This is a genomic window from Arthrobacter sp. zg-Y895 (genome assembly GCF_020731025.1).
Lineage (GTDB): Bacteria > Actinomycetota > Actinomycetes > Actinomycetales > Micrococcaceae > Arthrobacter_B.
Map to the genome: position 1 here is coordinate 1 of NZ_JAJFZY010000001.1, position 57,671 is coordinate 57,671.

Here is a 57,671-nt window from a genome sequence, read left to right on the forward strand (position 1 = left end):
CTAAATTCGAAACCGGCTAAAAAAACCGTCCCATACCCACGGGGTGGGCGGAAACGGCCTGTTCAACCAATCAAAATAAATTGGTATCAATAAACTTGGCACACTATTGAGTTCTCAAACAACAGACGCAATCCGAAAATACTCGGGAAAACAATGTTTTCCTTTTCTTCTTCGCTGCAATGTTTTATATCTTATTCCATTCCGGCGTTATTTGCAATTCGCGGTTTCCCTTGTCGGGAGCCCGTGAGAAGCGTTTTACGCCGTTCCGGACCCAGCATCCAACGGAGTCTTTTCCACCGGCCCTGCAAAGGGCGCGCACTGGTTGGACTCTGTTTTTTGTTGGGGTTTGGCCGCCATGCTCGGGCGCTTTTCCAGCGTCCCGGCCGCGGCGACTCATGTAACTTTACACATCGCTTCCGGTCCTTGCAAACCGGATCGAAGTGACCTGCCGCACTGGGACCGGGAACGGTTTTCCGTCCCCTGCCCTGCAACCGATGTTTCCATTTTAGGACTGTCCGGTTGCCCCCATGCAAGCCGGCAGCCCGTTTTCCTCGTCACACCCGTACGGACGTCTCCGGGCCCGGCCGCCTTCGTCAGCTGCGCTTCCGCAGATAGGCGAGCTGCGCGGCCACCGAGAGTTCCGCGGCACCGCGGACGTTCGCAGGCACATCGGAGTAGACCAGGTCAGCGATCTCCCCCGCACCGGTGTCCGGCCCGGCTTGTTCCAGGGCTGCCCGGATCTGCTCCAGACGCTCTTCGCGGTGGTCGCGGTAGGTCAGGACCAGGGAACTGAGGTCCGCCTGGGCCGGCCCGTGTCCGGGAAGGACCATGGCCGGCCCAAGGTTAGAGAGCATATCCAGCGTGTCCAGATAATCGCCGAGGGTTCCGTCCGGGTAATCCAGCACGGTAGTCCCCCGCCCCAGAATGGTGTCCCCCGTCAGGACGGAACCGTTGGCGCCGTCGTCGGGAAGCCAGAAGCACACCGAATCGGACGTGTGGCCCGGAGCCGCAAGGACCCGGATGTCCACGCCCGCGGCAGAGATCACTTCATCAGCCGCCAGCGGTTTGCCTGACACACAGAAAGCGGGATCGAAGGCCCGCACCGGAGCGCCGGTCAGTTCGGCGAACCGCCGGCTGGCCTCCGTGTGATCGGAATGCCGGTGGGTAATGAGCACCAGCTCGACGGTTCCGGCATCCGCCAGGGCCTGCAGATGCCCTTCGTCCTGTGGACCCGGGTCCACCACCACCGTGCTTCCGGATCCGGGGGCAGCCACGATGTAGCTGTTGGTGCCGTCCAGCGACATGGGGCCCGGGTTCGGCGCCAGCCTTACGCGGGTCAGGTCACTGCTGCGGACCACTCCGGATTCCGGAAGCATGGGCATGGTCTTCCTAGGCCAGGCGGGTCAGCCAGCCGTGGGTATCCTCCACGGTGCCGGTCTGGATGCCGAGCAGCTGCTCGCGGATGGACATGGTGACCTCGCCGGGCTTGGAGTCGGCGGAGCCGATGACCTCGTCCTCGGACTTGAGCTGGCCAATCGGGGTGATGACGGCGGCCGTGCCGCAGGCGAAGACTTCGGTGATGTCGCCGGAGGCAATGCCTTCGCGCCATTCGTCCAGGGTGATCTTTCGTTCCTGGACGTCCATGCCGCGGTCGCGGCCCAGCTGCAGCACGGACGAGCGGGTAATGCCGTGCAGGATGGTGCCGGACAGGGCGGGCGTGACCAGGCGGCCGTCCTTGAAGACGAAGAAGACGTTCATGCCGCCCAGTTCTTCAACGGCGTTGTCATTGAATTCGTCCAGGAACAGCACCTGCTTGCAGCCGTTCGCTTCGCCTTCCATCTGGGCGATGAGCGACGCCGCGTAGTTACCTCCGCATTTGGCTTCCCCGGTGCCGCCGCGGCCTGCGCGGGCGTATTTGGTGGAGAGCCAGATGGATACAGGCTTCAGTTCCCCGCCGAAGTAGTTTCCGGCCGGGGAAGCAATGACGCGGTAGGACACCTCGCGGGCAGGACGCACGCCGAGGAAGGCCTCGGTGGCGATCATGAACGGACGCAGGTACAGCGCAGCGCCTTCACCGTCCGGGATCCAGTCCTTATCCAGTGCCACCAGCTGGCGGATGGACTCCAGGAAGAGTTCCTCGGGCAGTTCGGGCAGGGCAAGCCGGCGGGCGGAAAGGTTCAGGCGGGCGGCGTTGGCTTCCGGACGGAAACTCACCACTGAGCCGTCTGCATGGCGGTAGACCTTCAGGCCCTCGAAAATCTCCTGGCCGTAGTGCAGCACGCCGGCGGCAGGATCAATGGAGATGGGGCCGTAGGGCTCAATGCGGGCGTTCTGCCACTCCTGCTCGCCGGACTCCCCCGCCTTCCAGTCAATGACGGCGGTGTGGTCGGTGAAGTAGTCGCCGAACCCGGGGTTTGCCAGGATGGCTGCACGCTCGGCGGCGGGCTTGGGATTGGTGGAAAGCTCCTGGGAAAACTCCAGTGCGCTGACGGTCATGATTCCTCCACTGTGAACGGCAAAAACCCGTTCTACGACTGCTTATTGGCTATGCACGAGCTTATGACACTGCGGTGGCAATGGCATCGCCGACCTCAGCGGTGGTACGCCGCGTTCCGTCCCGCCCGGCAAGGTCCTTTTCCACTGCCCGCTCCACCCTGGCCGCTTCATTGTCGAAGCCGAGGTGCTGCAGCAGCAGCGCGGCCGAAAGAATGGCTGCAGTGGGATCGGCCTTTTGCTGCCCGGCGATATCCGGAGCGGAGCCGTGGACCGGCTCGAACATGGACGGAAAAGTCCGGTCCATGTTGATGTTTCCGGAGGCAGCCAGGCCGATCCCGCCGGTGATCGCCGCTGCGAGGTCCGTGATGATGTCGCCGAACAGGTTGTCGGTGACAATCACGTCGAAGCGTGACGGATCGCTCACCATAAAGATCGTTGCGGCATCCACGTGCAGATAGTCATGCGTCACCTCCGGGAACTCCGCGGCCACCTTCTCCACGGTGCGTTTCCAGAGCCTGCCGGCATTCACCAGTACGTTGTGCTTGTGGACCAGGGTCAAGTGGCGGCGCGGCCGGGCAGCGGCCCGGCGGAAGGCATCGCGGACCACCCGTTCCACGCCGTATGCAGTGTTCAGGGATACCTCGGTGGCGATTTCCTGCGGCGTGCCCTCCCGCAGCACTCCCCCGTTTCCGGCGTAGGGACCCTCGGTACCTTCGCGCACCACAATGAAGTCCACGTTGCCCGGAGCAGAGAGCGGGCCGCGCACACCCGGGTACAGGCGGGACGGCCGCAGGTTGACGTAGTGGTCCAGGCTGAACCGCAGCTTCAGCAGCAGTTCGCGTTCAATCAGGCCGGACGGGACGAGCGTGTCCCCCGGTGCGGCACCCACGGCGCCGAACAGGATGGCATCGTGTCCCTTGAGTGCTTCCAGTGTGTGCTCCGGAAGCGTCTCTCCGGTTTCCAGCCAGTGCTCCGCCCCCAGCGGGTACTCCGTCAGCTCAAACCGGACGGGGCTGCCGCCGGTAACCGCCAGCAGCACCTTCACTGCTTCCGCGGTGACCTCAGGGCCAATCCCGTCTCCGGGGATGACAGCCAGGGAAATGGTTCGGGGTGTTTCGTCGCTCATGCTGCCCATCCTAGGAAACCGGTCCAGATACCGGGCAACCCGTCCCGCATCGTGGACACCCGGGACGGACCTCCGGGACGCCACCCCCGGGAGTTCAACCCGCAGTATGACGCGCGGACGCCCGAACACCCCTAAAGTTGGTTTCCATGCTCGTGCACCGACGACTCTATGCCTGGCTGCAGGCGAACTCCGGGAAAGTGAACTTCTGGCAGGCAATCGCTGCCACGCTCATCTTCGCCGTCCCCTTCCTGCTGACGGGAGGAGGACAAAACGTCGAGTTCTTCCTGTCCGCGGCCATCTGCATGAGCCTGGCCTGGCGCCGCAGCCGCCCGGTGGCGGCAGCCGCCGTCCAAGCCGCCGCCTGTGTCCTCCAGCTTTTCCTGGTCCCGGTCACCGGCCTGCCGGCAGACATCTTCGTGCTGGTCACTGTGTATTCCCTGGCTGCCTTCGCCCCGCGCTGGGCGAGCATTGCCGGACTGGCCCTGGCCGCCATCGGCGGGGCACTCTTCCTGATCCGGTATATCTTCCCCGACATCGCCGGGGAGGGCACTTCCGTCATCGCCGTCATCGACCTCGTCGCCGTCGAAGCGGTGGTCCTGGTGGCATGGACGTTCGGCGACCTGACCCGCACCCGGCGGCTGGCCGTGCAGGCGCTCCAGGACCGGGCACATCGGCTCGAAGTGGAACGCGAACAGGAGCGTGAACTCGCCGCCGCCGATGAGCGCAGCCATATCGCCCGGGAAATGCACGACATCGTGGCGCACTCACTCTCCGTGATCATCACCCAGGCTGACGGTGCCCGGTATGCGAGCGCCGAGGACCCGGAGATCGCACCGAAGACGCTGGGCGTCATTGCGGAAACGGGCCGTGGTTCCCTGCGGGAGATGCGCCGCCTGCTTGGCGTCCTGCGTGGCGACGAAGCCGCTTCCACCCGTCCCCTCCCTTCCCTCGCCGACCTCGAGGAACTGCTGGGAACGGTCAAGCGCAGCGGAATGGAAACCACCCTCAGCATCACGGGAACACCCCGCCGCCCCCTTCCTCCGGGGGCAGAGCTGACGGCGTACCGTGTGGTCCAGGAATCTCTGACGAACGTACTCAAACACGCGGGACGGGATGCGAGCGCCGAGGTCACCCTACGGTGGACTCCGGGCGGACTGGAACTGGGCGTCGACGACGACGGGCTGGGCGCGGCGTCGGCACTATACGACGACGGCGTCGGGCAGGGCATCAAGGGCATGGCCGAGCGGCTGTCCCTCTACGATGGAACGTTGAAGGCCGCCCCTGCGGCCGGCGGAGGATTCCGCGTTGAAGCATTCATTCCCTACACGGAGGCCTAGCACCAGTGCCGGATTCCCCCTGGACTGCAGCGTCCGACCCGTCCACCGAGCCCGCAGCCCGCATCCGGGTACTCCTCGTTGATGACCAGCAACTGGTGCGCGGCGGGTTCCGGATGCTGATCAATTCACAGCCGGACCTCAAGGTTGTTGCCGAAGCCGGTAACGGCCGCGAGGCGCTGGCCGCGCTGGCAGCCGTGTCTGCCGACGTCGTACTGATGGACGTGCGCATGCCCGGGATGGACGGCATCGAAGCCACCTCCCGGATTCTGGACGGAGACACCGGCGGCGGACCGAAGGTCGTAGTCCTGACCACCTTCGACCTGGACGAATACGCGCTCACCGCCATCCAGGCCGGTGCCAGCGGATTCCTCCTGAAGGACGCACCGCCCGAGGAACTCCTGGAGGCCATCCGGACCGTGTACCGCGGGGACGCCGTCATTGCACCGTCCACCACGCGGCGCCTGCTGGACCACGTCGCTCCACTGCTGCGCACGGCCGGTGCGCCGGGCAGCCGGCATGCCGACGCCGTCGCCTCCCTGACCCCGCGCGAACACGAGGTGTTCACCCTGATTGCGCAGGGCCTGTCCAATCCGGAAATCGCGGCGAAGCTGTACCTGTCCGAAGCCACCGTGAAAACACATGTGGGACACATCCTGGCCAAGCTGGAGGCACGGGACCGGGTCCAGGCCGTGGTCATTGCCTACGAGACGGGGATTGTCGCACCCTAGGGAGATGGTCACCGTCGACGACGTTCGCTCCATCTGCCTCTCCCTCCCCGGCGTGACGGAGCGCCTCAGCTGGAAGCAGCCGGCCTGGTTCGCCCGTACCCTGATGGCGCGGATGTGGGAGGAAGATGTCCTGACCGTGAAGAGCGCCGAACGTGAGGCGCTGGCGGCGCTGCAGCCGGACCTGTTCTATTGGACGCCGCACCACAACCGGTCCCCCTTGCTCCTCCTGGCCCGGCTGGAGCATCTGCCTCCGGATGAACTGTCCGAGCTGCTCCGCGAGTCCTACCGGCTGGCCGGCCCCCTTCCACCCACGGTATGAGACGCGGAGAAAAATGACCTCCTGCCCTCCGATGTAACCGCATGCGCCCCGGCAATACTGTGGCGGTATGACATCACTCGCACAGCATTCCCCTGCGGCCGGCTCCGGAAAACCGCGTCTCGCCGCCGCCGCACAGCTCCTGAATAAGACCTACGGAACCGGCGACACCCGCGTCCACGCCCTGAAGGACGTGGACGTAAGCTTCGAATCCGGTACGTTCACCGCCATCATGGGCCCCTCCGGCTCCGGAAAATCCACCCTGATGCACTGCCTTGCCGGCCTGGACACCGCAGACTCGGGCCGCATCTGGGTAGGCGGCACTGAAATCACCGGGTTGAAGGACGCCGATCTCACCCGCCTTCGCCGCGACAGCGTCGGATTTGTCTTCCAGTCCTTCAACCTCGTGCCCACGCTGACCGCGGAGCAGAACATCACACTGCCGGTATCCCTGGCCAACGGCACCGTGGACCGTGATTGGCTGGACTTCATCACCGAAACCCTCGGCCTGCGGGACCGGCTTCGGCACCGCCCCCACGAGCTTTCCGGCGGCCAGCAGCAGCGCGTGGCGGTGGCCCGGGCCCTGCTGACCCGCCCGCATGTACTCTTCGGCGACGAACCCACCGGCAACCTGGACTCGAAGTCCGGTGCCGAGGTGCTCTCGCTCCTTCGCCGCTCCACCAAGGAGTTCGGCCAGAGCATCATCATGGTGACGCACGACCCCGTGGCCGCTTCCTATGCGGACCGTGTGCTCCTGATGAACGACGGCGCCCTGGTCGGGGAACTGGCACAGCCCACCCCCGAGTCCGTGCTCGCCGCCCTCACCAAGCTGGGGGCATAAGCATGCTGCAGGTAGCCCTGGCGCAGGTGCGCCTGAACGCCCGGCGGTTCATCGCCGTTTCCCTGGCGGTGCTGATAGCCGTCGGCTTCCTCACCGCCACCCTCATCATCAATTCCTCGTCCAAGGCCTCGCTGACGCAGAGCGTCGGGGAGGCGTACCGGAACGCCGATCTGCTCGTCACCAGGGATATGTACAGTGCGGACGCGGCCGTACTGGATGAAGAAACCGCCGCCCTGGTCCGGGACACCCCCGGCGTGGAGGGCATCTACGCGGCCCGGCAGTCCTACGTCGCCTTCGGCAAGGACCTGAACGTCGCCCAGCTGGGCAACACCTCTGAGCACGCGGACCTCTTCCCCGTGGACATACTCCAGGGAACGCTCCCGGTCGCTGACAACGAAGTGGCCGTGGACAAGGATACGGCCGAGCGCCAGGAGCTGACCGAGGGGTCGGTGCTACCCCTCACCGCCTTTATCGATGACCCCACAGGTGAGCAACAAACGGCCGAGCTCACGGTCACTGCCCTGGTGTCCGCGTCCAAGGACCCGCAGCTCATGGGAACCCCACAGCTGTATTCGACCTCTGCGACGGCGGCTGAATTCGGTGAGCCCGGGTCCGGTTTCACCAGTATCCAGGTGGCACTGGCCGACGGCGCCTCAGTGGAGGACGTCCGCGCAGCACTGGAGCAGGACATCAGCGGCCTGGAGGGTGTGTACGTCCGCACCGCGCAGGAACAGACGGACGCTGTGGTTGCCTCCTTCACCGGAGGGGAAGACATCCTCACCACCATCCTGCTGGCCTTCGCTGCCGTGGCCCTGCTGGTCTGTGCCCTTGTGGTCTCCAATACCTTCTCGGTGCTGGTGGCCCAGCGCACGCGGGAACTTGCCCTCCTCCGGTGCATTGGCGCCGCCCGCTCGCAGATCCGCCGCTCCGTCATCGTGGAAGCACTGATCGTTGGCATCGTGGCCTCAGTTGCCGGGGTCCTCGCAGCCATTGCACTCGTTGGCGGCATTATCGCCTACCTGAAAACCATCCCGGAGAGCGGCTTCGCAACGCTGTCGGTCTCCCCGCTGGCCGTCATCGCCGGACTGGGTGTCGGCATTCTGATGACAGTGCTGGCCTCGCTGGTTCCGGCACGCGCCGCCACCGCCGTAGCACCCCTTGCCGCACTGCGTCCGGCCGACGACGTCCGTGCCGGGACCCGGCGCGGCCGGGTCCGCCTGGGCATCGGCATGGTCCTGCTCGCCGGCGGCGCAGCACTGCTGGCTGTCGGAGCGGTGAAAGGCAACCTCCTGATTGCGTTGCCCGGCGGCATGCTGAGCTTTGTGGGCGTGCTGATGTGCGCCACCCTCTTTGTTCCTTCCCTGGTGCGTACCGTCGGCCGGATAGCCGCACCGTTGGGCGTCCCGGGCAGACTGGCGGCACTCAATGCCGTCCGCAACCCCCAGCGCACCTCCGCCACCTCCTCCGCCCTGCTGATCGGCGTCACCCTGGTGACCATGATGATGACGGGTGCTGCAACCGTCCGGACCTCCCTCGACGACGTGCTGGCCGCCGAGTACCCGGTGGATATCAGCATCAGCGGGCCCTCCGACGAGTCGCCGTTCACCTCCACCGACGCCGAAGCTTCCGGTGCCGTGGAGGGCGTCGAGGAAGCGGTGCTGGTTCCGCCGGCTGGCATGACCGAGACGGAATACGGACCGTACGGTGTATATGCGCTGGACCCTGCCGACGCGGCGAAGGTACTGCAGGATTCCGCCCTGGTACTGGAGTCAGGCGTCATCCTGATGCCGCAGGGAACCTCGGAAAAAACACTTACGGTTCAGGGTGCGTCCAAGAGCGTCGAGCTGAAGGTGGTGGTTTCACGAAGCAGCCAGATGCAGCCGCTGATCAGCGCCTCCACGGCCGAAGCCCTCGGCGGCCTGCCCGCCTCGGCGGCGGAAGACATGTATCCCCCGCAGCCACAGTTGTGGCTTACAGCGGTCGACGGCCTGAACACCAACGAGCTGATGGACCTGCGCACCGACCTCGCCGCGGCGGTGGACGTGGAGGACTACGCAGTCTCGGGCTCGGCCATTGAGCGGGGGGCTTTTGAACAGGTCATCAACGTCCTGCTGATGGTGGTCACCGGACTGCTGGGAGTGGCAGTGGTGATTGCCCTGGTGGGTGTGGCCAACACCCTCTCCCTGTCTGTACTGGAACGCACCCGCGAGTCCTCACTGCTGCGCGCACTGGGCCTGACCCGGGGACAACTGCGCGGCATGCTCGCACTGGAAGCCGTGCTGATCGCCGGGGTGGCCGCCCTGATGGGCAGCATCCTGGGCTCGCTCTACGGCTGGCTGGGAGCGGAATCCGCGCTGGGTTCCTTTACCACCGTGGCGTTGTCGCTGCCGTGGCTGCAGCTGATCGCAGTCCTGGCCGTAGCACTCCTGGCCGGGTTGGCGGCGTCCGTGCTTCCCGCCCGCCGGGCGGCACGGCTCTCCCCCGTGGCGGGGCTGGCAGCGGACTAGCTCCTCGCGGTCCGGGCGCCGATCTGCAAGGATACTGAACAGGATGAATTACTAAGCAGGCTGAGTTCAGCCGGCACCACGAGATGCATCCGGACGACGTGAGGAGAGCACATGCAGCAGTTCCAGACGGAACACGAATCCCTGGCCGCTTATCTGGACGACCACCTGGTCGGGGCGGAAACAGGTGTCCGCCTGTTCACCGCCGCTCAGCGCACCTGGGAGGGATCCCCCTATGAGGAGACCTTCGCCCGTCTCGCGGAAGAGATTTCCGATGAACGCGACGAACTGGAATCCCTGATCCATGCGCTGGGCTATTCGCGCAGCAAGGTGAAGGCGGCTGCGGCCATGGTGGGGGCCGCAGCCGGCAAGCTGGGTCCGCTGAATCCGCTCAGCACCGGCGGCGGTGCCACGGGACAGCTGGAACTGGAGTCCCTGCAGTCCCTGGTCCGGATGAAGGAATCCCTGTGGCGGACCCTGCTGGTGCTCTCGGCCAAGGACCCCCGGTTCAATACGGCCCGCCTGCAGGAACTCACCGAAACCGCCCGCCGGCAGCAGGAAGACGTTGCCGGCGTGATGGAACGGACGGCCGCAGAGCGGTTCCTCGAATCCGCCTAACCTGCTTGACCTGCCCAGTAGGACAAAAACACCCCCGGCAACCTGCCGGGGGTGTTTTTATGTCTTAGGCCTGTTCGGCCGGTTCCTCGTACTTCGGGAAGATGGGGGTCGGAGCCGGCAGTCCGGTGCCCGGCACCAGCGGAGTGCCGATGGCCGTGAACAGGCGGGCGTCCCCGTCGGGCTGGCCCAGGACGGTGAGCAGCTTCGACGCACTTTCCGGCATCACCGGCTGGATCAGGATGGCCACCATGCGCAGCACCTCGAGGGTCACGTAGAGCACGGTGTTCATGCGCTCGACGTCGGTCTTCCGCAGCACCCACGGTGCCTGATCGGCGAAGTAGGCGTTGGTGTCGCCGAGGACCTTCCATGTGGCTTCCAGTGCGCCGTGGAAATCCTGGACCTCGTAGGCCTCGCGGGAGATCTGCAGCAGGTTTCCGGCCGCTTCCAGCAGCGCAGTGTCCTCAGGGGTGAACGCTCCGGGCTGCGGCACCGCTGCGCCGCAGTTCTTGGCCACCATGGACAGTGAGCGCTGGGCGAGGTTGCCCAGGTTGTTGGCGAGGTCGGAATTCATCCGCCCGACGACGGCGTCGTGGTTGTAGGAGCCGTCCGCGCCGAAGGGCACCTCGCGCAGCAGGAAGAACCGCACCGAGTCCAGGCCGTACTGCTCGGCCCAGGCCTTCGGAGCCACCACGTTGCCCAGGGACTTGGACATCTTGACGCCCTTGTTGTGCAGGAAGCCGTGGATCATGATCCGCTTGGGCAGCTCCAGCTTGGCGGACATCAGGAACGCCGGCCAGAAGATGGCGTGGAAGCGGGAGATGTCCTTGCCGATCACGTGCACATCGGCCGGCCAGTACTTCTTGAACGCTTCGCTTTCGGTATCCGGGAAGCCGACGCCGGTGAGGTAGTTGGTCAAGGCATCCACCCACACGTACATCACGTGGTCCGGGTTGCCCGGCACGGGAACACCCCAGTCGAAGGTGGTCCGGGAAATGGAGAGGTCCTCCAAGCCGCCCTTGACGAAGCTGATGACCTCGTTGAACCGCGAGCGCGGGGCTGCGAAGTCCGGCTGGGACTCGTACAGGGCCAGCAGCCGGTCCTGGTAGGCGGAGAGGCGGAAGAAGTAGCTTTCCTCTTCCGTCCAGGTCACCTCGGTGTCGGTTTCCTTGGAGTAACGGACGCCGTCGTCGCGGACCTCGGTCTCGTCCTCGGTGTAGTACGCCTCATCCCGTACGGAGTACCAGCCGGAGTACTTGGAGAGGTAGATGTCGCCGTTCTCCTCCATCCGCTTCCAGATGGCCTGCGCAGCGGCGTAGTGGTCGGCGTCGGTGGTGCGGATGAACCGGTCGTAGGAGGTGCCCATGTCCGCTTCCATCTGCTTAAAGGCGGCGGAGTTGCGGTCCGCGAGTTCCTTGGCGGTAACGCCTTCCTTGTCCGCGGACTGCTGCATCTTCAGGCCGTGCTCGTCCGTGCCCGTCATAAAGAACACGTCGTAGCCGTCGAGGCGCTTGAAGCGGGCCATGGCGTCCGTGGCGATGTGCTCGTAGGCGTGCCCGATGTGGGGTTCGCCGTTCGGGTAGGAGATGGCCGTGGTGATGTAGAACGGGGTCTTGGAATCGGAAGAAGTCACATAAGAAAATTACCCTGTTTTAGCGGGACTTGTCGCTTCGGTCCTGTCCGGCGGGCGAGGCCCGGAAGGACGACGGTGTAAAAAGGCTGATGGTGCACGCCGTTCCCACGATGCTGCGGTAAGGCAACCAGGAGTCCCCCTGCGGCAGGAGGAGGCACTCGGCCCGATACACGCCGCCAGCAGCAGGGCGCCCGCCGTCCAGAACCGCTCGTGCGGCGGCCTGGCCTGCTCCGCCGGGGACTGTGACATGGCCCCAGCGTAGCGAGAAGGCCGGCCCCCTTCGGGACCGGCCTTCCGGTGTGCTGCGCTGCCCTCCGGACAGTGGCTGTGCTGCTAGTCCTGCAGGTCCACCTCGCGGGCCACGGTGGCACCGATTTCGAGCTTCAGCGCCTCCAGCACGTCCTGCGGCACCGAGGAATCCACGGTCAGCAGGGACAGGGCCTGGCCGCCCTCCGAGTTGCGGGCCACCTGCATGCCTGCAATGTTGATCTCCTTCTCGCCCAGGACCCGGCCCAAGGCGCCGATGACGCCGGGACGGTCCTGGTAGATCAGCACAATGAGGTGCTCGCTGATGGGGATTTCCAGGTCGTAGCCGTTCACGCCCACGAGCTTCTGGATCTGCTTCGGACCCGTAAGGGTTCCGGAGACCTCAAGCCGGGTCCCGTCGGACAGGGCGCCGCGGATGGTCAGCAGGTTGCGGTAGTCATCCACGTCCGGGGTGGTCAGCAGCCGGACCTCGATGCCGCGCTGTTCGGCGAGGACCGGAGCATTCACGTAGGAGACCTGCTCGGACACGATGTCCGTGAAGATCCCCTTCAGCGCCGCCAGCTCAAGTGCCTTCACATCAAGGGCGGCAATTTCTCCGGCTACTTCGATGTCGATGGCGGTCACGGAGTCCGAGGCCAGGGCGGTGAAGATCCGGCCCAGCTTTTCGATGAGCGGGATGCCGGGCCGAACGTCCTCGGCAATGACGCCGCCGGCCACGTTCACGGCGTCGGGCACCAGTTCCCCGGCCAGGGCCAGGCGGACGGACTTCGCCACCGAAATGCCGGCCTTTTCCTGCGCTTCGGCGGTGGAGGCACCCAGATGCGGGGTGACCACCACGTTGTCCAGGGCGAAGAAGGACAGGTCGGTGCTGGGTTCCTTGACGAACACGTCCACGCCGGCGCCGGCGATCTTTCCTGCCTGCAGTGCCTCGAACAGGGCCGCTTCGTCCACGAGGCCGCCGCGGGCCACGTTCACCACGTAGGCGGTGTCCTTCATCTTCTCGAACGCCTCGGCGCCGAGCATGCCCAGGGTTTCCGGGGTCTTGGGCATGTGGATGGTGACGAAGTCCGACTCGGCGAGCAGCTCGTCGAGGGACACCAGCCGGACATTCAGCTGGGCGGCGCGGGCGGAGGTGACATACGGGTCATAGGCGAGGATCTCGGTGCCGAAGCCCTGCATGCGTGCGGCCACCAGGGCGCCGATGCGGCCCAGGCCGATGATGCCGATCTTCTTTTCGAACAGTTCGGTGCCGCTGTACTTGGAGCGCTTCCATTCGCCGTTCTTCAGGGCGGCGCTGGCCTGCGGGATGTTCCGGGCCAGGGACACGATGTGCCCCACCGTCAGTTCCGCCGCGGAGATGATGTTCGACGTCGGCGCGTTGACCACCATCACGCCGGCCTGCGTGGCGGCCTTGATGTCCACGTTGTCCAGGCCCACGCCGGCCCGGGCAATAACCTTGAGGTTCCTGGCGGCGGCGATCGCTTCGGCATCCACCTGCGTGGCGGACCGCACGAGGATGGCGTCGACGTCGGCAATCGCGGCCAGGAGCTGGGAGCGGTCGGCGCCGTCGGTGGTGCGGATGTCGAAGTCGGGGCCGAGGGCCTCGACGGTGGCGGGCGAGAGTTCCTCCGCAAGGAGTACGACTGGTTTGGTGGCAGACACCGATGACCTCTTTACACTTGGAAGATTTCTTTGAAGATTTCTTTGCATTGGAAGATGTGATGGGGCATTTCGTGCAGGAGGCCGGACCCGTGGGGTCCGGCCTCCTTGCCGATTCGGCTTGCTTTTCGAGCTTATCGCGCAGGTGCGGGCGCAGGACGAATCGGCGCCGGAGATTACGGTCCGGCTAGCGGGCTACCGAACCCTCGGTGTAGTCGTCGTCATTCTTGATCCAGGAGAAGAGCTTGCGCAGTTCACGGCCGGTGGATTCGATGGGGTGATCTTCACCCTTCTTACGCAGTGCCTTGAACTCGGGGGCACCGGCGTCCTGGTCATCGATGAAGCGCTTGGCGAAGGCACCGTTCTGGATGTCGGCCAGGACGGCCTTCATGTTTTCCTTCACGTGCTCGTCGATGACGCGCGGGCCGGAGACGTAGTCGCCGTATTCGGCGGTGTCCGAGACGCTCCAGCGCTGCTTGGCGATGCCGCCTTCGACCATCAGGTCCACGATCAGCTTCAGTTCGTGCAGTACCTCGAAGTAGGCGACCTCCGGCTGGTAGCCGGCTTCGGTCAGCGTTTCGAAGCCGTACTGGATCAGCTGAGACGCGCCGCCGCAGAGGACCGCCTGCTCGCCGAAGAGGTCCGTTTCGGTTTCTTCGGTGAAGGTGGTTTCGATGACGCCGGCGCGGGTGCCGCCGATGGCCTTGGCGTAGGACAGGGCCAGTTCCTTGGCGGTTCCGGAGGGGTTCTGCTCCACGGCGATCAGGTCCGGGACGCCGCGGCCGGCTTCGAATTCGCGGCGCACAATGTGGCCCGGGCCCTTGGGTGCCACGAGCGCGACGTCGACGTCGGCCGGCGGCTGGATGTAGCCGTAGCGGATGTTGAAGCCGTGCCCGAAGAACAGGGCGTCGCCGGCCTGCAGGTTCGGGGCGATGTCCTCGGCGTAGACGAAACGCTGCACCTGGTCAGGGGTAAGCACCATGATCAGGTCCGCTTCGGCGACGGCGTCCGCCACGTTCAGCACCCGCAGGCCCTCCGCCTCTGCCTTGGCACGCGAGGCGGAACCTTCCTTGAGGCCCACGCGGACGTCCACGCCGGAGTCGCGCAGGCTGAGGGCATGGGCGTGACCCTGGCTTCCGTAGCCGATGACGGCGACCGTACGGCCCTGGATGATCGACAGGTCTGCGTCGTCGTCGTAATACATGTCAGTCACTTTGGTTATCTCCTACTGGTGTCTACTGGTGTCTAAGGACAAGGGTCTGTGGTGGAACTCAGGCGCTGCGCAGCGCGCGGTCGCTCATGGATTTTGAACCGCGGGCTACGGCCAGGGTTCCGGATTGGACTATTTCGCGGATGCCGAAGGGCTCAAGCACCGAGAGCAGTGCGTTGAGTTTGTCGGCGGTGCCTGTTGCTTCGACGATGAGCGAGTCGGTGGAGACATCCACTATCGAGGCGCGGAACAGCTCGGCTGCCTGGGTTACCTGCAGCCGGGTTGCGGCATCCGCGCGGACCTTGACCAGGATGTGGTCCCGCTGCACGGAAGAATCTGGAACCAGCTCGACAATCTTGATGACATTGATGAGCTTGTTCAGCTGTTTGGTGACCTGCTCGAGCAGGTCACCCTCGGCGTCGACCACCACGGTGATGCGGGACATGCCCGGCACCTCCGAGGGGCCTACAGCGAGCGAATTGATGTTGAATGCCCGGCGGGCAAACAGCGAGGCGACCCGGGTCAGCACGCCGGGAACATCTTCTACCAGCACGGAAAGGGTGTGGCGGGCCATCTCCTAGTCCTCCTCTTCCCAGGTGGGAGTCATGTTGCGGGCAATCTGGATCAGGTCATTGCTGACACCGGTGGGAACCATCGGCCACACCATGGAGTCGCGGCTGACCACGAAGTCGATCACTACAGGGCGGTCATTGATCTCCAGCGCCTGGGCGATGGTCGCGTCGATATCCTCGTCGCGTTCGCAGCGCAGGCCCACGCAGCCGTATGCCTCCGCCAGCTTGACGAAGTCCGGGACCCGCACGGTGTCGTGCCCGGTGTTGAGGTCCGTGTTGGAGTAGCGGGACTCGTAGAAGAGGGTCTGCCACTGCCGGACCATGCCCAGCGAGGAGTTGTTGATGATGGCGACCTTGATCGGGATGTTGTTGATCAGGCAGGTGGCCAGTTCCTGGTTGGTCATCTGGAAGCAGCCGTCGCCGTCGATGGCCCAGACCACTCGGTCCGGTGCGCCCACCTTCGCGCCCATGGCCGCGGGCACCGAATAGCCCATGGTGCCCAGGCCGCCGGAGTTCAGCCATGCCCGGGGGCGCTCGTACTTGATGAACTGTGCGGACCACATCTGGTGCTGGCCCACGCCGGCGACATAGACGCCTTCGGGGCCGGTCATCGCACCGATGCGTTCGATGACCTTCTGCGGGGCAATCAGTCCGTCTTCGGGTGTGGCGTAACCGATCGGGTAGGTGTCGCGCAGCCGGTTCAGCACGGCCCACCAGGCCGAAATGTCGGGTTTCGCGGTTTCGAACTGTCCGCGCACGGCGTCGGCCAGCTCGGGGATGATTTCCTTCACCGAGCCGACAATCGGCACATCCGCCGGACGGTTCTTGGAGATCTCTGCCGGGTCGATGTCCGCGTGGATGACCTTGGCACCGGGTGCGAAGGAGCTCAGCACCCCGGTGACCCGGTCATCGAAGCGGGCGCCAAGGGTGATCAGCAGGTCCGACTGCTGCAGGGCGGTAACGGCCGAAACCGCACCGTGCATCCCGGGCATCCCGACGTGCAGTTCGTGCGAGTCGGGGAAAACGCCGCGGGCCATCAACGTGGTGACCACCGGAGCGCCCACCAGTTCGGCCAGTTCGAGCAGCTCCGCCGAGGCGTTGGCCTTGAGCACACCGCCGCCCACGTAGAAGACGGGCCGCTGCGAGGCGGCAATCAGGCGGGCAGCCTCGCGCACCTGCTTGGAATGTCCGCGGACCACGGTGCGGTAGCCCTGCAGATCGATCTTCGGCGGCCAGGAGAAAGTGGTCTTCGCCTGCTGCGCGTCCTTGGCAATGTCAACGAGGACCGGACCGGGACGGCCCGACGTCGCAATGTGGAAGGCCTCGGCCAGCACGCGGGGAATGTCGGCGGCATCCGTCACCAGGTAGGAGTGCTTGGTGATGGGCATCGTGATACCCACGATGTCGGCTTCCTGGAAGGCATCGGAGCCGATGAATGCGCTGGAAACCTGGCCGGTGATGGCGACCATCGGCACGGAGTCCATATGGGCGTCGGCAATGGCGGTGACGAGGTTGGTGGCCCCGGGTCCGGACGTCACGATGCAGACGCCGGCCCGCCCGGTCACCATGGCGTAGCCCTCGGCCGCGTGGCCTGCACCCTGCTCGTGCCGGACCAGGATGTGCCGGATCTTGGTGGAATCCATGAGCGGGTCATAGGTGGGCAGGATGGCGCCGCCGGGCAGTCCGAAGACTTCGTCGACGCCGAGTTCCTCGAGCGAACGGACGATGGCCTGCGAGCCGGTCATCTCGGTGGGCGGAACAGTGTTGTTGGGCCCCTGGATGCGCTCATCCGCGGCTTCCGGATGCGCAGACACGGAAGCGGCTACGTCTTTGGTCTTGGCTGCCGCGGCGCGTGCAGCGGCATTTGCCTTCGAGGCCATCAGCGAAGGGCTGATTGGCGATCCCTTACTCATCGGAACTTCCTTTGCGGATGCTAATCCATGGTCAATGCGGTCATGCGACGGCCGTCCCGGGTTGTGCCCGGTACGGCTTCTGTGTTCAGCGAAGCCAAAACTGACGGTGCCAATAAAAAAACCCCTCGTGCCTGTTGGCTCCGTAGGGGTTCGCGCGTGACGTCTTAGACAAGTCGGGCTGTTACGCCACGCGCTTGATAAGGACGACGGGTACGATCTGCATACCGTTCAGTCTTGCGTTCCCCTACGGGGGTGTCAATCTTATGAGACGTCTGTCTCATTATGTGGACGTAACGTCTCGTCTTCTGGAACCTGCCCACCCCAGGCGGGAGGGCTTAATAAGGCAGCAAAGGCCTGAGGGGCCCCGAAGCCGTCCGCTCTCGGCGGGCGTCTTCGGGGAGGCCTTATCTGCCGGGCAGGGCTTAATAAGGGTGGAACCCATAGGGGCCCCAGGTGTAAGGCGCTCCAGCGCCTTACACCTGGGGAAGGGTTTCAACCGCAGTAAGCCCCCGTGGACGCGGAGTTCACCATCTTGGCGTACTTGGCCAGCACACCCTTGGTGAACTTGTGCGGCAGCGGCTGCCAGCCGACCTTGCGGGCTTCGAGCTCGTCCGGGTCCACCAGCAGGTCAAAGCTGCGGGCGGCAATGTCCACCCGGATCCGGTCGCCGTCCTTCACGAAGGCGATGGGACCGCCGTCGACCGCTTCGGGTGCAACGTGGCCGATGCACAGGCCCGTGGTGCCGCCGGAGAAGCGGCCATCGGTCAGCAGCAGGACATCCTTGCCCAGGCCTGCACCCTTGATGGCGCCGGTAATGGCGAGCATTTCCCGCATGCCCGGTCCGCCCTTGGGGCCCTCGTAGCGGATGACCACGACGTCGCCGGCATGGATTTCTCCGGCGTCCAGTGCATCCAGGGCGCCCTGTTCCCGTTCGAAGACGCGTGCGGTGCCTTCGAATACGTCGGCGTCGAACCCTGCGCTCTTGACCACTGCGCCTTCCGGAGCCATGGACCCCTTCAGGACGGTGATGCCGCCGGTCTTGTGGATGGGGTTGTCCATGGCACGCAGGACCTTCCCGTCCGGATCCGGCGGGTTGATGGCCGCGAGGTTCTCCGCGACGGTCTTGCCGGTGACGGTGAGGCAGTCGCCGTGGATCAGGCCGGCGTCGAGCAGTGCCTTCATGATCACGGGCACGCCGCCGATCTTGTCGACGTCGAACATTACGTACCGGCCGAACGGCTTCAGGTCGCCGAGGTGCGGGATGGTGTCGCCGATGCGGTTGAAATCCTCGAGGGTGAGGTCCACTTCGGCCTCACGGGCGATTGCCAGCAGGTGCAGCACGGCGTTCGTGGAGCCGCCGAAGGCCATGGTGACGGCGATGGCGTTCTCGAAGGCCTTCTTGGTCATGATGTCGCGGGCGGTGATGCCCTTGCGCAGCAGGTTGACCACTGCCTCGCCGGATTTGCGGGCGAACTCGTCGCGGCGCCGGTCCGCGGAGGGCGGCGCGGCCGAACCGGGCAGGGACATGCCCAGGGCCTCGCCAATGCAGGCCATCGTGTTGGCGGTGTACATCCCGCCGCAGGCACCTTCACCCGGGCAGATGGCCCGTTCAATCGAGTCGAGGTCCTTCAGGCTCATTTTGCCGGCGGCGCAGGCACCCACGGCTTCGAAGGCGTCGATCAGGGTGACTTCCCGTTCGCTGCCATCCTCCATCTTGGCGAAGCCGGGCATGATCGAGCCGGCATAGAGGAAGACGCTGGAGAGGTCCAGGCGCGCTGCCGCCATCAGCATGCCGGGCAGGGACTTGTCGCAGCCGGCAAGCAGCACGGAGCCGTCCAGGCGCTCGGCCATCATCACCGTTTCCACCGAGTCCGCTATGACTTCGCGGGAAACCAGGGAAAAGTGCATGCCCTCGTGGCCCATGGAAATACCGTCCGAGACGGAAATGGTGCCGAACTGCATGGGGAAGCCGCCGCCTGCGTGGATGCCTTCTTTGGCACCCGTGGCAAGGCGGTTCAGGGATAGGTTGCAGGGAGTGATCTCGTTCCAGGAACTGGCGACGCCGATCTGCGGCTTGGCGAAGTCGTCGTCGCCCATGCCTACGGCACGGAACATACCTCGGGCAGGGGCGGCGTGTATGCCGTCCGTAACGACTCGGCTGCGGGGTTTGATGTCCGGTGTGTTGTCCACGCTCATGGGTAGATCGTAGGACTTAAGCCCGCCGGGGTGGTCTCTGTGACGGACATTGGCAACTGTTGTTACGGCCTGTGAACAGCAGATGAAGATCAGAGGCAGGGACGGTACGGGCTTCCCGAATAGGGGGACGGTGTTCATAGACTGGGGGTATGACATCGGATACAGGATCCACGGATCCGGGCGTACACACTGCGGACACGGACCCTGCAGACCTGGGAAACCCCGCCAGCAACCAGCTGAAGCGGGTGCTGCGCCGCGTCTTCGAATCCCAGATTCCCAATTACGGTGACTACAACCTGGTGCTGGCCACGCCGGGCCTCGACGGTGAAACCGGTTTTTATGTGCTGGGCTACCGGTGGCGTCCGGCCGAGGTTGTGTTTGCTCCGTTCGACGTCGATACCCTCGCCGGGCTGGAAGTACCCACTTCGGTGAACACCACCAACCTGAGCCACACCGACGAGCTGGACACGGACGCGTACGAGGTGGGCACGAGCACCGGCCGCGTCTTCCAGTTTGCCGTGGAAGCGCAGGCCACCCTGCCGGCCACGGCTTCAGCGGGTGAGCGGCTGCTGGAGCAGTCCGCCGACTGGGAAGATTTCCGTTCCTTCGTGGATTCCTACCTGGAACTGGCCTAGGGCGCCGGCGGTTCGCCTACCCCCACGGCCCGGGGCGGACGAGGTTCAGCGGTTCTTTTCCTGCTGCCAGCCGCTGTACCTGTTCGCGCAGCAGGGCTTTGATCCGGGGCTCGAAGGCTGCAGTGTTTCCGCCCCAGTGCGGGGTGATGATCGCCCCGGGTGCCTGCCGCAGCGGATGCTCCGCCGGCAGCGGTTCCGGGTCGAAGACGTCGAGAGCCGCGCGCAGCCGTCCGGACACCACCTCCTTGGTGAGGGCTTCGCTGTCCACCACGGCACCGCGGGCAACATTGACCACCAGCGCTCCGTCCGGCAGGGCAGCGAGTACGCGGGCGTCGATGAGGTGGCGGGTCTGCGCGTTCAGCGGTGTAATGACCACCAGGATCTCGGCCCTGGCCGCCAGGTCCGCAAGCTCGTCCGTTCCGTGCACCGCACCGTCGTCATCCGTCCGGGCCGTGCTGCCCACCCGGGTCAGCTCGACGTCGAACGGGTGCAGCCGTGCGGCAATCTCCCGGCCGATTCCGCCGACTCCCACAAGGAGCACACGGCGGTCCGCCAGCCCCGGATACCGGACCGATTCCCACCGGCCCTCATGCTGGGCGCTCAGCGCGTGGTCGATCCCCCGCTGCGCGGACAGGATCAAGGCAAGGGCCATCTCGGCGGTGGCGGCAGCATGGACGCCGGCGGCGCTGGCAATGGCTGTCCCCTCGCCGACCAGCTCGGGCAGTCCGTCGTAGCCCGTCGACTGTGCCTGCAGGAGCAGCAGGTTCGGCACCCGCTCCAGCGCATCTCCGTAGTCGGATCCGTTCGCGTAGGGAAGCACCACTGCATCGATGTCCGGATACGCCACGCCCTCGGGCTCACCGGCCAGGTCCCAGACGGCTGCCTTCATGCCGTCGGGCAGGGGCCGCAGGGCTTCCAGGAGTTCGGGCGTGGGCACGGTCAGGGTGCGTACCGGGACATCGCGGGATTCAGTATCGGCCATGCCAGCCAGCGTAACCGGGTCCTTGGCTATGGACAGCGGCAGGTGCCGGCCGTAACGTGAAAAACGTGCCTTCCGCCGATCGAAGGAGGCCGCCGTGGCCCGGAAATCCTTTCTCTTTACAGCCCTTGGGGTTGGGTCCGTCGCGGCTGTCTGGGCAGTCCGTACGGCGGAGCGGATGCTGACGCACGGGGTCGTGCGGGCCGCTGTGCGGATCGACACTTCCGGCGTGCCAGGCCCTGACCTTCCGGTTACCCCGGTGCCCGGAGACGCCGTTACGACAGTGACCACCGGGGACCCGGCGTCGAACCTGCCCGCCCGGACCTGGGTGGTGGACAGCAGCGGGGACTGGGAAGGGAATCCGGGCGAATTGGTGGTCCTCCCCCATCCAGGCGGGACACCGGAACGGAATGCAACGTGAGACGGGACACAAAAACCGCCGGAATTTCGCTCTCCGGCGGAACTGCTGGTAGTGTTTCATGTCGTTGCTGATGCCGACCACGGAAAAAATCCGCTGGTTTCCATCACCTCGAATACGCACCTCTAGCTCAATTGGCAGAGCAATTGACTCTTAATCAATGGGTTCCGGGTTCAAGTCCCGGGGGGTGCACCAACTACCCCGTCCGATCAGGCTCTTCGCCTGGCCGGGCGGGGTTTTTGCTGCCCGGGGCGGGCATGGACGCACCACAAATGCCTGCCTCCGGGGCAACGACGCCGGGGCATGCAGGCCGGATTTCGTGGACCCTGCCGGCACGTGGTAATGTTTCATGTCGTTGCGGAGAACGAACCGCGCCTCACGGCGACGGTCTTCCTTCCAACAAAGTGCGCACCTCTAGCTCAATTGGCAGAGCAATTGACTCTTAATCAATGGGTTCCGGGTTCAAGTCCCGGGGGGTGCACCAGCGAAAACCCCGTTTGACCAGGCATTGCGCCTGGCAGGCGGGGTTTTTTCGTTTTGCCGTCGGGAAGCAGCGCTCCGGCTCCTGCAGCTAAGCCTCCGCACGCCAGAGATACGGCGTCGTGGAGGACACCTTCAGGAAGCCGGAGCGTTCCAGGATCGGGCGGGAGTACTCGGTGGAATCGCTGTGGATCAGGGTCTTGCCCGCTGCCAGCGCGGACCGGGCACGGGCTGCGGTGAGTGCGCGGTAGATACCCCGGCCGCGCCAGGGTGCCAGCGTTGCACCGCCCCAGATGCCTGCGAACTCCGTGCCGGCAACCGGTTCCAGGCGGCCGGCACTGACGATCGTGCCGCCGCTTTCCGCCACCCAGAGTTCCATCCCGTCGCCGCGGGACAACCGGCGCAGGAGGGAGTCCGCCGTCGCTATGGAAACCGGATCCCCGAATACACCGTCCGCCATGGCACTCATGGCGCGGATATCTTTCTCTTCCGTGACGCGGCGGAGGGCAACCCCTTCGGGAACCGGGACATCCACCGCCAGGTCCGCCGCTCGCCCGATCATGATGGATTCGGGTTCCTCCGGTTCGAACCCGTTGCGCAGCAGCGCCTCGTGGAGTCCGGGTGCCCGGTCATGGCCCCGGGTCTTCCACTCCACCTTCCGGATCTGCGGGTCGCTCCGGTAGTACGCGAGGGCACCGGCCACCCAGTCGGCAATGGTCGCGGCATCCGCCCCGTCCAGGTCGGCGTAGGTGATGAAGCCCCGACCGCCGTCGAACGTCACCAGGCGCAGGGGCCCCAGCCGCTCGACGGTGACTGCGCTGGGAGTTTCCGCATCGGTGCGCAACTGGCGGTCATAGGCGGCAAGCAGTTCTACGGGTCTGGTCATGGGTCCATACCCTACCGTTGCGGGCCCGTTGCACTGGATTCGGGGGTTAGTTTCCCTTGACGTTCACGATCTGCCGCAGCACGTGCTTCACCGTGACCAGATCCTTCGCGTCTTCCATCACGGCGTCGATGTCCTTGTACGCCGCCGGGATCTCGTCAATGAAAGCGGGGGTGTCGCGGAACTCGATCCCCTTCATTGCCTTCCGCAGCTGCTCCTGGCTGAAGATCCTGCGCGCTTTGGTCCGGGAATACTCCCGGCCGGCGCCGTGCGGTGCGGAGTTCAGCGACGGCGCGTAGCCCTTGCCTTCCACCACGTACGACGCCGTGCCCATGGATCCCGGGATCAGCCCCGGACGTCCCGGCGAAGCGTCGATGGCGCCCTTCCGCGAGAGCCAGACGTCCCTGCCGTAGTGGTGCTCAACCTCGGTGTAGTTGTGGTGGCAGTTGATCCGCTCCCGCTCCTGCACGGCCTCCCCCGTCCACGCACTGAAGCATCCGACGACCCGGTCCATCATTTCCTCGCGGTTGAGCAGGGCGAACTTCTGGGCCCACATCAGTTCGGCAATGTACCGGTCGAACTCCTCGGTCCCCTCCTCCAGGTACGCCAGGTCCCGGTCCGGCAGGTCGATGGAGCGCCTGCCGCAGTAGTTCTGTGCCGCCCGGATGTGCTGCTGCGCGATCTTGTTCCCGACGCCGCGCGAGCCCGAATGCAGGAACAGCCAGACGGCGTCCTCTTCATCCAGGGACACTTCGATGAAGTGGTTCCCCGAGCCCAGGGTGCCCAGCTGGAGCCGCCAGCCTTTGAGGTAGGACGCGGGGTCAAAGCCGGCGGCAGCGGCGTCGTCGGCCAGTTCCTCGACCCGGAGACGCGCCGAATCCGTGAGGCTGCGGTTGTTGTTGCCGGCCGAAAGCGGAATGGCATGTTCTATCGCTTCGCGGAGAACCCGACGGTTCAGCCCGGCAATGTCCGAGGCGAAGAGCCGGGTGCGGACGGCGATCATCCCGCAGCCGATGTCGACGCCCACCGCCGCGGGGATGATTGCCCCCAGCGTGGGGATCACGGATCCGACAGCTGCGCCCTTCCCCAGATGCGCGTCGGGCATGGAAGCCAGATGCGGGTAGATGAACGGCATCCGGGACGTCTTGGCGTTCTGCTCCAGGGTGACGTCATCGATGACGCTCGCGAAGTTGATGTATTTTTCGTTGACCTTATGCTCCACGGCCATCCTTTCGTCAGTGTACTTACCATTGAGGCTAGCGGCCAGACGAAAGAAGAGGCACATCCAGTGGATGTGCCTCTTCTGAGGTTTTTCGGTGCCGCTCCTGCGGTCAGCGGCTGTCCGCCGGGGCTTCCGCAGCCTCCGTGGATTCCGCACTTTCCGGCAGGATCACCAAACCGCTTTCGGGCGGGACCGGAAGTCCGGGGACGTCGACGGCGACCTGCCACCGCGGGCTTCCCAACTCGCTGATGACCTTCCGCAGCTGGCTGCGCAGTGCCTCGGACAGCAGTTCGCCGCCGTCGAGGAGCGTGCGCTCAATGTTCTGTGCTTCGAGGAGTGCTTCCTTGCCCTGCTCGGTGATAGTCACCATGTGGCTGCGCTTGTCGAGGTCATTGCGCACACGGCTCACGTGTCCGTGGGTCTCCAGGCGGGCGAGGGTCTTGCCCATCGTCTGGGCCTGAACACGCACCAGCTGCGCCAGGCGTGCCTGCGTCATGGGCCCCTGGGTGTCAAGAACTCCCAACGCGATGACACCTGCGTGGGTCAGTCCAATGCTGACCAACCGCTCATTCCAGGCATGCTCTACAAGGCGGGCAGCAGTAGACAACAGGCGCCCGGTGGGCCAGCGCTCCATATCCGGCATAAAATAAAACTCTTCCTCTCGGCGACGGATCCGTCCGCGAACAGTCAGTTTGCTGAGTACGGCCCGATCCACAGTCTAGGATAGCCACCGCACGTTGGAAATGTCGCGTTTTAACGCACCAACGGCGAAATCGACACCAAGGAGAGACCTAATGCCCCGTCTGAGCCCGGATGAAACCGCACCCGAATTCGCGCTTCCCGCCGCCGATGGGACAACCGTGTCATTGGCGGACCTTCATGGCAGCAGCACCATCGTCTACTTCTATCCGGCCGCGGCCACGCCCGGCTGCACGAAGGAGGCCTGCGACTTCCGCGACAACCTGAACAGCCTCAAAGGCGCCGGCTACACCGTTCTTGGTGTCTCCCCCGACCCGGTGGAGAAGCTGGAAAAGTTCGCGGCATCCGAAAACCTGAACTTCCCGCTGCTCTCCGACGCCGACCACGCCGTGGCCGAAGCCTACGGAGCATGGGGCGAGAAGAAGAACTACGGCCGCACCTACGAAGGGCTGATCAGGTCCACCGTTGTGGTGAACCCCGAAGGCAAGGTTGCCCTCGCCCAGTACAACGTGAAGGCGACCGGGCATGTTGCCAAGCTCCGGCGTGACCTGGGGCTCGACTAACCTCGGGTAGACTAAAACCGGTTTCCCGGCTGCGCAATACAGCAGGCAGGGGAAATCGGCGCGAGTGGCGGAATTGGTAGACGCGCTGGATTTAGGTTCCAGTGTCTTCGGACGTGTGGGTTCAAGTCCCTCCTCGCGCACCAGATATCAAAGCCCCGGTCTTCGGACCGGGGCTTTTTTCGTGCCCGGGCCCATCGCCTCCGGCCCGGCGTTGCCGAATCGTAACCACGCCGAGGGTGACGAATGTCACGTAACAGAAACACTTCCGCATTAGGCTCTGTCCATACGTGTGCGTCCAACGGACGCATCCGGGCTGGTTTTCCGGCCGCAGGCAGCACTCGCATCGCGTTCATCCGCCCTTGAGGAGTACCCAAAACATGTTTTCAGCAGACAGTGTCCGGAAAGGCCGGTCCGCGAAAAAGCGCGCGTCCGCCCTTACCGCCGGCCTCGCCCTGAGCGCGCTTGTGCTTTCGGGCTGTGCCCAAAGCAACCGCGAGGAAGGGGCCGACGGCGGCTCCAGTGACGTGGACGGCACCTTCGTTTTCGCCGCTTCATCCGATCCCAAATCCCTGGACCCCGCCTTCGCGTCCGACGGCGAATCCTTCCGCGTCAGCCGCCAGATCTTCGAAGGCCTGGTCGGCGTCGAACCCGGCACCGCGGACCCGGCCCCGCTGCTGGCGAAGTCATGGGAGGCTTCGGCAGACGGCATGACCTACACGTTCGACCTCGAAGAGGGCGTCAAGTTCCACGACGGCACCGATTTCAATGCCGAAGCGGTCTGCGCCAACTTTGACCGCTGGTACAACTTCACCGGCATCCAGCAGGCCGAAAGCCAGGCCTACTACTACGGCATGCTTTTCAAGGGCTTCTCGGATACACCCGAAGAGGCAACCTACAAGTCCTGCGAAGCGTCCTCGGACGCCGAAGCCGTGATTACGCTGAACAAGCCCTTCGCCGGCTTTGTTGCCGCACTCTCGCTGCCGGCCTTCAGCATGCAGAGCCCGGCCGCCCTGGATGAATTCGGTGCCAACAACTCATCGGGCACCGCCGAAGCCCCCGAGCTGACCGAATACGCCAAGGAACACCCCACCGGCACCGGTCCTTACAAGTTCGACGGCTGGGACGTGGGCAACCAGCTGACCCTGTCCCTCAACGAGGATTACTGGGGCGGCGACGACGCCCAGGTCACCGACATCATCTTCCGCGTCATCGACGATCCGCAGGCCCGCCGCCAGTCGCTGGAGTCCGGCGACATTGACGGCTACGACCTCGTGGCCCCCGCCGACACCGAGGCACTGGCCGACGCCGGCTTCAAGGTGATCCCGCGCGATCCGTTCACCATCCTGTACCTGGGCATCAACCAGCAGGTGCCCGAGCTGGCCGACCCCAAGGTCCGCCAGGCCATTGCGCACGCCATCGACAAGGAAGCACTGGTCAGCCAGACCCTGCCCGAGGGCACCAAGGTGGCCACCCAGTTCATCCCCGACGTCGTCAACGGCTACAACGAAGACGTCACCACGTACGAATACGACCCGGCGAAGGCCAAGGCCCTGCTGGCCGAAGCCGGCTTCCCGGACGGTTTCACCGTGCAGTTCAACTACCCCACCGGCGTCTCCCGGCCGTACATGCCCACGCCTGAGCAGGTCTTCACCAACCTGAGCGCACAGCTGGCCGAAGTCGGCATCACGGTCACCCCGCAGTCGGACAAATGGTCCCCTGACTACCTCGACCGCGTGCAGGCAGGGTCCGATCACGGCCTGCACCTGCTGGGCTGGACCGGCGACTACAACGACACGGACAACTTCGTAGGCGTGTTCTTCGGCCAGGAGAAGCCCGAGTTCGGCTTCAACAACCCGGAGATCTTCAGCGCGCTGGAAGAGGCACGCCAGGTCTCCACCCTCGAGGAGCAGACCCCGCTCTACGAGCAGATCAATGAGGACATTGCCCAGTTCGTGCCGGCCATCCCGCTGGCACACCCGGCACCGTCGCTCGCCTTCTCCGAGCGGGTCGAGTCCTACCCGGCCAGCCCGGTGAACGACGAAGTCTTCAGCGAAATCAAGCTCTCCAAGTAACACCTCAGCGGAGGCCGGGGACCCCGCGGGGTCCCCGGCCTCCTACGCGCCTCGCCTTTTCCACCCCAGATCCTCCAGCCCCACGGCTGGGAAAGGACACTCGTGCTACGAGTCATCGGCAAACGCCTTCTTATGCTGATCCCCACCCTGATCGGCCTTTCGATCCTGCTGTTCCTGTGGGTCCGCAACCTGCCCGGCGGTCCGGCCACCGCCCTGCTCGGTGACAAGGCCTCCCCCGAAGCCATCGCCAACATCAACAAGGCCTACGGCTTTGACCGACCGCTGATCGAGCAGTACTTCACCTATGTCGGAAAGCTCCTAAAGGGCGACTTCGGCACCTCCATCGTCACCGGGCGCCCGGTGCTCGAGGAATTCGCCACCCGCTTTCCCGCCACCGTGGAGCTGGCGGTCGTGGCGCTTATCTTCGCGATCGGCATCGGCATCCCGCTGGGTTATCTGGCCGCCCGCCACTACGGACGTTTCTGGGACCACTCCTCGGTGGTCCTGTCCCTGATCGGCATTACCGTCCCGGTGTTCTTCCTGGCCTTCATCCTCAAGTGGGTGCTGGCCATCCAGCTGGGCTGGTTCCCCACCGACGGACGCCAGGATCCACGCATCGATGCCACGCACGTTACCGACTTCTACGTTTTGGACGGTCTGCTTACCCGGGAATGGGACGCATCCTGGGACGCCGTTATGCACCTGGTGCTTCCCGCCATCGCCCTCGGGACCATTCCGCTGGCGATCATCGTGCGCATTACCAGGGCATCGGTCCTGGAGGTCCAGGGCGCCGACTATGTCCGCACGGCCCGCGCCAAAGGACTGATGGAGAAGACCATCCGCGGCCGTTTTGTGCTGCGCAACGCCATGCTCCCGGTAACCACCACCATCGGCCTGCAGACCGGCCTGCTGATCTCCGGTGCCGTGCTGACCGAGACGGTCTTCGCGTTCAGCGGTATCGGCAGGTTCCTGAGGGACGCGATCTTCGCCCTCGACTATCCCGTCCTGCAGGGCTTCATTGTCTTCATTGCCGTGGCGTACTCACTGATCAACCTGCTGGTTGACGTGTCCTACGGCTTCATCGATCCAAGGGTGCGTGTCCAGTGAGTACTACTCTGCCTCCCGCAGCCGGCGGGTCCATCCTTCCCGACGGTGCTCCCACCGCCAAGCCCGCCACCGGAAGCGGGATGTGGAAAGACGCTTTCCGCCGCCTGCGCCGCAACCCTGCCGCCGTCGCCGGCGCCGTCATCGTGGGGCTGTTCATATTGGTGGCCATCCTCGCCCCGCTGCTTGCCCCCTTCGGCGGCGACGACCTCCCCGGCCGTACGGAGATCACCCCCACCAACATCCCCGGACCGGGAGACATTGACGGTTACCCCCTGGGCCTGGACCGTTTCGGCGGCGATGTCCTCTCCAAACTGATCTGGGGCGCCCGGGCGTCACTGATCATCGGCGTAGTGTCCACGGCACTGGGCCTGGCCGGCGGAGTGCTGCTCGGCGTGATCGCCGGCGGCCTGGGCGGCTGGGTGGACAGCGTGATCATGCGCTTCGTCGACATCCTGCTCTCCGTACCGAACCTGCTGCTCGCCGTGAGCATTGCCGCCCTCCTGGGCCAGAGTTCCCTGGCAATCATGATTGCCATCGGTGTCTCGCAGGTACCTATCTTCGCCCGGCTCCTGCGTTCGTCAATGATTTCCCAGCGCAGCGCCGACTACATCCTGTCTGCGCAGACCCTGGGGCTAAGCCGGCGGACAATCACCATGAGCCACCTGCTGCCCAACAGCATGGGTCCGCTGATCGTGCAGGCCACCCTCACCCTGGCGACAGCAGTCATCGACGCCGCCGCACTGGCCTTCCTGGGCCTCGGCGGCGGCCTGCCGCAGACCGCCGAGTGGGGCCGGATGCTTACCTACGCGCAGGCCGAACTGGCCGTGGCACCGCAGCTGGCCTTCCTCCCGGGTATCTGCATTGCCATCACCGCGCTTGGATTCACCCTGCTGGGCGAGTCCCTCCGTGAGGCCCTGGATCCCAAGACACGGCGAAAGTAGCCAGCGCGGACGGCGAGGCCTTGCGTCAACGAAGAAGGGCCCTCCAAATGGAGGGCCCTTCTTGGTTGGCCGGCTTGGTTGTCCGGCTTGGTTGCCCGGCTTCGTTGCCCCGTACGGTTCAGGCGCGGCGGCAGGCCCCGCCGTCGAGCGAAGCGAGGTAATCGGCATTGCCGTGCAGTGCCGGAAGATACCGTTCCAGGTCTTCCGACGAAACATTCTCCGCGAGCAGGACCAGGAGACCGGCGAGCGCCGCGTTCGCCTTGCCCGCCGCATGCAGGGTCAGGGCCTCGAAGACCCCAAGCGACACTGATCCGGGAAAGCTCTGCCGGGCGCGGGCAAAGACCGCCAGCGAGTCCTCCGGGCGCCCGAGCAGCCGCAGGGTGCTGCCGTACTGCAGATAGCAGCGCCGCAGCACGTCGCCCTCGAGGCCCAATGCCAGCGCCTGTTCGTAGAATCCGGCAGCCGTTGCCTCTTCACCTGCCGTGTCATAGGCGCCGCCCACTTCATAGAGGACGCGGGCGTTGTCCGGATAGCGGTCCATGACATCCAGCAGCGCCGCGATGGTGGGGGCCATGTCCTCCCGGTTCCGGGCCGCGAGCAGCTGCCGCAGTTCTGCTTCCAGGTCCGCTGCGGAACCCGCCGGCGTTTCAGCCATGGTCAGGAAGCCAGCTCGCCGTCGATGTTGAGCTCGTTGCCGGGAATCGAGGCCAGGAGTTTCCGTGTGTAGGGGTGGCGGGGATTGGAGAAGACCTCCTCGGAGGTGGCGGCTTCCACCAGCTCCCCGTCCTTCATCACGCACACATAGTCGGAGATCAACCGGACAACCGCCAGGTCATGGGAAATGAAGAGGTAGCTGAGGCCGAACTCGCGCTGCAGGTCCCCCAGCAGCTGGAGGATCTGTGCCTGCACCAGGACGTCCAGTGCGGAGACCGGCTCGTCGCAGACAATCAACTCGGGCTTCAGGGCCAGCGCACGCGCAATGGCCACGCGCTGCCGCTGCCCGCCCGAGAGTTCTGCAGGGTAGCGGTGCAGCATCTCAAGAGGCAGCGCCACCTGCTCCATCAGTTCCCGCACGCGCCGCTGACGCTCTGCCTTGTCGCCGCGCCGGTAGGTTTTCAGCGGCTCTTCCAGGATCCGTTCAATGGTGTACATCGGATCCAGGGAGGAGTACGGGTCCTGGAAGATCGGCTGCACCCGCTGCCGGAATTCGCGCAGCTGGGCCTTGTCGAGGGTGGCAACGTCCATGCCGTCGAAGGTCATGGTTCCGCTGGTGGGTTCGATCAGTTTCAGGAGCATCCGCGCCGTAGTGGTCTTGCCCGAACCTGACTCCCCCACAATGGCTACGGTGCGGCCGCGGGGAATGTCCAGGGTGACGTTCTTGGCGGCATAGAAATCGTCGGAGCGGCCGCGGATCTTGAATACCTTGGTCAGGTCGCGGAATTCCACGATGTTGTCCGGTGCGGTCTCCGTGGCGGGTGCGGCGGCCAGTTCTCCGGCCGCCGACGTCGCGGCAGCCGCCCCGCTCTTGGTACCGGTATGTCCGGCGAAGGCGCCCGGGGTCAGCCGCACGGCTGCCACACTGGGGGCTGCACGGACCAGGGCCTGGGTGTACGGGTGCTGCGGGTCCTCCAAGAGCTGGCGGGCGGGGCCCGTTTCCACTACCTCGCCGCGGTGCATAACCACCAGTTCGGAGGCACGCTCGGCTGCCAGTCCCAGGTCATGGGTAATCAGCAGGACGGAAGAACCCAGTTCCTCCGTCATCCGATCGATCTGGTCCAGGATGGTCCGCTGGACTGTGACGTCCAGGGCGCTGGTGGGCTCGTCGGCAATCAGCAGCCGGGGACGGCAGGCCAGGCCAATGGCAATCAGGGCACGCTGGCGCATGCCTCCCGAGAATTCATGGGGGTACTGCTTGGCGCGCTCCGCGGCGTTGGGCAGTCCAGCCGCGGTCAGGACCTCCACTACCTTCCGGTCCACGTCCTTGGATGTGGCCATGCCGTGCACCAACAGGGTTTCGGCAACCTGGGTGCCGATCTTGGTGACCGGATTCAGGTTGGACATCGGATCCTGCGGCACGAGGCCGATGGAACGCCCGCGGATTGCCCGCATCTTGGATTCCGGCAGACCCACCAGTTCCTGTCCGTCGAAGCGGATGCTGCCCGAAGCCACGGTGCCGTTACCGGGCAGCAACCCGATGACGGCCATTGCGGTGGTGGATTTTCCGGATCCGGACTCCCCCACGATGGCCAGCGTCTTGCCTGCCGGGAGGGAGAAACCGGCGTTGCGCACGGCGGGGACTTCTCCGTCCATGGTCCGGAAATTAACCGCGAGGTTGCTCACCTCGAGCAGGGGCGAATCAGTGCTCAAATCAGTCATTTCCCCATCCTGCCCCACACGCACCCCTAGTGACGCGTGTCTCACAGCGGTTTACCGGTTTTTAATCATTTAGAATGAAGAATCACTGAAAATGAGGGATGGAGCGTCCCGGAGGAGTATCACCGTGACCAAATCCGGCACCGCCAAATCCGGCCCCGTTAAATCCGGCCCTGCCAAAGATCCAGCCACCGGATCCGGCGCTCCCGCCCTTTCCCGACGCTCCGTCATCCGTGCAGGCGCGGTGGCTGCGGCGTTTATGCTCGCCGGCTGCACCGCCGAAGCGGACTCCCCCTCCCCCACTCCCACACCCACGGCAACCGGTCCGGCCGGCCCCAAGGAGCGGTTCACCTTTGCGACGGCGGCCCGCCCGGTCACGTTGGACCCCGCGCTTGCTGTGGACACCGAGTCCTACCGGGTGACCCGGCAGGTTTTGGAAGGCCTGGTTGGAGTTGACGCCCTGACCTCGGCACCGATACCCCTGCTGGCGAAGAGCTGGACCAAGTCCGAGGACCGCAGGACGTACACGTTTGACCTGCGGCGCGATGTCACGTTCCACGACGGAGAGCCCTTCAACGCAGAAGCCGTGCGCCGGAACTTCGAGCGCTGGTACACCCTGCCGGAATCCGTGCGTAACGATTCCCTCATGTACAGATCAGTCTTCCGGGGATTCTCGGACTCCCCGAAGACCGCGGTTTACCGCGAATGCGTAGTGGAGGACGAGTACACGGTGCGGGTGGAGCTTACCGAGCCGCTCGACAGCTTCATTCCCGCCCTGGCCGCTCCGGCGTTCGCCATGTCATCTCCGAAGGCCCTGGCTGATGCCACGGCCGATGCCCTCACCCAGGAACGCAATGGCCGGAACATCTCGGCCTACGGTGCACATCCGGTGGGCACCGGGCCGTTCCAGTTCGTCAGCTGGAACGACGACACCGTGGAGCTGGCAGCGTACCCGGACTATTGGGGCGAAGTCGGACAGGTCGGCACGGTTGTGTTCAAGACTCTTTCCAGCCCCGAGGGCCGGCTGCGGGCGCTGAAGAAGGGCGAGGTGGACGGCTATGACCTGGTGACCGTCAACGACGTCGGCGACCTGGCCCGCAACGGCCTGCAGATCCAGCAGCGGGATCCGTATTCCATCCTCTATCTGGGCATCAACTCCAATTTCCCCGGGATGGACAATGTACTGATCCGCCGGGCAGTGGCCCATGCCATCGACAAGCCCGCCGTATTGGACGGCCTGTTCCTCAACGGCACCAAGACCGCCAACCAGTTCCTTCCGCAGAAACTCGGCCTGACCTCGGACACCGTTACCAGCTACGGGTACGACGTCGACAAGGCCCGTGAGCTGCTCACGGAAGCCGGCTATGACGGGCGCGAGCTGCCCTTCTACTACCCCCGCCGCGTCACCCGCAGCTACCTGCCCGCCCCGGAACGGGTCTACGCCAGGCTTAGCAGCCAGCTCACCGCAGCCGGCTTCAACATCCGTCCGGTCCCCGTGGACTGGTCCGAGGGCTACCTCGAAAAGGTCCAGGGCAAGGAGGACCGGGCCTTCCATCTGCTGGGGCTTGCCGGGACCTACGAGGCCGGGGACAACTTTGTCGGAACCCTGTTTGGCCGGTATACCGACGAATTTTCCTATAACGATCCCGAGGTTTTCAGCGGCATCGAAAAAGCGCGCAGCCTCGTGGAAGGCCAGGAACAGACCGACGCCTACCGGGCCATTACCGACCGGATTTCCGAACGCGTACCGGCGGTGCCCCTCGCCTTCCCCATTTCCGCCCTCGCATTGTCCCCCCGAGTGGCCGGCTATCCCACCAGCCCCGTCCTGCACGAAGTGTTCAACCGGATAACGCTCGCCGAACGCTGAGTCCGCCCCCTCCCGCGGAGGGGCTACGTGCAGCGATAATTTTAGGAAGACATGTGGTCGGGGATACGCTTCTAGGGCTAGCGCCCACGCGACTGGAGAACAAGTTGACTGCTAATAGCCCGGCGGATAATTCCGCAACGAAAACTGATGTACTGCTGATCGGCGGCGGCATCATGAGCGCCACCCTTGGTGCGTTCCTGAAGCAACTCCAGCCCGATTGGGACATTTCCCTCTACGAGCGCCTTGACCGGGCGGGGCTGGAAAGCTCCGATCCCTGGAACAACGCGGGAACCGGCCATGCCGCGCTCTGCGAACTGAACTACAGCCCGGCCGCGGCCGACGGCTCCGTTGATCCGGCGAAGGCGGTGGGCATCAACGAGCAGTTCCAGGTTTCCCGGCAGTTCTGGTCGCATCTGGTGTCTGCAGGCCACATCTCCAACAACTTCATCAATCCGCTGCCGCACATGAGCTTCGTGTGGGGTGACGCGCATTCCGAGTACCTGCGCCGCCGCTACGAGTCGCTGAGCGCACAGCCCCTGTTCAAGACCATGGAGTTCTCCGAGGACCCGGCCAAGCTGGCTGAATGGGCACCCCTGATCATGGAAGGCCGCGACCCGTCACAGCGCGTCGCCGCCTCGCGCGTCGCCGGAGGCACGGACGTCGACTTCGGTGCCCTGACCCGCGAACTGACCAACTACCTGGGCGCCAACGGCGTGAACCTGCACTTCGGCCACGAGGTCGGCAACGTGTCCCGTTCTTCCACCGGCGGCTGGGATGTCAAGGTCAAGGACCGTGCCAGCGGCACCACCCGTACCGTCTCCGCCCGCTTCGTCTTCATCGGCGGCGGCGGCGGAGCCCTGCACCTGCTCCAGGCATCCGGCATCCCCGAGGGCAAGGGCTTTGGCGGCTTCCCGGTCTCCGGCCAGTTCCTGCGCTCCACGGACGATTCGATCATTTCCCGGCACAACGCCAAGGTGTACGGCCAGGCTTCGGTCGGCGCCCCGCCCATGTCCGTGCCCCACCTGGACACCCGCTTCGTGAACGGGAAGCGTTCGCTGCTGTTCGGCCCGTACGGCGGCTTCTCCCCCAAGTTCCTGAAGACCGGCTCCTACCTGGACCTGCCCCTTTCGGTCCGGCCGTCCAACCTGGTGCCCATGCTGGGCGTGGCCAAGGACAACATGAGCCTGGTCAAGTACCTCGTCACCGAGGTGATGAAGACCCGCGAAGGCAAGACACAGGCCCTGCAGGAATTCATGCCTTCGGCGAAGACCGAGGGCTGGGACCTCATCACCGCAGGCCAGCGCGTGCAGGTGATCAAGAAGGATCCGAAGAAGGGCGGTGTGCTGCAGTTCGGCACCGAACTCATCACCGCTGCCGATGGCTCCATCGGCGCCCTGCTGGGTGCCTCCCCCGGCGCTTCCACGGCACCGCCCATCATGATCAACCTGCTGAAGCGCGCCTTCCCCCGCCAGTTCGACGGCTGGGAGCCGAAGATCAAGGAAATGATCCCGGGCTACGGCGTCAAGCTCAACGAGAACGAGCAGTTGGCGGCAGAGATTGAAGCCGACACCAACAAGGTCCTGGGACTTTCCTAGCACCTGTCGTATCCGCGGCGCAGGTCCCCTTCCGGGCGGACCTGCGCCGCACAGCGATTTACGACGCCGGCACGGCCGCGTCGCCCAACTCCAGTTCGCCCTTCCTAAGGCAGGATCATGGACCGTTTGGCCAAGCTGTCCCTCTCCAACCGGGCGCTTATTGCCCTGATAACGGTTTTCGTGGCTGTTTTCGGAGTCATCTCCATGACCTCCCTGAAACAGGAGCTGATCCCGTCACTGGAGTTCCCGCAGATCAGCGTGATCACCGCTTTGCCGGGGGCCTCACCCGACGTGGTTGATGCCCAGGTCAGCGAGCCGCTGGAAGGTGCGCTCACCGCTGTGGAGGGGCTTGAGTCGTCCACGGCCACTTCCCGCTCCGGCATCTCCACCATCAGCCTTACCTTTGCCTACGGCACCGATCTGGACCGTGCACGCGGGCAGGTGGACCGGGCCATTTCGAACTCCCGGCAGCTGCTTCCCGAAGACGTGAATCCGCAGTCGCTGGCCGGCAGCATCAGCGACTTCCCGATTGTCTACCTTGCCGTGTCCTCCGACGAGCCGCTCGCCGAGCTCAACGCCGACCTGCAGCGCCTGACCGTTCCCCGCCTGCAGAAGATCGAGGGCGTGCGTACCGCGGAGGTCACCGGCGGCGCCACCCGCCACGTAGCCATCCTGCCGGACAACGCCGCGCTGGCCGCCTCCGGGGTCACCCCGGCAGCCATCGTCGATGCACTGGAAAACAGCGGTGCCCTCCTGCCGGCCGGAACGGTCCAGGAAGACGGCCGGACACTGTCCATCCAGGTCGGCGCTCCGCTGGACAGCCTCGAGAAGATTTCCGCATTGCCGGTCGAGTCCACCGAATCGTCACCCGGCAGCACTCCGGTCACCATTGGCGACGTGGCCACGGTGGACATCACCGAGGACGAGGCCAGCTCGATCACGCGCACCAACGGCGAAGCCACCTTGGCCGTATCCATCACCAAGACGCCGGCCGGGGACACCGTAGGCATCTCCCACGAGGTCATCGACCTGCTGCCTTCCCTTCAGGACGAACTGGGCAACGGTGCTGTCTTTACGGTGATTTTCGATCAGGCACCGTTCATCGAAACATCCATCTCCGACCTCACCACCGAGGGCCTGCTGGGCCTTGGCTTTGCCGTGCTGGTGATCCTGGTCTTCCTGCTTTCGGTCCGCTCCACGCTGGTCACCGCGGTTTCCATTCCGCTGTCCCTGCTGGTGACCTTCATCGGTCTGCTGGCCTTCGGCTACTCCCTGAACATCCTCACCCTCGGCGCCCTGACCATCGCGATCGGCCGGGTGGTGGATGACTCCATCGTGGTGATCGAAAACATCAAGCGCCATCTGGGCTACGGCGAGGATAAACGTTCCGCCATCCTCACTGCCGTCCGCGAGGTTGCCGGCGCCGTCACGGCGTCGACCCTCACCACGGTGGCGGTATTTGCGCCCATCGCCTTTGTCGGCGGCCTCGCCGGCGAACTGTTCCGCCCCTTCGCGGTCACCACTTCCCTGGCGCTGCTGGCCTCCCTGCTGGTCTCCCTGACGATTGTGCCGGTGCTGGCGTACTGGTTCCTCAAGTCCACCCCTCCGGTGGCCGATCCGGCCGCCTACCGTGCCGAAGCGGAGGAACGGGAGTCCCGGACCTTCCTGCAGCGCGGTTATCTGCCGATCCTGCGTACCACCCAGCGCCATCCGGTCTACACGGTTACCGCCGGGCTGATCATCCTGGTCGCGACGGCGGCCCTGACCCCGCTGCTGCCCACCAACCTCCTGGGCGATACGGGACAGAACACCTTCAGCGTGCGGCAGGAGCTGCCCGCGGGCACCTCATTGGAACGCACTTCCGAGGCTGCCGGGGACGTCGAACAGATCCTGGGTGACATCGAGGGCATCAAGGACGTCCAGGTCACCATGGGCACCTCCACCTCCGGGCTGGCGGCGTTTACCGGCGGAGGTTCCTCGGTTGCGAACTTCACCGTCATCACCGAGGAAGGGGTGGACCATGTGGCCCTGCGGGATACCGTGCGGTCCGCCCTTGAGGACGCCGACGACGCCGGCGAGGTCACCCTGGGCAGTACCGGCGGCGGTTTCGGCACGTCCAACACAGTGGATATTTCCCTGTCCGCCGGTGACCCGTCGGAACTGCAGCCGGCCAGCGACGCCATTGTTGAGGCGATGTCCGACCTGCCCGGCGTCGCCGAGGCCAGCAGCAACCTCTCTTCGTCCCAGCCGGTGGTGCAGGTCAGCATCGACCGGGGCAAGGCTGTTGCTGCCGGCCTGAATGAGCAGCAGATCGCCGGGCTGGTTGCCTCCACCATCAGCCCGCTGCCGGCCGGTACGGTCCGGCTGGGTACCGATGACCTGCCGGTGCTCATCGGTGAAGGCACCCCCATCACCTCGTTGGAGCAGTTGAACGGCATTTCCGTGCCGGCCGGTTCCGGCTCCGTGCCGTTGAGCGCCCTGGCCACGGTGGAAGAGGTGGAGGTGCCGACGTCGGTCTCCTCCTCCGGCGGCGAACGCACCGCCGTTGTCTCTGTCTCTCCCGACGGCGACAACCTTGGTGCCACCATCACCGAAGTCCAGTCACGGCTTGCCGAGGTCGACCTTCCGACCAGCGTCACCGCCGAGCTCAGCGGTGCTGCCACCCAGCAGAACGAATCGTTTACGCAGCTGGGCCTGGCCCTGCTTGCAGCCATTGCCATTGTCTACGTGATCATGGTGGCGACCTTCAAATCCCTGCTGCAGCCGCTGATCCTGCTGGTCTCCATTCCCTTCGCGGCCACCGGTGCCGTTCTGCTGCTGCTCTTGACCGGCGTTCCGCTGGGACTTCCGTCTCTGGTGGGCATGTTGATGCTGGTGGGCATTGTGGTCACCAACGCGATTGTGCTGATGGACCTGATTAACCAGTACCGGCAGCCTCGGGGCAATGAACCGGGTATGAACGTGGAGGATGCCATCTTCCGCGGTGCCCGCCAGCGCCTCCGCCCGATCCTTATGACCGCTCTGGCCACCGTCTTTGCACTCACTCCGATGGCTCTGGGAGTTACAGGCGAAGGCGGCTTCATTTCCCGCCCGCTGGCCATTGTGGTGATCGGTGGACTGATTTCCTCCACTGCCCTGACGCTGATCCTGGTCCCCGTGCTCTACCGCTTGGTGGAAGGATCCCGGGAGAAGCGGCAGCAGCGGAAGGAACAGAAGCCGGTGAGCGAGGCCGGGGCTCACGCCTAGCGGCGCAGGCACGTCGGCACGCCGGCGGTACTGGTGGGCACGCTCAGAACGGGCGCAGGTTCAGAACGGCGGCACCTGTTCCGGTTCCTTCTGCTCAGGGTTCGTTCGCCTGTGGTCCTTCCTCGGATCAGGTGCAGTGCCCGGTGGGCCTAGTTCCAGGAAGGGCTCGGTTCGGTAGACACGGCCGGTAGGCGAAGTCCATTCGATCACCCCGGGTGTCGGCTGGCAGGCCTTCCCATAACCGAGGGTCTTGAAGCGGTGGTGCCTGCGGCAGAGGTGTTCCAGGTTTCCGTGGTCTGTGGGTCCGCCTCGTGCCCAGTCGACGGTGTGGTCTATGTCCGCGTTGGCGGTACTGACCCGGCAGCCGGGGAATCGACAGGTTCCGTCCCTGGCGCGAAGCCAGCGGCGGAGCCCCGCCGGGACCTTTCGGCGTCTCCCGACGCCCAGGATCTCCCCTGTCTTTGGGTCCTGAGCCAGCCCTGCCCATCCAGCTGCATTCCTGGCCAACCGCCGGGCTTCTTCGGCGCTGATGGGGCCGTAGCCGTGCAGCTCGGCGGGTTCGTCGTCGGCTCCGAAGAGGGTTTCCGCGCTGATCAGGACCATGATCTCCGCCCGAGGGACGATTCCCTCATCCGGTCCGGACCCCACGTCCGGTCTGGCCTTCGCATCGGGGCTGTCTTCCAGGCCGCCGTTGTTCTCCGGGCCGCCGTCAACACCGATGCTTCCCCCGTTCTGTCTGGTTCTGTGAGTGTCGTCGCCGGTATGCCCGGCCCTGCCGTTGTTTCCGGTCGCGTCTCGGGTTCCGGTCACGTCTCGGGTTCCGGTCACGTCTCGGGTTCCGGCTCCAGTTCCAGCTCCGGGTCGGACCCCGGTTGCGTCTTGGGTTCCGGCCACATCCGGGGTTCCGGGCGCGGTGAAGATACCCCGGCTGCCGCCCATGAGCAGCTGCGCCAGAATATCCGCACGCAGCTGGTCTGTGGTCCGGGAATCCCCTCCCGACTGCTCACCCCGCGCCGCAGTGCTGAGAGCGGTATAGATCTGCTGCGCTTCCGCAGCACGCAGATAGGCCGACAGGCAGGACATGCCGTCCTCTTCCCGGTCCAGGGTGACCTTGCGCTGCCCGAACGCGGTCAGGTGCCTTTTGCTTATGGTCTCCGGGAACGTCTTTTCGCGCAGCCGCCGGGCCTTGGCGGAGAACTGGGACCGGGTCTGGCCCTCCGCAGCCTTCAGCAGGTCTGCTTCGAACCCGGGGAGTTTCTCCGCAGGAACGTTCTGGCACTGTTCCAGGACCACCTGCGCATGCTGGTACGAGAAGCGGCCCTCTTCCAGCCCGGCCAGGGTAGCGGTATGGGTGCCGCACAGCTGGCCGGCCTCGCTCAGCAGCCGCTGGCCGGTCACCTGCGGAACATTCAGGATGGCGGCGCATTCGGCCGCTGCGAGGCTGAAAGCGATCCCGGGTTTATCGCGCTCCGACGGGTCGAAGAAGTTGTGTCGGAAGATTTGCTCCATCCGGTTCAATAGGTGGGCCCGCTGCGCCTGCCCCCAGGAAATCAGATGTTCCAGCCGGACCAAGGCCTCACCGACCGTGGTTTCGTCGAAGGCTTCAAGGTTCTGCAAGGCAAGGGTTCCGGTGAAACCGTCCGGGTAGGCCTCAACAGGATCGGCACCGGAACCCGCGGAGCCGAAGGTATCCTCACCAGTGACCCCGGCAGACGCTCGGGCCGCAAGTTGCGCCCGGTATACAGACAAACTGACCGGAGAGCAGGGTGCCTCGGCGTCGCCAGCCTGCTCTTGCGGCTGCTGGCCTATGCCTGGTTCTTCAGTTGTCGGTTCGGTGTTTCCGAGCTGATCCATACCTCAGGATTTCACCCCGCACTGACATTCCGAGGTCGAAAACAGGCCTAAAACAGCCCCTATCGGAAACCCGAATACCCGTCTTTTCACCCCGACTACCTACCCGAAAACCGGGTCCGTCGAGGAGCTGGCCAAACACGATTTCCGAGTCGAAACGGCATGAATCGAACCGCCACGCAGGCATCGTTCCTACCGGCATGGCCCTCCGCGCAACGCACCCCTCGTCCACAACGCGTCCCTCCTCCTCAACGTGACGACCGGCGTCGCCGACTGCGCCCAGCGGCACCCGCCCCAACCGCACACGCCAGCGGCACCCGCCCCAACCGCACTCGCCGCCGGCACCCGCCCCAACCGCACACGCCGCCGCACACCCCCGCACCAGCCCAGCCCGCGGCACCACCTCCCGCCCGCACCCCCTCCGCCCGCACCGAAACCGGACCCGGGAATGAACCGGAGCGGGTAACGGTTGGGGAGAGATGTATGCATATGCATATACTTTAGGAACACACGAACTTCCGGAGGCAACCATGCAGATCGGCGTCTTCAGCGTCAGCGACATCACCCGGGATCCCGTCACCGGGCGTTTCCCGACCGAGGCGGAGCGGATCAAAGCCGCAGTGGCCATTGCCCGCAAGGTCGAAGAAATCGGCATGGATGTCTACGCCACCGGCGAGCACCACAATCCGCCGTTCTATGCCAGCTCCCCCACCACTCTGCTGGGCTACATTGCCGCACAGACGGAGCGGATCATCCTCTCCACCACCACCACGCTGATCACCACCAATGACCCGGTGAAGATCGCAGAAGACTTCGCGATGCTCCAGCACCTCGCGGACGGCCGGGTGGACCTGGTCCTTGGCCGCGGCAACACCGCGCCTGTCTATCCGTGGTTCGGCAAGGACCCGCAGGACTCGGTGGAACTGACCGTAGAGAACTACAACCTGCTGCGCCAGCTGTGGGACAACGAAACCGTGAACTGGCAGGGCAAGTTCCGCACCCCGCTGCACAACTTCACGGCCACGCCCCGCCCGCTCGACGGCGTCGCCCCCTTCGTCTGGCACGGCTCCATCCGCACGCCGCAGGTAGCCGAAATTGCCGCCTACTTCGGAGACGGATTCTTCGCCAACAACATCTTCTGGCCGAAGGAGCACTACATGCAGCTGATCGGCCTGTACCGCGAGCGCTACGAACACTACGGCCACGGCCGCGCCGACCAGGCCATCGTGGGACTCGGCGGACAGTTCTTCATGCGGAAGAACTCCCAGGATGCCGTCAACGAGTTCCGCCCGTACTTCGACAACGCCCCGGTATACGGCCATGGGCCGTCCATGGAGGACTTCACCGCACAGACCCCGCTTACGGTGGGCAGCCCGCAGGAGGTGCTGGAGAAGACGCTGAGCTTCCAGGAGTACTTCGGCGATTACCAGCGCCAGCTGTTCCTGATCGACCATGCCGGACTGCCGCTCAAGACCGTGCTGGAGCAGCTGGACCTCTTCGGCGAATACGTGCTGCCGGAACTGCGCAGGGAATTCGATTCCCGCCGTCCGGACGACGTCCCCGAAGGACCCACCCACGCTGCACGGGTTGCCGCCCGGAAGGCGGACTCGAAGCCTGCCTCGTCATCTGCATCGACGTCCCCTGCGGTTCAGTAGGCTGGGACAATGCATTCAACAAACGACGTCACGGCGAAACAGGCCGCCGAAGCGTGGGAATCCTTGTTCCGTGTCCAGGTCGGCGTTATGCGGCGCCTGCAGCGGGACCCGGAATTCCGGGAGCTCACCATGCGGGAGTACGACGTCCTGTTCAACCTGACGCGTTGCCCCGGCGGCTGGATACGGCTGAACGAGCTCAACGAGCACCTGCTCATCAGCCAGCCCAGCCTGAGCCGGATGGTGGACCGGCTTGAAGCCCGGGGCCTGGTGCAGCGCCGGCCGGCCGAACAGGACCAGCGCGGCGTCGAGCTCTCGCTGACTGAAGAGGGGCGGGCAGTCCAACGGCGCCTGGGCCGCATCCACGTACGTGGAATCCACGAACTCCTGACGCCGGCCTTGGACAACACCGAGCTGGCGCGGCTGAAGGAACTGACGGACAAGGTCCTGGCCAGCCTGGAGGATTAGGCGGCCGCCTCAGTCAACGGCGGATCGGCGAACGCCAGCCGGGGCACCAGCAGCAGGAGGGCCGCTGCGATAAACGCAGTCACCGAACACACTGCCCAGACCGTCAGGTAGCCCTGCAGCGGTGCCACCGTCCCGGCGTCGGCCGCTCCACTTGAAAGGGCGTCCGCAGCTGCGCCGGCCAATGCAATTCCGAAGACAGCCGAGGCGAACGACCCGCCGATGGTCTTGGTGGTGTTGGTCAGTCCTGTTGCCATGCCGGTTCGGTTCAGCGGTGCCGCCGCGGCTGCAGCCGAGGGAAGCGCGGCCACCAACGCCCCGGAACCCAGCCCGGCGATCACCATGTTCATCAGGGCCTGCGCCAGGGTGTCATGGAAAGGCAGGAAGAGCCCGTAACCGACACCGACCAGAAGCGAGGCACCCACCAAGGTGTTCCTCGGCGTGGTCCGCCGGGCGGCCAAGGGGAAGAGCAGGGCGCCGGCGAGCAGGGCGAAGACGTAGGTGCCGATGATGATGGACACCTGCGAGGCCGCCAGCCCCAGGCCGTAGCCGTACAGCGCGGGATCGGTGCGGGCGAAGGTGGACATGGGCGCCTGGGCGCCGAGCACCGAAATACCGAACAGCCCCGCGGTCAGCTGGACCGGCCACATGGACGGGCTGCGCAGCATCCGGAAGTCCACCAGCGGATCCTTCTGCCCGAGCTCGTACCGGACAAAAGGAATGAACGCGGCGGCACCGGCGGCAAGGACGGCCCACACCCACCAGGTATCCGGACCGTTGATCCGCAGGAAGGTCAGCCCGGAGGTAAGCAGCAGCAGCCCGAATGCCAGCAGTACGAAGCCGGCGCGGTCCACGGTGCCGCCGTCCAGGGAGCTGGATTCCGGCACCCCGAAGTGCACGGCAAAGATACAGAGCGTCACCGCGGCGGCGGGTACGCACAGCGTGAGCCAGAGCGGGAGGTGCTCCACGAGGACCCCGCCCAGCAGGGCTCCGCCGATCACTCCCAGCTCGAGTGCGCCGACCAGCAGGCCTGCCGCCTTGCGGGTAAGCACGGCACGGTTGGGGGTGTGGCGCACCCGGCTGAAGATCAGGGCGATCTCCATCGGCAGCCAGACCACGTAGAACCCCTGGAGCGACCACGCGGCCAGGAACGTCCAGAAATCCGGTGCCACGGCGACTCCCCAGGAAGCCGCCGCCGTCAGGACGGTGGAGACCAGCAGGATGCGTTTGTGCCCGTAGATGTCCCCCAGTTTGGCCAGGATCGGCACGGCCAGGGCGCTGAGCATCAGCTGGGCGGATTCAAACCAGTTGACGTCGCCGTCGTCGATCCCCAGGTGGCGGGCAATGTCGGTGAGCAGCGGCGTGTAGTAGCCCTGCAGGATGCCGCTGGTGATTTCCACCAGCACCAGGAACCCCACGAGGGGGCCGATCATGCGCAGCCCGGGCAGGGACGGCGCGGACATCAGAGCGCACCCATCAGGGCCTTGTAGAACGCGATGCCCTCGCCGAACGTTTCGATGCCCAGCCGTTCGTTGTCGGCGTGGATGCTGGCCCGGTCAGCGGCACTCATCCGGAAGGGGGCAAAGCGGTACACCGCATCGCAGATGGAGGTGAAGCGCCGCGCATCGGTTCCGCCAAGCATGATGTACGGCACCGGGACCGCATCCGGGAAGCAGGTCCGGATGGTTTCCTCCAGCAGGGCGAACTGGGCGTTGTCCGTCGCGGAGACCGGCGAGGGCTCATTGCCCTCCACCACGCGCAGGCTCACCTTGGGGTCCCGGATGATCGACCGCAGCCGCGACACCGTGGACGCCACCGTCTCGCCCACGGCCACCCGGATATTGGCATTGGCCGTGGCGCGCGTGGCCAGGATATTGGATCCCTTGCTTCCCCGCAGCTGGGTCACGGCCACGGTGGTGCGGGTCATGGCGTTGGGCTCCCCGCCGAGCAGGCCGAACACCCGGGTCAGCGCCCCGCGCAGGTGCTTGGCATTGCCCAGCACCGGACGCAGCGGCAGCGGCGCCGAGCCGGAGATCCGCTGGATCATTTCCACGCTTACATCCGGAAGCGACGCCGGGAAAGGACGGCGGTCCAGGCGGACGACGGCGCGGGCCAGGCGCGCCGTTGCACCCATCCGGTTCGGCGTGGACGCATGCCCGCCGGCGTCGTCCACCGCCAGCTCGACGTCGAGGATCCCCTTTTCGGAGACGCCGACGACGGCGAGCGGCACAGACACGAACGGGAACGCGCCCGAGGCCACCGCTCCCCCTTCATCCAGCACCAGCCAGGGGCGGATACCGCGTTCCTCGAGCAGCGCCGCCGCGGCAGCAGCCGTGTCACCGGCGGTTTCCTCGTTGTTGCCGAAGGAAAAGTAGATGTCCCCTACAGGCGCGAACCCCTCGGCGAGCAGCTGTTCAGCAGCTTCCAGCACGGCAGCCAGCGCCCCCTTGTCATCGAGGGCGCCGCGGCCTTCGATGGAGGTTTCCGTGATGGTGCCGGCAAACGGCGGGTAGTCCCACCGCGACGGGTCCTCCACAGGCACCACGTCATAGTGGGCCATCAGCACCGCGGGACCCTTGCCGTCCGGCGTATCGCCGGCCGCGCCGGCCGCGGCGTCCGCCGAGGCCGCCGAGGCCGTCCCGGGCCAGCGGTAGAGGAGCCCGAACCCGTTGACCCGTTCCAGCTTCAGGGCGGCGGAAACCAGGGGAAAGAGTTCCGGCAGCGCTGCGATAAAGGCCTCGAACTGGTCCGGCTCCACTTCCTCGGGCACCCGTGAGGAAACGGTGCGGTACGTGAGGAGCCGGGCGAGCTTCGGGGCGGCCGCGCGGCCGAGTGCAGCGGCGGATAGCGCCGAGGGAGAGCTGGGCATGGAGCGAGTGTAGCGGCTGTGCGGTGCGTCACTGTCCGCCGCGGCTCAAGATTAAGTTACCGAGTGGTAACCATATGTGGGCGGGTTAGGCCTCCGGGGTTGCTGCGGCATTCAGCAGTGGCAGCATCCGCCCTTCGAAGTGCGTGTTCAGCACAATCACCGAGGAAGTCCGCAGCACGGTGTTGGTGGCGACTATCGCGTCGATCACCCGCTGCAGATCAGAATTGGACCGCGCGGCCACCCGTGCCAGCAGGTCGCTCTCCCCCGAGACGGTATGCACCTCCTGGATTTCCGGAATCCGGGACAGCGCCGCAACCACAGCGTCGTGGCCGGTGTCCTGGCGGATGGTGAGCGAGCAGTAGGCCACGACGTCGTACCCGAGGGCCTCGGCGTCGATCCGCGGACCCCACCCGGCAATCACACCCGTCTCCTGCATCCGGTCCAGGCGGGCCTGGACCGTGGCCCGGGCAACGGCGAGCCGGCGCGAGGCCTCAAGCACCGACATCCGCGGGTTGTCGGTAAACAGGGTGACGATACGGGCGTCCAGCGCGTCGGTGGGCATGGGGTCCTTTCCGGGACTAAGCACAGACAGTGTACAAATTGTAGAGGCAGCACGGCCCACCGCCGGAACCGAGGACACACAAACCGGCCTTAAGATGGAATCCGGTGTACAGTCCTGCGGCGGCATTCGCGCCCGCGGTCGGTACGCACCGGCAGCCAATCCGTTCGTTCTAAGGCCTCTCCCGTTATGCCCAGTTCTGCCCGCCCGTCCAGCACTGATACTGCACTTCCGGCCGGGGAACCGTCCGGACCGCGGAAGATGCAGCCGAGGCACCTTGTCCTGATGAGCCTCGGCAGTGCCATCGGCACCGGCCTCTTCGTAGGGTCCGGCGAAGGCATCGCAGCGGCCGGTCCGGCAGTGCTGATCTCCTTCCTGATCGCCGGAACCATGGTGATTCTGATCATGCGCATGATGGGCGAGATGGCCGCGGCCGACCCCAGCAGCGGTGCGTTCTCCGTGTACGCCGAGAAAGCCCTGGGCCGCACGGCGGGCACCACGGTCGGGTGGATGTGGTGGTTCCAGATCGTGATCGTCATAGCCGCGGAGGCCACGGCCGCTGCGGCCATCGTCGCCTCCCTGGTCCCCGGCGTCGAGCAGTGGATGCTGGCCCTGGCCTTCATCATCGTGTTTACCGCAGTCAACCTGGCCGGGGCTGCCAGCCTGGGCGAATTCGAGTACTGGTTTGCCATCCTGAAGGTTGCGGCCATCATCATCTTCCTCGCGGTCGGCGTCGCCTTCGTGGCCGGACTGCTTCCCGGCGTCCCGTCGCCGGGCACCTCCAACCTCTTCGACAACGGCGGGTTCATGCCCAACGGCCTGACCGGGGTGGCCTCGGGACTGCTGCTGGTGGTCTTCGCGTTCGGCGGCACCGAGATCATCACCATCGCCGCGGCGGACACGGAGGAACCGTCCAAGAACATTGCCGGAGCGATCAACTCGGTGATCTGGCGGATCCTGGTCTTCTACATCGGCTCGGTGCTGGTGATGGTCACCGTACTGCCCTGGGACAGTGAAGCGCTGAGCACCGGCCCGTTCGTGGCCGTCCTGCATGCAGCGAAGGTACCCGGCGCGGACACGGTCATGGCGGTCGTAATCGTCATCGCGCTGCTGTCCGCCATGAATGCGAACCTGTACGGCGCGTCCCGGATGATCTACTCCCTGGGCGAGCGCGGCCGGGCTCCGGCAGCACTGGGCCGCCTCGGCTCCGGCGGAGTGCCCCGCCGGGCCGTGCTGGCGTCCGTGGTCTTCGGCTTCATTGCCGTGGCGCTGAACTACCTCTACCCCGACACGGTGCTGATGATCCTACTCAACACCGTCGGTTCCACCTGCCTGGTGGTCTGGGGCATCTCCATTGTTTCCCAGATCATCCTGCGGCGTCGGGCGGAAGCGGCCGGCGTCGAACTCAGCTTCAAGATGTGGGCCTTCCCCTGGCTCTCCTACTTCGCGCTGGCCCTGCTCGCGGGAATCGTGGTCCTGGGCTTCTTCGACCCCGATGTACGGATCCAGCTGCTGGCGACGGCAGCCCTCAGCACCGTGCTGGTACTGCTCGCCTGGTCCTTCGAGCGGCGCAGCGCCGCCAAGGCCCGCACCGCAGCCGAGGACCGAGCCGCCAAGGCCTGATAGGCAAACTGCCAAGCACATCCGGCGACTGAACGCCACATTTGTACAGACTGCGTCATGTTCCGCACGCTGTTTGCTCACTGTGGCGTGAACCACTAAATTGCGGACTATGGACAATAATCTGCAACCAGCGGCCCTGCCGGCGGAGGAACTCCGGGAGCTGTACCGCCTGGTCACCGCCGTCCGGCAGCTGGACCTCGCCGCGATCGCCTGGCAGCGCCAAGGCATCATCCCCGGCTATGCCCCGGAACTGGGCCAGGAAGCCGCCCAGGTGGGCAGCGCCTTCGCCATGGATCCCAAGCATGACTTCGTTTTCCCCACGTACCGGGAAATGGGCGTGGCGCTCACCATGGGCGTGGACATGACCGCCTACATGTCCACCCACAAGGCCAGCTGGCACGGCGGACTCTACAACCCGGTGCAGACCCGGCTCGCCCCGATCCAGGCAGTGGTGGGCGGATCCGTGCTGCACGCCGTGGGCTGGGCGCACGGCCAGACCCTCGCCGGCGACCCCGGCGTGGCACTGACCTACTTCGGCGACGGCGCCAGCTCCCAGGGCGACGTCCATGAAGCAATGAACTTCGCAGGGGTCCTTAAGGCTCCGGTCATTTTCTTCGTCCAGAACAACGGCTGGGCCATTTCGCTGCCCACCGAGGCCCAGGTGGCCGGCGGAACCGTCGCCGCCCGTGCCGCCGGGTACGGAATGAAGGCCATCACCGTGGACGGCAACGACGCCGCCGCCGTCGTCCTCGCCACGCGCGAGGCCGCCGCTCACGCCAGGGCCGGACACGGACCGGTACTGATCGAGGCCATGACCTACCGCCGCGGCCCGCACTCCACCAGCGACGATCCCGGCAGGTACCGCAGCCTGGCGGAGGAACGGCGCGACGAAGGCGTGGATCCGGTCCAGCTGCTGGCGGACCGGCTCCTGTCGGAAGGACTGGCGGACGCCGACTTCCTGGACGCCGCGCTGCAGGACGCCAAGACCAATGCTGACGCCGTCCGCGAGGGAGTCATGGCGCTCGGCCCGCGTCCCGGGCGGGAAATGTTCGACTTCGTTTTTGCCGAGCCCACCGAAGCACTCAAAGCCCAGGCCCGCGCCTGGCGGGAGGAATCCGAACATGTCTGAGCAGCTCAGCGACGCCGTGGCGTCCTCCGACCTGGAAGCCGCTGCCCGGAACACGGAGCAGACCGCCGCGCAGGAGCAGTCTCCCCTCGCCCCGTCCCCCGCGGACGGCGACGGCCGGGTGGAAAACCTCTCGATGCAGGCGGCGCTGAACCGGGCACTGGCCGAAACCCTGGCGGAGGATCCCAAAGCCGTGGTCCTGGGCGAGGACGTGGGACGGCTGGGCGGAGTCTTCCGCATCACCGACGGCCTGCAGAAGCGCTTCGGGGAGGACCGCGTTTTCGATACCCCGCTGGCGGAATCGGGCATCCTGGGCATGTCGGTGGGGCTGGCCATGGCCGGGTTCCACCCGATTCCCGAGGTGCAGTTCGACGGCTTCGCGTATCCGGCGGTGAACCAGATCGTCACCCAGCTGGCCCGGATGAACTACCGCAGCCGGGGCACGATGCCCATGCCGGTGACCCTGCGGGTCCCCAGTTTCGGCGGCATCCGCGCCCCCGAGCACCACGGCGAGTCGCTGGAGGCGCTCTTCGCCCATGTGCCGGGATTGAAGGTGGTTTCCCCTTCCAGCCCGCACGAGGCCTACCACCTGCTGAAGCATGCCGTAGCCGTTCCGGACCCGGTGATCTTCATGGAACCGAAGTCCCGCTACTGGCAGAAGGGCGACGTGTTCCTGGACGACGCCGGACCCCTCGAGGGTGCCAAGGTGGTCCGTCCGGGCAAGCACGTCACGCTGGTGGCGTGGGGCGCCATGGTGGCCCGCTGCCTCTCCGTGGCCGAGCTGGCAGCCGAGGACGGCATCGAGGTGGAGGTCCTGGACCTGCGGTGGCTGAAGCCGATCGACGCCGAGGGCTTGGCCGCCTCCGTCGCCCGGACCCGGCGCGCCGTCGTCGTTCACGAAGCGCCTCTGACCTCCGGCCTCGGCGCCGAAGTGGCCGCCCTGATCACCGAGCGCTGCTTCGATACCCTGCGCGCTCCGGTTGGGCGGGTCACGGGATTCGACGTACCGTATCCCTCAGGCGACCTTGAAGATGAATACATCCCGAACATCGACCGCATCCTGTTCGGGATCCAGCGAGTATTGGAGTACCGGCGTGGCTGAAATCCCCTTCCCCCTTCCCGACCTCGGCGAAGGCCTGATCGAGGCCACCGTGCTGGAGTGGCTGGTGTCCGTGGGCGACCAGGTGGAACGCAACCAGCCGCTGGTCGAGGTGGAAACCACCAAATCCGCGGTGGAGCTGCCCTCCCCGCAGGCCGGACGCGTTGCCCGCACCTACGGCGAGCCGGGTGAAACGATCAACGTCGGTGAGCCGCTTATTGTCTTCGAGGTTCCGGACAACACCGCCGGCATCGTGGGCACGGTGCCGCAGGAAGCTCCGGCACGCCGCCGGGTCCGACTGACCGCCGCGCTGGACGAGGATTAGGCAGTGGCGGATTACGGCTCCCTGGTGGAGGGCACCGACCCCCGCCTTTCGGTGGAGAGTATCAACCCTGCAGGCGGTGCTGCGGGCACGACGGCGCTGCGTCCCGTACTCCTGCTGCACGGCTTTGCCTCCAATGCGCAGCTGAACTGGCATGACTCTGGATGGATCACCGCGCTGACCGCCGCCGGACGCCGGGTCATCACCGTGGACCTGCCCGGCCACGGCGGCAGCGCAGCACCGGAGGACCTGGATTCCTACCGCCCCAGCCGCATCCGCGCGGACCTGTTGCAGGTACTCCAGGACGCCGGCGTTTCTCCGCTGGCCGACGGCGACCCTGCCAGCGGCCTGGACGTGGTGGGGTACTCCCTCGGTTCCCGCCTCGCCTGGGAATTCGGCGCGACCCAGCCCGAACTCGTGCACCGCATGGTGCTCGGAGGGCCGGGAAGCGGTGACCCGCTGGCGGACTTCGACCTCGATGCCGCCCGTGAAGCAGCAGCGGGCGGGGCACCGGTGGCGGATCCCCGCACCGCCGAACTGCTGCGCATGGCCCAGCTGGTTCCGCAGAACCGCCTGGCCGCCCTGTTCCGGATGATCGAGGCCATCAAGGAGGAGCCCTTCTCCCCCGCAGCGGCGGTTCCGTCCATGCCGCTGCTCCTTGTCGCCGGGGAACGGGATGACCTTGCGGCGACGGCGCCCGAGCTGGCCGCCCTGAGCGGGCAGGCCGAGATGCTATCGCTTCCCGCCCGCACCCACACCAACGCCGTGACCTCGCGGGCATTCAAAAACGCTGCGGTGGAATTCCTGGCGGGCTAATAACAGCTTGGTCACGACGGCCGGTTATCCCGTCAACATTTCCGGGTGCACGCTAAGATGAGAAGGCTAGTGGACTCCCCTGACATTAATCAGCCTACTGATTAATGTTCCGGGAGATACCCTGCTTTCATCTTTGACCCTCAAGGGAGGACACCCGTGGATGTACTCCTGGGGCATCGTTACCGCACCACCGAACTCATTGGGTCCGGCGGTGCTGCCGCCGTCTACCGCGGGGTCGACGAGAACCTTGGGCGGGAAGTGGCCGTCAAGCTTTTCAACGCCGGGTTCCGCGAGGATGACGAAACCCGCCGCCAGCAGATCGAGATGCAGCTGCTGGCGACCCTGAACCACCCTGGCTTGGTCACCCTGCTGGACGCCGGCGTCAACGTTGACGACGAGGGCCGCAGCTCCAGCTTCCTCGTGATGGAGCTGGTGGACGGACCGGACCTGCGCGGGCTGCTCAAGGAAGGTCCCCTCTCCTCCTCCGCAACGGCGGCGCTGGGTGCTGATCTGGCCGATGCACTGAACTACGTGCATAGCAACGGAGTGATCCACCGCGACGTAAAGCCTGCGAACATCCTGCTTTTCCCCCAGGAAGACATGGACACCCGCCTCTACCCGAGGCTCACTGACTTCGGGATTGCCCGGATGGTCGAAGCCACCGTTGCCACCGCCAACGGCGCAACCATCGGAACAGCGAACTACCTGAGCCCGGAACAGGCGCAGGGGGCTGCCGTGGATCCGCGGACCGACGTCTACTCGCTGGGCCTGGTGCTCCTGGAATGCCTTACCGGAGAAAAGGCCTTCCCCGGTCCGATTGTGGAAGCAGCCGTGGCACGTCTGCTCCGTGACCCCGAGATCCCCGAGTGGGTGGGACCGGAGTGGACGGGCATCCTGCGGGCCATGACGTCCCGCCTGGTGGACGCACGCCCCGAGGCACATGAAGTGGCAGTGGCGCTTCGTTCCCTGGCTTCTGAAGCCATGGTGCTGGACGGACCTTCGGCTGTTCCTTCGCCGGACTCCGCGTTCAGCGATCCGGACACCGGGGAATCCGCAACGGGCGGCGTCACCACGGGGAACATCTATATTCCGGCGCCGCCGCAGCACGCCCCCAGTCTGGGCTAGGCCGGACGGGCCGGAGAAGACATAAAAAACGGATCGGTCCTGCTGGACCGATCCGTTTTTCGTCGAGGGGCGGAAGAGGCTATTTGCCGTCGCCGGCCGCTTCATCCTCTTCGGGCTCGAAATTCGAGGCTTCCTCGGTGCTCGCAGCCGAAATACCGTCCTCGCTCTGGGGGATGGTGCCTTCGGGACCGCCCTGCGAACCCGTCTTCGACTGATCCCCCTGGCCGGCTTCCTTTTCGGTATTTCCCATGGTGTTTCTCCTTTGTGGTGCTCGCTGGCCTACTTATTCGATACTAGGCCAACCGTGGCCCGGCCAACACCTGCGGACGGATCAGGCAGCTGTCCTGTTCAGGCTGCAGGGCGTTTGCGGGCTGCGCGGACAGCGACCAGGCTCAGCAGCAGGAGCGCTGCCGCCGAAGCGGTCGGAACAATAAAGGCGTGGCTGTATCCGAAGGAATCTGCCAGCCCTCCGGCCACAGATGAACCCAGCGCCGTGCCGGTGACGACGCCGCTGGCCAGCAGGGTCATCACGGTGCCCATCAGTTCGCGCGGGGCCACGATGGCGCCGATGCCGAAAATGCTGACCATGGTGGGTCCCACGGGAAGACCCAGGATCAGCAGCACAACCACCATCATGCCGATGCTCGAGGGCAGGAACAGGAGCAGGGTAAACGCCAGCATCGCCGCGGCGCACAGGACCCAGCGGCCGGCGGTGCCGAAGCGCTCGGGCCAGAAGGCCACGGACAGGGCGGCGACGGCGGAACTCAACGCCATGGCCGCGTAGATGAGGCCGGCGGACGTGGCCATGTCGAAGCTGCCGGCAAACGCCGTGAGGCTGGTCTGGGTGGAACCGAAGAACGAGCCCATGGCGACCATGCCGAGCACCGGAACCATGATGAGCAGCCACTGCGGACGTTCCCGCGGGGCCGGGGTTTCCGGATCCAGTCCGTCACCTGCCTGTGTCGCTCCCTTGCGGGAAATCTTCGGGCGGCGCGAGGTGGGGACAACGTGTTCCACCGTGTGGTGCACGGCAAAGGCGGTCACCATGGTGGCCGTCAGCACCGCCGCCAGCACAAGCGGCAGCCAAGGAGCGACGGCGGCGGCCAGCAGGCCCACGAGGGCCGGGCCGAGCACGAAGGTCAGTTCGTCCGCGGTTCCTTCGTAGGCGAGGGCGGTGTCCATCTCGCGGCCCTGCGGACGGCGGGCGGTCATGGCCATCCAGCGGACGCGTGCCATGGGCCCGACCTGGGGGCAGGAAGCACCCATAAACAACGCGGCCGCAAGCATCCAGAACGGCGCGTCGGCCGGGTCCAGGAGTGCAGCGGACAGCAGGAACAAGCCGATGGCCACGGGGTTCAGGACCGCGGTGCCCAGGAGGACGGGACGCTGTCCGATCCGGTCCGCCAGGTACCCCAGCAGCGGTGCACCCACCGCGGATCCGACGCCGACGCCGCCCGCGGCGAGGCCGCCGAGCGCGTAGGAGCCGGAGACCTCGGTGATCAGGGTCAGGGCACCGACAGTGAGCATGGCCAAGGGAAGCCGTGCGAGGAAGGCGATGGGGAAGAACGACTTTCCCGCCAGGGCAAAGATGGCCTGGTAGCGGCCGCCTGCGGACGGGGTTTTCGCCGGGTCGGCAGGGGTGGAGTCAGGACTTGGTGCCTGAACGGGGGTGGAGGTGTCTTGGGTCATGGTGCGGTATCCAGATACGTCGAACCGCGCACCGTCCCCCCTCCCGGTGCGCACGACCCGTGTAACGGGTCAATTTTACCCATCCCGAGCCGGTGGACCTAACCGGAGACCCCCACCGACGGGAACATCAGTGGATCAGGGCCTCACCGGCGCTGTACCGGACCGAGGAACCGTTGCGGCCCTTGAGAATCTGGAGCTGCGCCGGGATCCGTTGTTTCATTTCCGCCACGTGGCTGACAAGCCCGACCACCCGACCGCCGTCGCGCAGCCCTTCCAGCGCGTCCATGACCTGCTCCAGGGACTGCTCATCGAGGCTGCCGAACCCTTCATCCACGAACAGGGTTTCAATGTTCACGCCCCCTGCTTCCTGCTGGACCACGTCAGCCAGCCCCAGGGCAAGGGCCAGGGAGGCCATGAAGCTTTCGCCGCCGGAAAGGGTGGAAGTATCCCGGTGCTGGCCGGTCCATTCGTCGGTGACGTGCAGGCCCAGGCCGGCCTTGCGGTTGCCGGACTTGGAGTCGCTGTGCACCAGCGCGTACCGGCCGCCGGTCATGGCCGCCAGCCGTTCCGTGGCGGCCGCAGCCACCTGCTCCAGCCGGGCTGCCAGGACGTAGGTACTCAGCGTCATCTTGTATTGGTTTTCGCCGCCTCCCCGGGCAGTGTCCGCCACCGACTGCAGCAGGTCCCGTCGGGCGCGAAGCGGCGCAGTGCGTTTAAGCGCCGCCTCCAGCTCGGCGGAGTATTCCGCGAGCCGCACGGCCGAGCCTTCCAGCAGGCGGACGAGCAGGGCGGCCTCTTCCTGTTCCTTCCGTGCAGCCGCGGCCGCCTCTGCCGCCTCTGCCACGTCTTCCTCGTCCGGCACAGCCAGTGGCTCCCCCGCGGCGTCGTCCGGTCCGGCCGCTGCCTGGGATTCCCGCCGCAGCAGCAGCCTGCGGCCCTGCTCTTCCCAGTTCGAAACAGCCAAGGCATAGGCGTCTGCGGTGGCGGTGTCGAGCAATGCAGCCTCAACCTCCGCGGCCGAGGCGAAGGCTGTTCCGGCCAGGGCTGCTTCCAGTTCAGCGCTGGCGCGGTCCGACTCGTCTTCGGCAGCGGCAGCCGCGCCTGCTGCCTCGCGGGCGGCGGCGGCAAGCTCCGCAAACAGCGTCAGGGACTGGACCCGTTCGCTGATGCTCGGGAAGCCCTGGAGCGCCTCCCGTATGCGCCCGGACAGTTCCGCCGCCTGTTCGCGGGCTGCGGCGGCACGCGAATCCGCCTGCGCAGCAGCGATGAGGGCCTCGGAACGGGCGGCCTCGGCGGTCGCCAGTTCCGCAGCGATTGCCGTAAGGCGGCGGTCCGCTTCGGCCAGTGACCGGACGGCACCGCGGGCATTCTCCAACTCTGTACGGGCCGCATCGAGCTGCTCCTGTGCGGCGGCGGCATCCCCTGCACCGCCGCGGGCGCGGAGGGCTGCGGTTTCCTCGGCAGCGGTACCGGCCAAACGCCGGGCTCCTTCGTAGGCCGCTTCGGCCTTGCCCGCGCGTGCCTTGGCTGCCTGCTCGGCTTCGCGGGTGACCGGAGCCTCGCCGTCCGGCAGTGCCGCCGGACGCGGGTGCTCGAGTCCCCCGCAAACCGGGCACGGCGCGCCGTCTGCGAGTTCCTGTGCCAGCTCCGCAGCTGCCTGGTCCAGGCGTGCCTGCAGCAGATCCTGCCAGTGCTGCCGCAGATCCTGATACTCCTGCCGGGCATCGGCAGCCGCCGTCGCGGTCACTGCCGCGCGCTCGTTGGCAGCGGCATAGCCACTGATGGTCGCGACCAGTTCTTCGGCGGCAGCCAGGGCGGTTTCTGCCCGCGGTTCCCCTTCCGCCAGCCGTCCCAGCGCCGCGGCTTCAGCGGCCAGTTCCGCCTCTTCCGCCCGCAGGGAGTCCAGCGATGCGTCGGCGTCGGCGGCCTGCACCCGGTACGCTTCCGCAGCGTCCTGCTCCGCTCCGGCGCGGGCGAGCAGGGCGACGTTGCGTTCTTCGTCTTCCAACGCCGCGCGTACGGCTGCGAGGTCCGCACCGACGCGTGCCTCCAAACCGTCCGGCAGCGGTGTCCCGGCGGCCGACGACACAGTGTAAGACGCCACAGCGTAGACAGGGGCCAGCACATGCTCGGCCAGCGTCGCCAGGGTGCCGGAAGCCTGGGTGCGGCGGTTTTCCGCGCGCCGGGCGGCGGCTTCCGCGGCCCGTACGCTGCCTGCCAGCAGGGAAGCGGCAGCGTGGGTCGCCAGCGCGGCCCGCTGCGGCTCAATCTGCGCTTCGGACCGGGCATGTTCTGCTTCGTCCCGGATCAGCTGCTGCAGGGCCACGCCGCGGGCACGCCTGTGCTCGAATTCCTGCAGGTGCTTCTCAGCGCTTTCCCGCGCCGTCATCAGCTCCGCGAGTTCCTTGCGGGCCGCGGCAGTCCGGGAGTCGAGCTCCGCCTGGAACTGTTCGAGCTCCGTTTCCCCGCCCTCGGCCTCGACGCCGCCGTTATCCGGCCCGCTGCCGTCTGCCAGTTCGCTGCCGTCTGCCAGTTCGCCGCGGTAGCGCCGGATTTCGTCACGTGCACGACGCAGCACGTGCTCGGACTGCTCCTGCGCCGTGTCGAAGCGGTCGGTGGCCTCGACAAGCTCGGCCTTGAGGCGGCGTTCAATGTCTTCAAACCGGGAGGTGCCGAAGAGCTGCTGCAGCAGCTGCTCCCGCGAGGCAGCATCGGCGCGCAGGAACGCAGCGAAATCCCCCTGGGGCAGCATCACGACGCGGGTGAACTGGTCCCTGTTCATCCCGAGCAGCTCGGTGATTTCCGCTGAAGCTTCGTCGTTGCGGGACGACTTCTGGACCCACGCGCCGTCAACGAATTCACTCAGCAGCGTTTTGGCCTGCTCGGTAACGGTGCTTTTCCCGCCCGCACGCTTGGCCGGACGCTCCCACTGCGGGCTCCGGACAACTTCGAAGCGACGGACCCCGGAACTGAACTCGCAGACCACTTCGGGTGCCGTGTCCTGGGCAGCGTGGTCGCTGCGCAGCCGGCGTCCCTGCTGGCGGGCCCCGGGGACGGTGCCGTAGAGGGCGAAGCAGATGGCGTCGAGCACGCTGGTCTTCCCCGCACCCGTGGGTCCGTTCAACAGGAAAAGCCCGTGGGCGCCCAGCTCGTCGAAGTCGATAACCTGCCGGTCCGCGAACGGGCCGAAGGCCTGCATTTCCAAGCGGTGGATTCTCACTGGGCTGCCTCTGCTTCGCGGACCTTGCCCAGGATTTCGATGAAGAGGTCCTTTTCCTCATCCGCTGCGCTGCGCGAGCGGACGTGCTCAAGGAAGCCGCAGCAGATGTCGAGATCGTCAGTCGCCTTCGCCAGCCGCTGGCTGTAAGTCTGGTCCGGTCCCCGGGCACCGCCCTCCGGGTCGAAAGCCAGTACGAGGGTGTCCGGGAAGCGGCTGCGGAGCAGTTCCATGGCTCTGGCAGGCCGCTGGCTGTCTGTCAGGGTGACCTGGCAGTAGGCATCCTGGGCCTCGGCAAGATCCGGGTCCGCCAGGAGATCGTCGAGCTTGCCGCGCAGCACCGCCAGCCGGCGCCGGGCCGGCCAGGTGACCGCCTCTACGGAAGCGAGGCCGCCGCCGTCGAACTCCAACAGCCATCCGCCCTTGGCCTGCCGCGCCTCGGAGAAGGAATACGGGAGCGGGGAGCCGCTGTAACGGACCGCGGGGCTCAACTGCTGGCGGCCGTGCAGGTGTCCCAGGGCTGTGTAGGAGAACTCTTCGAAGAGGTCCAGGGGGACGGCACCAAGACCGCCCACCGCGAGGTCGCGTTCGCTGTCGCTGCTGATGCCGCCGCTGGCGAACGTATGGGCCATCACTACGGATGCGACGGGAGCCCCGGCCTCTTCGCGGGCAAGAACGTCTTCGCGGATCCGCCGTACTGCTGCCGCGGTGACGGAGAAATGGTTCGGGACCTCAACCCCCAGCTCCCCGGCGGCGAGGCGGGGC

General features: G+C 65.9%; 46 protein-coding genes and 3 tRNA genes (1 of these 49 running past the window's edge). 26 read left to right on the forward strand and 23 right to left on the reverse strand.

What is annotated here, in order from left to right; all coding sequences use genetic code 11:
- Positions 1-593 precede the first annotated feature (593 nt).
- The 3 genes from LJ760_RS00005 to LJ760_RS00015 all read right to left on the reverse strand — a co-directional run bounded on the left by LJ760_RS00005 (position 594) and on the right by LJ760_RS00015 (position 3,622).
- Complete coding sequence (locus LJ760_RS00005; protein WP_442860619.1) at positions 594-1,382, reverse strand: MBL fold metallo-hydrolase; 789 nt, start codon at positions 1,380-1,382, stop codon at positions 594-596.
- Between the two features lie 7 nt (positions 1,383-1,389).
- Positions 1,390-2,496, reverse strand: a complete 1,107-nt coding sequence (locus LJ760_RS00010; protein ID WP_227918194.1) for a branched-chain amino acid aminotransferase — start codon at positions 2,494-2,496, stop codon at positions 1,390-1,392.
- 61 nt (positions 2,497-2,557) lie between these two features.
- On the reverse strand, positions 2,558-3,622 hold the full coding sequence (locus LJ760_RS00015) for a 3-isopropylmalate dehydrogenase (RefSeq protein ID WP_227918195.1): 1,065 nt from the start codon (positions 3,620-3,622) through the stop codon (positions 2,558-2,560).
- 146 nt (positions 3,623-3,768) lie between these two features.
- Between LJ760_RS00015 and LJ760_RS00020 the strand changes: the two genes are divergently transcribed.
- From LJ760_RS00020 to LJ760_RS00045, 6 genes are all read left to right on the forward strand, one after another.
- Positions 3,769-4,959 carry a sensor histidine kinase gene (locus tag LJ760_RS00020; RefSeq protein WP_227918196.1) on the forward strand — a complete coding sequence of 397 codons (1,191 nt, stop codon included), beginning with the start codon at positions 3,769-3,771 and terminating at the stop codon, positions 4,957-4,959.
- 62 nt (positions 4,960-5,021) lie between these two features.
- Complete coding sequence (locus tag LJ760_RS00025) at positions 5,022-5,687, forward strand: response regulator transcription factor (RefSeq protein ID WP_308036360.1); 666 nt, start codon at positions 5,022-5,024, stop codon at positions 5,685-5,687.
- Positions 5,688-5,691: 4 nt separating this feature from the next.
- On the forward strand, positions 5,692-6,006 hold the full coding sequence (locus LJ760_RS00030) for an MmcQ/YjbR family DNA-binding protein (protein ID WP_227918198.1): 315 nt from the start codon (positions 5,692-5,694) through the stop codon (positions 6,004-6,006).
- 67 nt (positions 6,007-6,073) lie between these two features.
- A complete protein-coding gene (locus tag LJ760_RS00035) occupies positions 6,074-6,844 on the forward strand; it encodes an ABC transporter ATP-binding protein (RefSeq protein ID WP_227918199.1) in 771 nt (256 codons plus the stop codon).
- Positions 6,845-6,846: 2 nt separating this feature from the next.
- A complete protein-coding gene (locus tag LJ760_RS00040) occupies positions 6,847-9,351 on the forward strand; it encodes an ABC transporter permease (protein ID WP_227918200.1) in 2,505 nt (834 codons plus the stop codon).
- A 111-nt stretch (positions 9,352-9,462) separates the two neighbouring features.
- Entirely contained in the window at positions 9,463-9,966 is a 504-nt protein-coding gene (locus LJ760_RS00045; protein WP_227918201.1) for a hypothetical protein, read from the forward strand.
- A gap of 64 nt (positions 9,967-10,030) precedes the next feature.
- Here LJ760_RS00045 and metG read toward each other — a convergent pair whose 3' ends face one another.
- The 6 genes from metG to ilvD form a co-directional block, all read right to left on the reverse strand.
- Complete coding sequence (gene metG, locus LJ760_RS00050; protein WP_227918202.1) at positions 10,031-11,596, reverse strand: methionine--tRNA ligase; 1,566 nt, start codon at positions 11,594-11,596, stop codon at positions 10,031-10,033.
- A gap of 333 nt (positions 11,597-11,929) precedes the next feature.
- Positions 11,930-13,573 (reverse strand): phosphoglycerate dehydrogenase, encoded by a 1,644-nt coding sequence (serA, locus tag LJ760_RS00055; protein ID WP_442860620.1) that lies wholly within the window; start codon positions 13,571-13,573, stop codon positions 11,930-11,932.
- 136 nt (positions 13,574-13,709) lie between these two features.
- Positions 13,710-14,735 (reverse strand): ketol-acid reductoisomerase, encoded by a 1,026-nt coding sequence (gene ilvC / locus LJ760_RS00060; protein ID WP_227918204.1) that lies wholly within the window; start codon positions 14,733-14,735, stop codon positions 13,710-13,712.
- A gap of 58 nt (positions 14,736-14,793) precedes the next feature.
- Complete coding sequence (gene ilvN / locus LJ760_RS00065) at positions 14,794-15,306, reverse strand: acetolactate synthase small subunit (protein ID WP_227918205.1); 513 nt, start codon at positions 15,304-15,306, stop codon at positions 14,794-14,796.
- A 3-nt stretch (positions 15,307-15,309) separates the two neighbouring features.
- Complete coding sequence (locus LJ760_RS00070; RefSeq protein ID WP_227918206.1) at positions 15,310-17,217, reverse strand: acetolactate synthase large subunit; 1,908 nt, start codon at positions 17,215-17,217, stop codon at positions 15,310-15,312.
- A gap of 492 nt (positions 17,218-17,709) precedes the next feature.
- Positions 17,710-19,413 (reverse strand): dihydroxy-acid dehydratase, encoded by a 1,704-nt coding sequence (ilvD, locus tag LJ760_RS00075; protein WP_227918207.1) that lies wholly within the window; start codon positions 19,411-19,413, stop codon positions 17,710-17,712.
- A gap of 149 nt (positions 19,414-19,562) precedes the next feature.
- On the opposite strand from ilvD, the gene LJ760_RS00080 reads away from it, so the two are divergent.
- Positions 19,563-20,048 carry a hypothetical protein gene (locus LJ760_RS00080; RefSeq protein WP_227918208.1) on the forward strand — a complete coding sequence of 162 codons (486 nt, stop codon included), beginning with the start codon at positions 19,563-19,565 and terminating at the stop codon, positions 20,046-20,048.
- Positions 20,049-20,064: 16 nt separating this feature from the next.
- Here the strand turns inward: LJ760_RS00080 and LJ760_RS00085 are convergent, their stop codons facing one another.
- Positions 20,065-21,030, reverse strand: a complete 966-nt coding sequence (locus tag LJ760_RS00085) for a 2-hydroxyacid dehydrogenase (protein ID WP_227918209.1) — start codon at positions 21,028-21,030, stop codon at positions 20,065-20,067.
- Positions 21,031-21,124: 94 nt separating this feature from the next.
- Between LJ760_RS00085 and LJ760_RS00090 the strand changes: the two genes are divergently transcribed.
- The 3 genes from LJ760_RS00090 (at position 21,125) to LJ760_RS00100 (ending at position 21,929) form a co-directional block, all read left to right on the forward strand.
- A complete protein-coding gene (locus tag LJ760_RS00090; RefSeq protein WP_227918210.1) occupies positions 21,125-21,448 on the forward strand; it encodes a hypothetical protein in 324 nt (107 codons plus the stop codon).
- A 116-nt stretch (positions 21,449-21,564) separates the two neighbouring features.
- Positions 21,565-21,640: transfer RNA gene (locus tag LJ760_RS00095), tRNA-Lys, on the forward strand.
- A 213-nt stretch (positions 21,641-21,853) separates the two neighbouring features.
- A tRNA-Lys gene (locus tag LJ760_RS00100) sits at positions 21,854-21,929 on the forward strand.
- Between the two features lie 87 nt (positions 21,930-22,016).
- Here the strand turns inward: LJ760_RS00100 and LJ760_RS00105 are convergent.
- From LJ760_RS00105 to LJ760_RS00115, 3 genes are all read right to left on the reverse strand, one after another.
- Complete coding sequence (locus LJ760_RS00105) at positions 22,017-22,811, reverse strand: GNAT family N-acetyltransferase (protein WP_227918211.1); 795 nt, start codon at positions 22,809-22,811, stop codon at positions 22,017-22,019.
- Between the two features lie 46 nt (positions 22,812-22,857).
- Positions 22,858-24,030 (reverse strand): RtcB family protein, encoded by a 1,173-nt coding sequence (locus tag LJ760_RS00110; RefSeq protein WP_227918212.1) that lies wholly within the window; start codon positions 24,028-24,030, stop codon positions 22,858-22,860.
- A gap of 109 nt (positions 24,031-24,139) precedes the next feature.
- Positions 24,140-24,673, reverse strand: coding sequence for a MarR family winged helix-turn-helix transcriptional regulator (locus LJ760_RS00115; protein ID WP_227918213.1), 534 nt, complete (start codon positions 24,671-24,673; stop codon positions 24,140-24,142).
- Between the two features lie 151 nt (positions 24,674-24,824).
- On the opposite strand from LJ760_RS00115, the gene bcp reads away from it, so the two are divergent.
- The 5 genes from bcp to LJ760_RS00140 all read left to right on the forward strand — a co-directional run bounded on the left by bcp (position 24,825) and on the right by LJ760_RS00140 (position 29,412).
- Positions 24,825-25,292, forward strand: coding sequence for a thioredoxin-dependent thiol peroxidase (bcp, locus tag LJ760_RS00120; RefSeq protein ID WP_227918214.1), 468 nt, complete (start codon positions 24,825-24,827; stop codon positions 25,290-25,292).
- A gap of 58 nt (positions 25,293-25,350) precedes the next feature.
- A tRNA-Leu gene (locus LJ760_RS00125) sits at positions 25,351-25,435 on the forward strand.
- A 234-nt stretch (positions 25,436-25,669) separates the two neighbouring features.
- The gene (locus LJ760_RS00130; RefSeq protein WP_227918215.1) at positions 25,670-27,364 is read left to right on the forward strand and encodes an ABC transporter substrate-binding protein; all 1,695 of its coding nucleotides are present in this window, start codon (positions 25,670-25,672) and stop codon (positions 27,362-27,364) included.
- A 102-nt stretch (positions 27,365-27,466) separates the two neighbouring features.
- Complete coding sequence (locus LJ760_RS00135) at positions 27,467-28,471, forward strand: ABC transporter permease (RefSeq protein ID WP_227918216.1); 1,005 nt, start codon at positions 27,467-27,469, stop codon at positions 28,469-28,471.
- Positions 28,468-29,412 (forward strand): ABC transporter permease, encoded by a 945-nt coding sequence (locus LJ760_RS00140; RefSeq protein WP_370646904.1) that lies wholly within the window; start codon positions 28,468-28,470, stop codon positions 29,410-29,412. Before LJ760_RS00135 ends, LJ760_RS00140 begins: the two co-directional genes overlap by 4 nt.
- A gap of 118 nt (positions 29,413-29,530) precedes the next feature.
- Here the strand turns inward: LJ760_RS00140 and LJ760_RS00145 are convergent, their stop codons facing one another.
- Both LJ760_RS00145 and LJ760_RS00150 read right to left on the reverse strand, forming a co-directional pair.
- A complete protein-coding gene (locus tag LJ760_RS00145) occupies positions 29,531-30,067 on the reverse strand; it encodes a tetratricopeptide repeat protein (protein ID WP_227918217.1) in 537 nt (178 codons plus the stop codon).
- Between the two features lie 2 nt (positions 30,068-30,069).
- Entirely contained in the window at positions 30,070-31,788 is a 1,719-nt protein-coding gene (locus LJ760_RS00150) for an ABC transporter ATP-binding protein (RefSeq protein WP_227918218.1), read from the reverse strand.
- A gap of 124 nt (positions 31,789-31,912) precedes the next feature.
- Between LJ760_RS00150 and LJ760_RS00155 the strand changes: the two genes are divergently transcribed.
- The 3 genes from LJ760_RS00155 to LJ760_RS00165 all read left to right on the forward strand — a co-directional run bounded on the left by LJ760_RS00155 (position 31,913) and on the right by LJ760_RS00165 (position 38,493).
- Complete coding sequence (locus tag LJ760_RS00155; protein ID WP_227918219.1) at positions 31,913-33,652, forward strand: ABC transporter substrate-binding protein; 1,740 nt, start codon at positions 31,913-31,915, stop codon at positions 33,650-33,652.
- 104 nt (positions 33,653-33,756) lie between these two features.
- Positions 33,757-35,247, forward strand: coding sequence for a malate:quinone oxidoreductase (locus LJ760_RS00160; RefSeq protein ID WP_227918220.1), 1,491 nt, complete (start codon positions 33,757-33,759; stop codon positions 35,245-35,247).
- A 117-nt stretch (positions 35,248-35,364) separates the two neighbouring features.
- Entirely contained in the window at positions 35,365-38,493 is a 3,129-nt protein-coding gene (locus LJ760_RS00165) for an efflux RND transporter permease subunit (RefSeq protein WP_227918221.1), read from the forward strand.
- Positions 38,494-38,553: 60 nt separating this feature from the next.
- On the opposite strand, the gene LJ760_RS00170 is transcribed toward LJ760_RS00165, so the two are convergent.
- Positions 38,554-40,110, reverse strand: coding sequence for an HNH endonuclease signature motif containing protein (locus LJ760_RS00170; protein ID WP_227918222.1), 1,557 nt, complete (start codon positions 40,108-40,110; stop codon positions 38,554-38,556).
- A 764-nt stretch (positions 40,111-40,874) separates the two neighbouring features.
- On the opposite strand from LJ760_RS00170, the gene LJ760_RS00175 reads away from it, so the two are divergent.
- Both LJ760_RS00175 and LJ760_RS00180 read left to right on the forward strand, forming a co-directional pair.
- A complete protein-coding gene (locus LJ760_RS00175; protein WP_227918223.1) occupies positions 40,875-41,999 on the forward strand; it encodes an LLM class flavin-dependent oxidoreductase in 1,125 nt (374 codons plus the stop codon).
- A gap of 9 nt (positions 42,000-42,008) precedes the next feature.
- Complete coding sequence (locus tag LJ760_RS00180) at positions 42,009-42,464, forward strand: MarR family winged helix-turn-helix transcriptional regulator (RefSeq protein ID WP_227918224.1); 456 nt, start codon at positions 42,009-42,011, stop codon at positions 42,462-42,464.
- Here the strand turns inward: LJ760_RS00180 and LJ760_RS00185 are convergent.
- From LJ760_RS00185 to LJ760_RS00195, 3 genes are all read right to left on the reverse strand, one after another.
- Positions 42,461-43,924 carry an MFS transporter gene (locus LJ760_RS00185; protein WP_227918225.1) on the reverse strand — a complete coding sequence of 488 codons (1,464 nt, stop codon included), beginning with the start codon at positions 43,922-43,924 and terminating at the stop codon, positions 42,461-42,463. The genes LJ760_RS00180 and LJ760_RS00185 overlap by 4 nt on opposite strands.
- Positions 43,924-45,330, reverse strand: coding sequence for a M20/M25/M40 family metallo-hydrolase (locus LJ760_RS00190; protein ID WP_227918226.1), 1,407 nt, complete (start codon positions 45,328-45,330; stop codon positions 43,924-43,926). The genes LJ760_RS00185 and LJ760_RS00190 overlap by 1 nt, the downstream gene beginning before the upstream one ends.
- Before the next feature lie 85 nt (positions 45,331-45,415).
- A complete protein-coding gene (locus LJ760_RS00195; protein WP_227918227.1) occupies positions 45,416-45,892 on the reverse strand; it encodes an Lrp/AsnC family transcriptional regulator in 477 nt (158 codons plus the stop codon).
- A 282-nt stretch (positions 45,893-46,174) separates the two neighbouring features.
- Between LJ760_RS00195 and LJ760_RS00200 the strand changes: the two genes are divergently transcribed.
- The 6 genes from LJ760_RS00200 (at position 46,175) to LJ760_RS00225 (ending at position 52,000) form a co-directional block, all read left to right on the forward strand.
- A complete protein-coding gene (locus LJ760_RS00200; RefSeq protein WP_231709109.1) occupies positions 46,175-47,512 on the forward strand; it encodes an amino acid permease in 1,338 nt (445 codons plus the stop codon).
- A gap of 109 nt (positions 47,513-47,621) precedes the next feature.
- Complete coding sequence (locus LJ760_RS00205) at positions 47,622-48,641, forward strand: thiamine pyrophosphate-dependent enzyme (protein WP_227918228.1); 1,020 nt, start codon at positions 47,622-47,624, stop codon at positions 48,639-48,641.
- A gap of 133 nt (positions 48,642-48,774) precedes the next feature.
- Complete coding sequence (locus tag LJ760_RS00210) at positions 48,775-49,740, forward strand: alpha-ketoacid dehydrogenase subunit beta (RefSeq protein ID WP_227918530.1); 966 nt, start codon at positions 48,775-48,777, stop codon at positions 49,738-49,740.
- A complete protein-coding gene (locus tag LJ760_RS00215) occupies positions 49,733-50,062 on the forward strand; it encodes a biotin/lipoyl-containing protein (protein WP_227918229.1) in 330 nt (109 codons plus the stop codon). The genes LJ760_RS00210 and LJ760_RS00215 overlap by 8 nt, the downstream gene beginning before the upstream one ends.
- Before the next feature lie 3 nt (positions 50,063-50,065).
- Positions 50,066-50,875, forward strand: coding sequence for an alpha/beta fold hydrolase (locus LJ760_RS00220; RefSeq protein WP_227918230.1), 810 nt, complete (start codon positions 50,066-50,068; stop codon positions 50,873-50,875).
- A 156-nt stretch (positions 50,876-51,031) separates the two neighbouring features.
- A complete protein-coding gene (locus tag LJ760_RS00225; RefSeq protein WP_227918231.1) occupies positions 51,032-52,000 on the forward strand; it encodes a serine/threonine-protein kinase in 969 nt (322 codons plus the stop codon).
- 79 nt (positions 52,001-52,079) lie between these two features.
- Here the strand turns inward: LJ760_RS00225 and LJ760_RS00230 are convergent, their stop codons facing one another.
- The 4 genes from LJ760_RS00230 to LJ760_RS00250 form a co-directional block, all read right to left on the reverse strand.
- Entirely contained in the window at positions 52,080-52,250 is a 171-nt protein-coding gene (locus tag LJ760_RS00230; protein ID WP_227918232.1) for a hypothetical protein, read from the reverse strand.
- A 98-nt stretch (positions 52,251-52,348) separates the two neighbouring features.
- Entirely contained in the window at positions 52,349-53,689 is a 1,341-nt protein-coding gene (locus LJ760_RS00235; RefSeq protein ID WP_227918233.1) for an MFS transporter, read from the reverse strand.
- Between the two features lie 127 nt (positions 53,690-53,816).
- The gene (locus tag LJ760_RS17355) at positions 53,817-56,909 is read right to left on the reverse strand and encodes an SMC family ATPase (RefSeq protein ID WP_331460692.1); all 3,093 of its coding nucleotides are present in this window, start codon (positions 56,907-56,909) and stop codon (positions 53,817-53,819) included.
- On the reverse strand, positions 56,906-57,671 hold the 3' portion of the coding sequence (locus LJ760_RS00250) for a metallophosphoesterase family protein (RefSeq protein WP_227918234.1). It continues 398 nt past the right edge of the window; 766 of the gene's 1,164 nt are visible here — the last part of the coding sequence; its start codon lies off the right edge, out of view; it ends in the stop codon at positions 56,906-56,908. The genes LJ760_RS17355 and LJ760_RS00250 overlap by 4 nt, the downstream gene beginning before the upstream one ends.

What these genes read in the sequence shown, in the direction of transcription:
- LJ760_RS00005 (WP_442860619.1), bottom strand. Translation starts at nt 1,382, where the DNA reads ATGCCCATGCTTCCGGAATCCGGAGTGGTCCGCAGCAGTGACCTGACC.
- bcp (WP_227918214.1), top strand. Translation starts at nt 24,825, where the DNA reads ATGCCCCGTCTGAGCCCGGATGAAACCGCACCCGAATTCGCGCTTCCC.
- LJ760_RS00165 (WP_227918221.1), top strand. Translation starts at nt 35,365, where the DNA reads ATGGACCGTTTGGCCAAGCTGTCCCTCTCCAACCGGGCGCTTATTGCC.
- LJ760_RS00080 (WP_227918208.1), top strand. Translation starts at nt 19,563, where the DNA reads ATGACATCGGATACAGGATCCACGGATCCGGGCGTACACACTGCGGAC.
- LJ760_RS00205 (WP_227918228.1), top strand. Translation starts at nt 47,622, where the DNA reads ATGGACAATAATCTGCAACCAGCGGCCCTGCCGGCGGAGGAACTCCGG.
- LJ760_RS00150 (WP_227918218.1), bottom strand. Translation starts at nt 31,788, where the DNA reads ATGACTGATTTGAGCACTGATTCGCCCCTGCTCGAGGTGAGCAACCTC.
- LJ760_RS00235 (WP_227918233.1), bottom strand. Translation starts at nt 53,689, where the DNA reads ATGACCCAAGACACCTCCACCCCCGTTCAGGCACCAAGTCCTGACTCC.
- LJ760_RS00020 (WP_227918196.1), top strand. Translation starts at nt 3,769, where the DNA reads ATGCTCGTGCACCGACGACTCTATGCCTGGCTGCAGGCGAACTCCGGG.
- ilvN (WP_227918205.1), bottom strand. Translation starts at nt 15,306, where the DNA reads ATGGCCCGCCACACCCTTTCCGTGCTGGTAGAAGATGTTCCCGGCGTG.
- LJ760_RS00185 (WP_227918225.1), bottom strand. Translation starts at nt 43,924, where the DNA reads ATGTCCGCGCCGTCCCTGCCCGGGCTGCGCATGATCGGCCCCCTCGTG.
- LJ760_RS00230 (WP_227918232.1), bottom strand. Translation starts at nt 52,250, where the DNA reads ATGGGAAATACCGAAAAGGAAGCCGGCCAGGGGGATCAGTCGAAGACG.
- LJ760_RS00030 (WP_227918198.1), top strand. Translation starts at nt 5,692, where the DNA reads ATGGTCACCGTCGACGACGTTCGCTCCATCTGCCTCTCCCTCCCCGGC.
- LJ760_RS00210 (WP_227918530.1), top strand. Translation starts at nt 48,775, where the DNA reads ATGCAGGCGGCGCTGAACCGGGCACTGGCCGAAACCCTGGCGGAGGAT.
- LJ760_RS00180 (WP_227918224.1), top strand. Translation starts at nt 42,009, where the DNA reads ATGCATTCAACAAACGACGTCACGGCGAAACAGGCCGCCGAAGCGTGG.
- LJ760_RS00130 (WP_227918215.1), top strand. Translation starts at nt 25,670, where the DNA reads ATGTTTTCAGCAGACAGTGTCCGGAAAGGCCGGTCCGCGAAAAAGCGC.
- LJ760_RS00195 (WP_227918227.1), bottom strand. Translation starts at nt 45,892, where the DNA reads ATGCCCACCGACGCGCTGGACGCCCGTATCGTCACCCTGTTTACCGAC.
- LJ760_RS00145 (WP_227918217.1), bottom strand. Translation starts at nt 30,067, where the DNA reads ATGGCTGAAACGCCGGCGGGTTCCGCAGCGGACCTGGAAGCAGAACTG.
- LJ760_RS00200 (WP_231709109.1), top strand. Translation starts at nt 46,175, where the DNA reads ATGAGCCTCGGCAGTGCCATCGGCACCGGCCTCTTCGTAGGGTCCGGC.
- LJ760_RS00190 (WP_227918226.1), bottom strand. Translation starts at nt 45,330, where the DNA reads ATGCCCAGCTCTCCCTCGGCGCTATCCGCCGCTGCACTCGGCCGCGCG.
- LJ760_RS00015 (WP_227918195.1), bottom strand. Translation starts at nt 3,622, where the DNA reads ATGAGCGACGAAACACCCCGAACCATTTCCCTGGCTGTCATCCCCGGA.
- LJ760_RS00010 (WP_227918194.1), bottom strand. Translation starts at nt 2,496, where the DNA reads ATGACCGTCAGCGCACTGGAGTTTTCCCAGGAGCTTTCCACCAATCCC.
- LJ760_RS00035 (WP_227918199.1), top strand. Translation starts at nt 6,074, where the DNA reads ATGACATCACTCGCACAGCATTCCCCTGCGGCCGGCTCCGGAAAACCG.
- serA (WP_442860620.1), bottom strand. Translation starts at nt 13,573, where the DNA reads ATGCAAAGAAATCTTCAAAGAAATCTTCCAAGTGTAAAGAGGTCATCG.
- LJ760_RS00070 (WP_227918206.1), bottom strand. Translation starts at nt 17,217, where the DNA reads ATGAGTAAGGGATCGCCAATCAGCCCTTCGCTGATGGCCTCGAAGGCA.
- ilvD (WP_227918207.1), bottom strand. Translation starts at nt 19,413, where the DNA reads ATGAGCGTGGACAACACACCGGACATCAAACCCCGCAGCCGAGTCGTT.
- LJ760_RS00115 (WP_227918213.1), bottom strand. Translation starts at nt 24,673, where the DNA reads ATGCCGGATATGGAGCGCTGGCCCACCGGGCGCCTGTTGTCTACTGCT.
- LJ760_RS00040 (WP_227918200.1), top strand. Translation starts at nt 6,847, where the DNA reads ATGCTGCAGGTAGCCCTGGCGCAGGTGCGCCTGAACGCCCGGCGGTTC.
- LJ760_RS00045 (WP_227918201.1), top strand. Translation starts at nt 9,463, where the DNA reads ATGCAGCAGTTCCAGACGGAACACGAATCCCTGGCCGCTTATCTGGAC.
- LJ760_RS00085 (WP_227918209.1), bottom strand. Translation starts at nt 21,030, where the DNA reads ATGGCCGATACTGAATCCCGCGATGTCCCGGTACGCACCCTGACCGTG.
- LJ760_RS00105 (WP_227918211.1), bottom strand. Translation starts at nt 22,811, where the DNA reads ATGACCAGACCCGTAGAACTGCTTGCCGCCTATGACCGCCAGTTGCGC.
- LJ760_RS00175 (WP_227918223.1), top strand. Translation starts at nt 40,875, where the DNA reads ATGCAGATCGGCGTCTTCAGCGTCAGCGACATCACCCGGGATCCCGTC.